The following is a 51,350-nucleotide window of genomic DNA, read 5'->3' on the forward strand; positions in this document are numbered from 1 at the left end:
TCCCCGAACCGCTCCGCGCGGCCTTCGAAGACCGTCTGTACGTGGTCCTGGCCCGGCACCGCCGGGCGGAGGAGACCCTGAAGGAGATCCGCCTGCGGGAACTGGCGGACCGGTTCGGCCTGCCCACCGTGGCCGCCGTGGAGGTCCTCTACCATACGCCCGGACGGCGCCCCCTGCAGGACGTGCTGACCTGCATCCGGGAGGGGGTGACCCTGCCCGCGGCCGGGCGCCTCCTCCGGCCGAACGACCAGCACGCGCTCAAGGGGCCGGAGGACATGGCCCGCCTCTTCGCCGACGACCCGGCGTCCCTCGAACGGACCCGCGAGGTGGCCGCCCGCTGCACCTTCTCCCTCGGGGAACTGCGCTACCGCTACCCGCTGGAGCGCCTGCCGAAGGGAAAGACGTCTTTCCAGTACCTGGAGGAGCGCACCTTCGAGGGCGCGGCCCGCCGCCTGGGCGGCAAGTTCGAAACGCAGGTCCCCCAGCTGAAGAAGGAACTCGCCCTGATCCGGGAGCTGGAGTACGAGGGGTATTTCCTGACCATGCACGAGATCGTGGAGTACTGCCGCCGCGAGCGCATCCTCTGCCAGGGCCGCGGCTCGGCGGCCAACTCCGCCGTCTGCTTCGCCCTGGGCATCACGGGCGTGGACCCCACCCAGGTGAACCTCCTCTTCGAGCGGTTCATCTCCAGGGAAAGGGCCGAGCCGCCGGACATCGACCTGGACATCGAGCACAACCGCCGGGAGGAGGTGATCCAGCACGTGTACAAGAAGTACGGGCGCACCCACGCCGCCATGGTGGCCAACGTGGTCCGCTACCGCCACCGGTCCGCCATCCGGGAGGTGGGCAAGGTCCTCGAGATCCCGGCCACCGGCCTGGACCGCCTGGCCCGGCAGGTGTCCCACGGGCACTGGGACGAGGACTTCATCCGCCAGGCCGACCTCGACCCGGAGAACCCGGCCCTGCGCCACCTGGCCGCCCTGGTGCTGGAGATCCAGGACTTCCCCCGCCACCTCTCCATCCACCCCGGGGGCTTCCTGCTGGGCCACCATCCCGTCCACGACCTGGTGCCCATCGAGAACGCCACCATGGAGGGGCGGACGGTGATCCAGTGGGACAAGGAGGACGTGGAGGACGCGGGGCTGTTCAAGGTGGACCTCCTGGGCCTGGGCGCCCTCAACCTGCTGCACCTCGGCTTCGACCTCCTGCGGCGGCACCGCCGGATGGAGCTCTCCCTGGCCACGCTCCCCCGTGAGGACGCCGCCACCTTCGACCTGATCTGCCGCAGCGACACGGTGGGCGTGTTCCAGATCGAGAGCCGGGCCCAGATGGCCATGCTCGGGCGCCTGAAGCCGCGCACCTACTACGACCTGGTGATCGAGATCAGCATCGTCCGCCCCGGGCCCATCACGGGCGGCATGGTCCACCCCTACCTGCGGCGGCGCAACGGCGAGGAAGAGATCACCTATCCCCACGAAAGCCTCGTGCCCGTCCTGGAGAAGACCCTGGGCGTGCCCCTCTTCCAGGAGCAGGTGATGCAACTGGCCATGGTGGCGGCGGACTACACCCCCGGCGAGGCCGACCAGCTCCGGCGGGACATGGCCGCCTGGCGGCGGTCGGGACGGATCGAGCGGCACCGGGAACGGCTGGTTTCGCGCATGATCAAAAAAGGCATCGCGGAGGAATTCGCCGAGCACGTCTTCATGCAGATCCGCGGCTTCGGCGAGTACGGCTTCCCGGAGAGCCACGCCGCCAGCTTCGCCCACATCGCCTACGCCACCGCCTACCTGCGCTGCCACTACCCGGCGGAGTTCACCTGCGCCCTGCTGAACGCCCAGCCCATGGGGTTCTACTCGCCCTCCACCATCGTCAACGACGCCCGGATACACGGGGTGGAGGTGCGTCCGGTGAGCCTGCGCCGCAGCCGCTGGGACTGCACCCTTGAGGAGATCGCGAGGGAGGGCGGTGGTAGCGCGGGTGGTGGCAGCGGCGCGAGCGGTCCAGTCGGCAGTGAGGGCGGTGGCGGTGCGACCGGAGCGGGTTCGGGCCGCGGCGCGGCCGGCCGAAAACCCCGCCTCCCCTTCGCGGTCCGCATGGGCCTGCGCTACGTCCGCGGACTGGGGGAAGGAGACGGGGCGCGGCTGGAAGCGGCCATGGAGCAGGCGCCCTTCCGCGATATCGCCGACGTCGCCCGGCGGAGCGGCCTGAACGCGGACAAACTCGAGTCCCTGGCCGAGGCGGGCGCCTTCGCGTGCTTCGGTCCGCTTGGCCCGTTCGGTCCGGACCGCCGCGGCGCCTTATGGCAGGTCCTGGGGACCGAAACCGGCGGGCCGCCCCCCTTGCCGCTGAAATCCCGCGATGCCCAGCCCCGCTTCCAGTCCCTGAACAGCCTGGAGACCATCCTCTGGGACCACCAGGCCGCCGGCCACAGCGTGCAGGGCCATCTCCTCAAGCCGCGCCGCGCCGAACTCGCCGCCCGGGGACTGCCCACCGCCCGGGAACTCAACGGCATGCCGGATGGCCGCTCGGTCCGTTACGTGGGCCTGGTCATCTGCCGCCAGCGCCCCGGGACCGCCCAGGGCGTCACCTTCATGACGCTGGAGGACGAGACCGGCTTCGTGAACCTGGTCATCTGGGAAAAGGTGTTCGAGCGCAACGCCCTGCTGGCCAGGACGCTGCACTGCATGGGCGTGACCGGCAACCTGCAGGTGGGCGAGGGCGTGGTCCACCTCGTGGTCGAGGCGGTCTGGGACCCGAAGCTGGAGGACCGCACGTTGCGGCTGCGGAGCCGGGATTTTCGATAAAGGTTGCAATCAGCCGGCGTAAAACTTGCAATCGGCCGATAACAAACTTGCAATTGGACGACATAAAACCTGCTATCAGACAGCAGGAAGCGGATTCCGTATGGCTACTTCGCCGGCAGGGACGCGGCGTAGTCGGCGGCCCGGGCCACCCAGGTCGCCAGGTCGTCCTCGCTCGCAATGCCCGCCGGCTCCACCAGGGCCCATCCCCTCATGGTCCGACCCGCGATGTCCGCGGGTCTGGTGTGCGGTTCGGCCAGTGTCTCCTCGTGATTCTCCCGCTCGAGCCGCACGATGAGCGAACCCTTCCAGGTCCCCACGCACATGTTGCCGTGGATCATGAAGCAGACGCCACCGAACATGTTTTTCTCGGTGTAGCCCGGATGCGGTGAAAGCAGAGGCCGTATCCGGCCGGCCAACGTGTTGTCGCTCATCTTGACCCGCCTTCCGGCAAATATGGTCGCTTTCGTTCCAGTTTAATCATTATCATTCCTCAATATAAGTCGACATCAGTTACTTCAACATGGTATCGCGATTCCAACGCGATTCCAACACGATTCAAGGAGAGACGCACAAATGGTAAACCTGGTCATTCGTGAATGCGAACCCGAAGACGTGGAAGCCGTTCATCAGCTGGACCTGGACTGGGAATCCGAAGGGGTAACATACGGTTTCGGACCTAGTTCTCCAGACGAAATAAGGGAAGCCCTGGGACCCTATTTGCTCGTGGCCGTCGCAGAGGACGAAGTCATCGGGTACAGCCGCGGCGAGGTCCACGTCAGCCGCGACCTGTGTATATTCGAAGAGGGGGAGCAACACCTCGAAATATACGATCTGTACGTCAGGGAACCCTTCCGAAGCGCGGGAATCGGCGGCAAGCTGGTTGAACGCATGAAGGAGATTGCCGGGCGGAACGGCATCCGGCGGTTCCGCGTACACTCGGCCACCATGGACCTGGACCGTGTGCTCAGGTTCTACCGGAATCACGGCTTTAAGACGTGGTGCCTGGAGATGTTCATATGAAGTCGGACGACGCAATATGATGAAGTTTATATCTCCGTAATTGATGTTGACTATCAAAAACGAACAGTTCATTTTGTGAAACTATTGCTCGAAACGTATCCGGGAGTCTTCCGTTGACCAGCATGCTTCGCGGTCTCATAGCATTCACAACGACCCTGTCGCTGTTCGTACTGTTCTCGTGCGGGAAAGACGGTCCCACGGAACCGCCGGCGCAGGTGCCTGCCACAATCAACCTGTCTTCATACGAAGTCTCGCTTACCGCCGTCGGCCAGATGATCCAAATCACTGCCACGGTACTGGACCAGGAAAGCAGGATAATTCCGGGCGCGTCGGTTACCTGGTCGAGCAGCAATCCCAACGTTGCCAGGATCGACCCGGGTGGAACGGTAACCGCGGCATCGAACGGATCTGCACAGATCACCGCTTCGTTCGATCAGGCCAGGGCGACCGCGTCGGTCAGCGTCCGGCAGGAGCCGGCAAGTATCGCCATCACACCGGCATCCGCGACGCTGACGACGGTCGGCGAGACCGTTCAACTGGAAGCCGTGGTGTACGATAGCGGTGACACGGTCATCCCCGGCGCAACGATAGTCTGGACCAGCAGTCTTCCCGCCGTCGCAACGGTCGGCGCCAACGGACTGGTGACCGCGGTTTCCGACGGGACCACGCAGATCAACGCCGCATCGGGCACCGCGACGATGGTGGCCACGGTCTCGGTCTTCTTCCCTCCTGAGGCGTTCAGTATCACCCTCGATATTTCTTCCGCCACGCTGACCGAAGTCGGACAGACCCTTCAGCTGGCGGCCAAGGTGTACGATATCGATGGCGAGGCCATCCCCGGCGCGCCGGTGACATGGTCCAGCAGCAACCCCGCGGTGGCCACGGTCGATGAAACCGGGTTGGTTACCGCGGTGTTTAACGGTACCACGCAGATCACCGCCACATCGGGCGACGCCAGGGAATCCGCGCGGATTTCCGTCGACATCAGCGGCACCGGACCCCGGCCCTCGGTCGATCGGGAAGCGCTGATCGCCTTCTACAACGAAACGGGTGGACCGGACTGGACGAACCGTTCGAACTGGGTGAGCAACACGCCCATCGGGACCTGGTACGGGGTTTCCGCGGATGGCGACGGGCGGGTGGTCGGACTGCGCCTGAGAGACAACAACCTCTCGGGGTCGATGCCCGCGGACCTGCGACACCTGGGTGAGCTGAAGACTATGGACCTGGGTCTGAACCGGTTGACGGGAGGGCTACCGCCTGAACTTGGACATTTGCTGAAACTGGCCGAGTTGTCGCTGGACGGGAATCAACTGACGGGCAGCATTCCGGCCGAACTGGCCGACATGGTCAACCTGGTGTCATTGAATCTAGGCGCCAACCGGATATCGGGTGGTATTCCGCCTGAACTGGGCCGGCTGGGCAGACTGAAAGCCATGCATCTCCAGGAGAACGATCTGACGGGTGGCATTCCTCCCGAACTCGGCCGACTAACCGCGCTCGAAACCATCAGGCTCGACAACAACCGGCTGTCCGGCGCTGTTTCCCCGGCGTTCGGACAGTGGACCAGACTAACTCATCTCGGTTTGCACGACAATCAACTGACGGGCACCATTCCCCCCGAACTCGGGCAACTTACAAGTCTCGTCGGGTTCGAACTGCACAACAATCAACTGTCCGGAGGTGTGCCCTCCGAATTGGGCCATCTCACCACCATGCGATCGCTTCATCTTAGAAACAACCGCGGTATGGCCGGTCCGTTGCCCCTGTCGCTGACCGGCGTAAGCCTGACCAGCCTGTCGCTGGATTCCACCCAGTTGTGCGTACCACCGGATTCCGCGTTTCAGACCTGGTTGGCGCGCATAGCAGAGGTGTCGGGCGTTACTGAATGCTCGCCGTGACGCGTTTATGAACCATCCAGTAAGGGTATCGTATAGATGAGGTTCGCTCCCGGGTCTCGCTTCCTGCCCCTTTTCGTGGGTCTGGCCCTAACGCTGTCCCTGCAGCCCGCCTGCCTGACGAATCCCTCGGGTCCGCCGACGCAGGAACCCACTACGATCACGCTGTCGACCTACCGGATCGTGTTCACGGCCGTCAACGACCATGTGCGTATCGACGCCACGGTGCTGGACCAGGACAGCAGGGTGATCGCCGACGCCACGGTGAACTGGCGCAGCGCGGACAACAGCGTGGCCCGGGTGACCGACCGGGGCGTGGTGACGGCCGCGGGAGCCGGAACGACGCAGATCACCGTCTCATCGGGTTACGCCACGGCAACCGCGACGGTCTCGGTGGAGCAGGTGGCGGACAGCATCGAGATCTCCCCTTCTTCCATCACACTGGCGCAGGTGGGCGAGACAGGTCAGTTCACGGCGGTGGTTTTCGATGCAAACGACCGGATCATTCCGGGCGCGGCGGTGGTGTGGTCGAGCAGTAACCCCGAAATCGCCACGGTGGACGCCAGCGGCCTGGTGACGGCGGTGTCGCCCGGGGATGCCCTGGTCACGGCTTCCTCGGGCGGAGTCTCCACGTCCCGTCCCGTCTACGTCGAGGTCGCGCCGGAGCCGTCGCGCATCGTGCTCAACATATCGGAAGCGACGCTGGCGGCCGTGGGCCAGAGCCTGCAGCTGGACGCCCAGGTGTACGATTCGGATGGCGCGGCCATCCCGGGCGCGGTGGTGATGTGGTCGAGCAGCCGCCCGGACGTGGCCACGGTGGCCGCGGGCGGCCTGGTGATCGCGGTGTCGAACGGCACGACGCAGGTCACGGCTTCCTCGGGCGACGCGTCGGCGCAGGCGTTGATCCACGTGGTCATCGAGGGCACAGAGCCGCCGGACCCACCGGACCCGCCACCGCCTCCTCCTCCCCCGCCGGAAACGTCGACAGATCGTGACGTATTAGTCGCACTATACGAGGCCACGGACGGTCCGAACTGGACGAACAACACAAACTGGCTGAGTGATGCGCCGATTGGGGATTGGTACGGGGTGGACGCGAATGCCAGCGGGCAAGTGATTAATCTAAGGCTGAACAATAACGCGTTGTCTGGGCATATACCTGTCGAACTGGGTGAAATGGCTGAACTGCGTCTTCTGAGTGTCGGTTTTAACGCGCTAACCGGTAGTATTCCCCTCGAAATGGGAAAACTTGTCAACCTGCACTTTCTACGGCTGGACCACAACGAACTGACCGGTAGCATCCCCCCAGTTCTGGGTGAGTTAACTAGACTACGCACGCTGGATCTGGCGAAAAACGTATTGACCGGACGCATTCCCCCGGAACTTGGAAAACTGGCAAACCTGAAGGCACTGAGCATTGCCCGTAACCAGTTAACCGGCAGTATCCCTTCAGAATTAGGCGCATTGGCCAACCTTACAGAACTGAGTGCCGGTGCCAACCAATTGACCGGCAGTATCCCTCCTGAACTGGGAAGTCTTTCCAAACTTAGTATACTCGAACTACTTCAAAACGGTTTGACGGGGAATATACCTCCCGAATTGGGTCGGTTGACCAACCTGGAAAGGCTGTATCTGAACGAGAATCAACTCACAGGAGAGGTACCTTCCGAGTTTGGCGGCCTTGCCAGTCTAAAAACGCTTAATCTCCAGGACAACACAGGGTTGACCGGTCCGTTGCCTGCTTCGCTGACCAACGTGAGTCTGATCGAATTGTCGATGGGATATACGCAGTTGTGCGTGCCTTCAACCGACGAATTCAGGGTGTGGCTGGATTCAATAGAAAACGCAACAGGTGTCACGTTCTGCGAACCCGAACCTTCATCCGACCGCGACGTTCTGGTCGCCCTATACAATGCCACGGACGGTCCGAACTGGACGGACAACACCAACTGGCTGAGTGAAGAGCCGATTGGAACCTGGTATGGAGTAACGACAGACAACGATGTGAAAGTGATTAGACTGCGACTAAACGAGAACAACCTGAGCGGAGTGCTCCCCCCCGAGATCGGACAATTGTCCAATCTGCGAACGCTGCGACTCTTCAGTAACGCCTTGAGTGGTCCGATTCCTCCCGAGATAGGGCAATTGGCCAGTTTACGATACCTGGACATTTCAGATAACAAATTCACCGGAGTTATTCCACCCAGTTTCGGACAGTTAGTAAATTTAAGAGACCTGATCCTGTCCTATAACCAATTTACCGGAAATATCCTGCCTGAAGTCTGGCAACTAAGCAATCTGGTCTTCCTGGATTTGGCCGATAATCAACTCACGGGTATAATCCCGCCCGAAATCGGGCAACTTGTGAAATTGCGTACCTTGTCGCTTCATGGCAACCGGTTAACGGGTGTAATTCCACCCGAAATTGGACAGCTTGTAGAACTTGGAGGCCTGTTGTTACACGCGAATTTACTGACCGGCGAAATCCCATCGGAAATCGGACAGCTTGTAAATTTGAACGGCCTGAGGTTGGAAAGAAACCGGTTATCAGGCGAAATCCCGTCCGAAATCGGGCAACTTGTCGGTCTTAAAGGCCTCCATTTAAGCGAGAACCAGTTGACCGGAGATATACCATCCGAAATCGGAAATTTGACTGTTCTTGAGCGGCTGACCCTTTTTGAAAACCAGTTATCAGGGGGAGTTCCACCAGAAATAGGTGGAGTCACCAAGCTGTTGGTGTTGGATCTACGAGACAATCAACATATGTCAGGTCCCCTTCCGACTGCAATCACCTCTCTTTCGTCTTTGAACCGCCTGGCCCTTGAAGGGACGGAGCTTTGCGTTCCATCCAATGAGACTTTCCGAGCGTGGCTGGGCAGCATCGACAGACATTCCGGTGTCATTTTCTGCGAGGATGCGCCCGAACCATTGTCTGACCGCGACGCACTGGTCGCGCTTTACCACGCCACGGACGGCCCGAACTGGACGAATAACACCAACTGGCTAAGCGACAAGCCGATTGGAGATTGGTACGGAGTGTCCACGGACGCCGATGGGAGGGTGACCTGGCTCGCACTGGAACTGAATCGGTTGAACGGTGTCATTCCACCAGAAATCGGCGATCTTGGCAACCTTGTTGATCTCAATCTCTATGCCAACCAACTGAGGGGCCACATTCCACCGGAAATCGGATTGCTATCTAATCTTACATTCCTGAATCTGGGTCATAACAGCTTGACCGGACCTATCCCGGCAGAAATCGGACTACTTAGTGCAATCCGAGAATTACAAATCTACGAGACCAAGTTGTCGGGGTCCATACCGCCGGAGATCGGACAACTCAGTACACTGGTTGAGCTTTTGCTGTATGGTAACGAACTGACTGGCGCGATCCCACCCGAACTCGGCAATTTGCGCGTCCTTGAAACGCTACATCTAGGGGCTAATGATTTGGAAGGCACCATCCCGTCTGAACTCGGCAATCTGAATAGCCTGAAGAATCTCTCACTTGATAGCACGCAACTGACAGGCACCCTACCTCCCGAATTAGGCAATCTTGTTGCGCTTGAAAGGCTGAGTATTACTAACAACCAGTTGTCGGGCGGAATCCCTCCTGAATTCGGTCATCTCGACAAGCTGGAATCGTTGCAACTACAATACAATGAGCACATGGTTGGACGGTTACCTATCGAATTAACCACCATCTCCACCTTGAGTTACTTGAATCTGGAAAGTACAAAGTTGTGCGTACCCGACCAATCCGCTTTCAGGGCGTGGCTGGCCGGTATAGAGAGACAATCCGGTGTCGTTTATTGCGAGGACGAACCCGAACCACTGTCCGATCACGACGCGTTGGTTGCGTTCTACCACGCCACGGACGGTCCCAACTGGACGAACAATACCAACTGGATTAGCCAAGAACCGCTCGGTGAATGGTACGGGGTGAGTTTGGGTGACGACGGAAGGGTGATTGAACTGCATCTAAACGAAAACAATCTGGTAGGTTCGATTCCTTCGGTCCTGGGGAATCTATCTTACCTGACCGGACTCTACCTTCGAAGCAACGAACTTTCGGGTTCCATCCCGCCGTCGTTGGGCAATCTAACGGAATTGAAACAACTGGACTTAGACCACAACCGACTGTCGGGTCCGATTCCCCATACACTGGTCGAACTCACGGGACTGCAGGACCTGAGACTCCAGGACAATGAGCTGTCGGGTTCTATTCCTTCTTCACTGGGCGATCTTTCTAACTTGCGGGATCTTAGCCTGGCCAGGAACGCATTGACGGGCTCTATCCCTTCTTCGCTGGGGAATTTACAGAAACTGCAGTTCTTCTCTCTCTTCGAAAATGAGTTGTCAGGTCCCATCCCTTCTTCACTGGGTGGCCTGATCGGGGTCGAGCTTTTCTACCTCCACTCGAACGCGTTGACGGATTCCATCCCTTCTACAATGGGGAACCTGGTTAAGGTCCGGGACTTCAGGCTCGATAGCAACGAACTGACGGGTTCCATACCTCCAACACTGGGCAATCTGGCGGAAGTGACCCAGTTACTGCTTGGTTCCAACAGGTTAACGGGTGAAATCCCATCGTCTCTGGGCAGTCTTGCGAAATTAAGATCTCTCGGCCTTTCCGGCGGAAACGAGTTCAGCGGTTGCATTCCGATATCGCTGCATAATGTAGCCCAGAATGACCTGGCCGGGCTCGACCTGCCTGATTGCCCCTGATTTCTGAAGTGGGTCAGGCCGGTAAATTCGTGGCACGCTGCGGATCCCGCATCGCAGGAGGAGGCTCACCCTGCCCCCACCATCCCCCTCAGCCGATCCCACTCCTGCACATATTCGGCCAGGTGACCGTTCTCCGGTGATTTCGCCTTCTCTTCGAGCATGGACCGCACCAGGTCCTGTTCCTCCTGATACTGGTCGTCGTTGAAGAACCCGGCGAAATGGGCGATGCGAAGCCAGACGAGGTAGGTCGTCACGGCGTCGTGCTGGTTGTACTGGGCAATGCGCCGGATGCCGCCGTCGAGCCAGGCTTCGGCGACGCTGTCCCCGTCGAAACCGCCCATCTTGCCCGGGATGCCCGACAGCACCGCCATCTCCTTCAGGGAGGGGCGCGCCTTGCCCCACTCTCCGATGGCCATCATCAGGTCCACGTTCCATTCGCTGGCCCGCGAGAAGTAATCGTAGCCCTCCCACGGCTTGTCCGGCCGCTTGCAGAACCCGGCCGCGGTGATGCCCTTGATGATCCCTCGCTGGATCATGATTGGCAGGTCCGATCCGGTGGAATTGAAGCCTACGAGTTGGGGCAGGCGGCGCCCCACGCTCTCGAGGAACCGGGACAGGATCGTGGCTTCGTCGCAGTCATCGGGGTTGTCCGGGTCCCGAGGTTGTACGCGCAGGTCGATCGTGACGTTTCCCTGGGGATCCTGGCTCCGGGTCACCATGGCGATGGAGACCAGGCGGGACATGGCATACTTGAGAAAGGGCCGCGGCTTTTCTTCGGTGGCCCCGTTCTGGCGCCACATCTCCTGGACGACTTCGAAGTCGGGCATTTCGGCCGGCAGGTCGTAGAGCAGGCGCCCCGCGTCGGGGTCAGGCACCCATTCCGCGTCGAAGGCCCACACATCGTGTTTTACGCTTTTGAACATGATCGGTCCCGGGTTTGGATGATTGACTCAGTCATAATTGTCCTTTCTGCTAAACTACTGAACAGGTGATTCTCCATCGATATTATCGGCAATGCGCTCATCCGTAGCAAGGAACAGCGCGTCCCGCTCGTCCTGAGGTACGTAGGTTCCCGGATGGCCTGCCGATTCCATGGCCGCGCGCAGCGGAGCGAGATCCTGTTCGTGAAAGTGCGCCAGAAACCGGATGTTCCGCTGGACTTCCGAAGCGCTGAGACGGGCGACGGGTTTCTCCAGCAGGCCGTGGGTCAGGGGCACGAGGGCGTCGGGTCCGGTGCCGGACAGGAAGCGTTCAAGGGAGGCAACGACTTCCGGCGGCACCTGGCGAAAGCCGGTCAGGCGGGAACCCCTGATGCGTTCGTGGGGCGGAAGATGGCGGACCGGTTCGATATGTCCGATCAGCTTCAGCACGTAGACCAGCGCGTCGAAGGCGGCCAGGGCGCGCCGCCGCGACTTGAACACGCCGTACCACTTGAGGTCCAGATCCTTCCACGCGTCCACATGGGTCGTGAAGCAGAGCAGGACCTGCTTCTCCGTGCCGCCCAGGCCGAGGGCCGGGTAAAGGAAGTCCCAGGTGCCGTCTTCGTTGTAAGGCGGCCTCAGCTTGCGGATCAGTTCGTTCTCGAGCAGCAGGGCCTCGCGTTCCGATTCCCGCGGCATGATCTCGAGGGCGCTCGCCTCCCGGACCAGCGTCCGCATCTTGCGGTGCACCTTGCGGCGCGAGGCGTTTCGGTACTGCTGGAGTCGCCGCCTTATGTTCGCGGCCTTGCCGACGTAGATAACGGTGCCCTGCCCGTCCTTGAACAGGTAGACCGCCGGCGTCATGGGCGATTCATCGATGAGGCGCTCGCCGAATTTCCGGTCGAACTGGCGCATGGTGTAGTCGTATCTACAATGTATATACAGTGCATCTGCGTTGCATAATCGTTGCATCTGCGTTGCATGTAGGCCTGACGACAGTTATAATATACCCTTGTATACCGCATCGACATCCCAAATCCCTCATTTTCCACGAATATTCCGTGCACCGACCGGAGAGCCCGACCATGACCGCGGAAAAACTGATCATCGATTACATAAGCGACCAGGACGACGACCTGTCCCGGATGGCCATGGACATCTGGGACCATCCGCAGATCGCGATGCAGGAGACCTACGCGTCGAAACTGCAGGCAAAGGATCTGGAAGCGGACGGCTTTACCATCGAGTGGGGCGCCGGGGGGATGGAAACGGCCTTCGTCGCCACCTGGGGCTCGGGAGATCCCATCATCGGTTACCTGGGGGAGTATGACGCACTGCCCGGCCTGTCCCAGACGGTTTCCGCCGAGCGGGAAGCCATCGAACCGGGCGGCCCCGGCCACGGCTGCGGCCACAATCTCTTCGGCACGGCGTGCCTGGGTTCCGTAAAGGCCCTGAAGCGCGCGATGGAACGGGATGGCATCGGCGGCACGATCCGGTACTACGGCTGTCCCGCGGAAGAACAGGTGGTGGGCAAGGTGCTCATGGCGAATGACGGCGTCTTCGACGACCTCGACGCCGCCATCACCTGGCATCCCGGCGCAACGAACGTGGTCTGGAACGGTTCGTCGCTCGCGCTCAACTCCTTCAAGGTGAATTTCCACGGCGTGGCCGCCCATGCCTCGGCCATGCCGCACCAGGGTCGCAGCGCCCTCGACGGCGTGATGCTGATGGACGTGGGCATGAACTACCTCCGGGAGCACGTGATCCCGGAAGCGCGCATCCACAGCGTGGTAACGAGCGGCGGGGAAGCGCCGAACGTGGTGCCGGCCTTTGCCCAGGTGTGGTACTACATCCGATCGCCGAAACGCGCCGAGGTGGACGAGATGTACGAACGGGTACTCGACATCGCGAAGGGTGCCGCGCTGATGAGCGGCACGACCCACGATATCGAGTTTATCGGGGGCGCCTACGAGGTCCTGCCGAACGGCACGATCTCCGATCTGATGCTGAAGAACATGCAGGCGGTGAACGATCTCGCCTTCACCGCCGAGGAACGGCGCTTCGCCCGGCAGCTCCAGGCGACTTTTCCCGAGAACGCGGTCCGGTCGGCCTACGAGCGGATGGAGAAATCGACGGTCAAGGATTCCATTGCCGAAAGCATCGAGAATCCCCTCTGGACCCAGGTGCTTCCCCATACCGATACCCCGCCGCACGTGGAAGGTTCGACGGACGTGGGCGATGTGAGCTGGATCGCGCCCACGGGGCAGCTCACGACCTGCTGCTGGCCCCTGGGCACGCCGGCCCACAGCTGGCAGATGGTCGCCTCCTCCGGTTCGAGCATCGGTAGCAGGGGCATGCTCTTCGCGGCCAAGTCCCTGGCGCTTACGGGCCTCGACCTGTTGCGGGACCCGGACCTGCTCAAACGCGCCAACGAGGAATTCGACGAGGCGCGGGACGGCAAGACCTACAAGAGCGCGCTGCCTGAGGCGTAGTGCGCTGCCGGATGCGCGAGGACCAGATGACAAGTACCATTTCGAAGGCGGCCATTTCTCCGGAGCCGAAGGTCGGTATTCCCCCGGACGCCGGCGAACGGTACCGGCGAGACGGCTTCTTTTTCTCGCCGCCCATCATCCCCACCGACCTGATCAGCCGGGTCACGGCCAGCATGGACGCGGTCATGGCCGGCGAATACGAGACCGGGGAACCGCCGCGCCGTTCATGGAACCCGGGCGACGACCCGAAGTGCATCCGCAAGATCGACCAGGCGCACCTGTCGGACCGGACGATCTACGAACTGGCCTCGCACCCCGCCATCGGGCACTGGGCGTCCGTCCTGCTGGGGGCGAAGCGCGTCCAGCTGTGGGCGTCCCAGATGCTTTACAAGCCACCGGCCGGCCCTGACGGCGGGGTGACCGGCAATGTCGGCTGGCATCAGGACAAGCAGTACTGGAGGTACCTGGAAGGCGAGCTGTTCACGGCATGGGTTGCCGTAAGCGACGTGACGGCGGCGTCCGGCCCCATGCGGTTTCTGCGGGGCTCGCACCGGTGGGGGCTGCTGGACAGCGGCGACTTCTTCGGCCACGACCACGAGGCGCAGCGGAAGGACATCCCCGTACCCGAGGGAGAAAGCTGGGTTGAGGTCGAGGCGGTCCTGCCTCCCGGCGCGGTCAGTTTCCACGACCGCCATACCTACCACGCCAGCGGGCCGAACGTATCGAACGCACCGCGCCGCAGTTTCGCCTTTCACCTGCGGACTGAAAACACCCGGCCGGTGGAAGGCCGCAACGACTACTACCTGCAGCACCTGGACGATCCCGCCTATTGCCCGGTGCTATACGAGGCGTGATTTAACAAGGAGTCACCCGGTATGAGCGATGTATTGGATGCGGTCTTTATCTTTCCACTGATGCTCGTGGGCATGTCTCTCTTCATCACGGGCCTGCTCGCCATGGCCGGCGGCAACAACATGGGGCGTATCGGCCTTTCCACCCCCAGGCGCGGCAAGATCGCCATGGCCGTGGGGGTGGTCATAAACACCATCGGGATTACCTTGCTGACCTGACTTTTCCCAGGACCCATAGTCTCAGCAGCGGGCCAGCATCATGAGCGTGTTACTGATCGCCGCCGGGCTCTACCTTTTCGTATCGGGCGTGGTCGTATGGGCCGGCGGCAGGACGGTGGAGCGGATCGGGCTCACCACCCGGAACCGTGGATTGATCGCGCTCATCCTGGGCGCTGGCCTGTTGATCTACGCCATAGCCTACTAGCCGTCGTCACCTGTACCAGCTTCCGTCACCTATCGCAAAAACCCTTGCCGCCCAGTATCTTCCGGACATTTTCCGACTTTCTGATGTAGGCGGCCACCCAGGGGTACATATCCGCTCCGGCTGGTTACCTTCGGTCCGGAATCCTCCGGTAGCCATGGATGCGCCGCACCTGTGCTCGCCGCTGCGCCCGCGATCGAGAAATCCGGCGCGGGGATCGCACTCAACACTTGATTGTAACAAAGAAATCGACTTCCTTCTTAAGTATAGCACTTTCCTTCGCCGGACCGTTTAGCCGTATGCGCGAAAGTTCACCGGAAACGCGCCGGTCCGTCTGAAACCGAAATCTCAAGATCAGAATTCCCATGACCAACGACCTCTTCCATCCCGCCGTGGCCGCGTGGTTCGAGGACCGGTTCGAGGAACCGTCCGACATCCAGAAGCGCGCCTGGCCGGTCATCAAGCAGCGTCAGAACACGCTGATCGCGGCGCCCACGGGTTCCGGCAAGACGCTCGCGGCCTTCCTGTCCTCCATCGACGACCTGGTCCGCCAGGGCCAGTACGGATCGCTGCCCGAGGGCACGCAGATCGTCTACGTTTCGCCCCTGAAGGCTCTCAGTAACGACATCCACGCCAACCTGCAGGTCCCGCTCAAGGGCATTCAGGCGATCCTGAAGGAGCGCGGCCGGCCAGACGTGCCGATCCGCGTGGCGGTCCGAACCGGCGACACGCCCACGAGCGAGCGCGCCGCCATGACGAAGCATCCGCCCCACATCCTGGTGACGACGCCGGAAAGCCTCTACCTGCTGCTGACCAGCGCGGGCGGGCGCCGGATCCTGCCGAACGTGCACACGCTCATCATCGACGAGATCCACGCGCTGGTGGGCAACAAACGGGGATCCCACCTGGCCCTTTCGGTGGAGCGGCTGGAACGGCTTACCTCCGGTCCGCTCACGCGCATCGGCATATCGGCCACGCAGAAACCCATCGACCGGATCGCCCACTTCCTCACCGGCGCGGGCTACGCGAAGGGCAAGGGCTGCAAGATCCTCAACACCGGGCATCGGCGCAAACTCGAGCTGAAGATCGAAGTGCCCCGTTCCCCCCTCGGCGCCGTCATGTCGAACGAGGTGTGGGAAGAGGTGTACGAACGCCTCGAGGAGCTCATCCTGCGGCACCGGACGACCCTGGTCTTCGTCACTACGCGGAGCATGTCGGAGCGGCTGGCCCGCCACCTGAGCGAACGGCTGGGCACCGAGAACGTCACCTCCCACCACGGCAGCATGTCGAAGGAGCACCGGCACGACGCCGAACAGCGGCTCAAGGCCGGCGCGCTGAAGGCCCTCGTGGCCACGGCCTCCCTGGAACTGGGGATCGACATCGGATCCGTCGATCTCGTCTGCCAGATCGGCTCTCCCAAGGCGATCGCCACGCTCATCCAGCGGGTGGGCCGCTCGGGCCACACGATTACGGGCACGCCGAAGGGCCGCCTGTTCCCCCTGACGCGGGACGAACTCGTGGAGGCGGCCGCGATCATGGACTCGGTGCGGCGGGGCGAGCTGGACCGGATCATCATCCCCGAACAGCCCCTCGACGTGCTGGCCCAGCAGATGATCGCGGAGGTGGCCAACTGCGATTTCAGCGAGGACGATCTGTACCACCTGGTGCGAAAGGCCTATCCCTACCGCGGTCTGTCCCGGGAGGAATTCGACGGCGTCGTGTCCATGCTGGCCGAGGGCTATACGCCGCGCCGGGGCCGCAAGCACGCCTACATCCAGCGGGACCTCATGAACGGTACGGTCAGGGGCCGGAAGGGGGCACGGATCAACGCCCTGATGTCGGGCGGGACGATTCCCGACCAGTTCGACTACGACGTGATCATGGAGCCCACGGAGACCTTCATCGGCACGCTGAACGAGGACTTCGCCATCGAGAGCACGGCCGGGGACATCGTGCAGCTGGGGAACAACTCGTGGCGGATCCTGCGCGTGGAGAAGGGCAAGATCCGCGTGGAGGACGCCCAGGGCCTGCCGCCCACCATGCCCTTCTGGTTCGGCGAGGCGCCGGGGAGGACGGTCGAACTCTCCGCTTCGCTGTCGCGGCTAAGGGAAGAGGTGGCGAGCCGGATGGACGTGGGTTCGGAAAAAGGGAAGCTCGACCCGGAATGGAAGCGGGAGGCCGAGGACTGGCTGATGGAATCCGCGGGCGTTTCCCACGTCGCGGCGACGCAGATTGCGGAGTACCTCGGCGCGGCCAAGGCGGCCCTCGGCGTCATCCCCTCGCAGAAGGACCTGGTGGCGGAACGGTTCTTCGACGAGGCCGGCGACATGCACCTGGTGCTGCACAGCCCCTTCGGAAGCCGGGTCAACCGGGCCTGGGGACTGGCCCTGCGCAAGCGTTTCTGCCGGACCTTCAACTTCGAGCTGCAGGCCGCGGCCAACGAGGATTCCATCATCCTGTCCCTGGGCGCCACCCACAGCTTCTCCCTGGACGACGTCTTCAGCTACCTCAACGCCAAGACGGTCCGGGAGGTCCTGGTCCAGGCGCTCCTCGACGCGCCCATGTTCGAAGTGCGCTGGCGCTGGAACGCGTCCACCGCCCTGGCCGTGCTGCGGCGCAGGGGCGGCGACCGGGTGCCGCCGCAGATTCAGCGGTCCGTGGCCGAGGACCTGATCGCCCAGGTGTTCCCCGACCAGATCGCGTGCCTGGAGAACATCGCGGGCGACCGGGAGGTGCCGGACCATCCCCTGGTCAGCCAGACGATCGAGGACTGCCTGCACGAGGCCATGGACGTCGAGACCCTGGAGACTGTCCTGAAGACGATGAAGTCCGGAGACATGAACGTGCACGCCCGGGACCTCCGCGAGCCCTCGCCCATGGCCGAGGAGATCCTCAACGCCCGGCCCTATGCCTTCCTGGACGACGCACCCCTCGAGGAGCGGCGGACCAACGCCGTCCGGAACCGCCGCTGGCTCGACCCCGCGGTCGCCGGCGACCTGGGACGCCTGGACCCCGAGGCTATCGACACCGTGCGTGGCGACGCCTGGCCCGAGGTGCGCAGTCCCGACGAACTCCACGACGCCCTGGTGCTCGCGGGGTATGTCACGGAAGAAGAGGGGCGAAAGGGCGATCAGTTCGGGAGCTGGACGGAGTACTTCGCCGTATTGGAAGGCGACCGCCGGGCCGCCACGCTCGTGACGGAGGGCGGGAAACGCCTGTGGACGCCCCTGGAACGGCGAATCCATTTCGAGCGGGTGCATCCGCAGGGGCGATTCGAACCGGCGGAGGCAATCCCGGACGACGTGAGAGGCAACCTGGAGAAGGGTTTTCAGGCCGCGGCCAGGCAGGCCCGCCCGGCCGACGCATCCGAGCCGACCGAGCCGACCAGGCCGGCCGACGCATCCGCCACGGAAGAGCACGTACTGACAGAATACGCGCTGGTGGAACTGATACGCGGGAGGCTGGAGACGCTGGGTCCGGTCACGGCGGCCGGCCTGGCCGGGTCCATCGACCTGCCGGTCGGCAAGGTCGATCAGGCGCTGGCCGCCCTGGAGCAGGAGGGATTCGTATTCAGGGGACAGTTTTCGCCGGACGCGGACGGGCTGGAGTGGTGCGAACGGCGGCTGCTGGCGCGGATCCACCGCTTCACGATCACCAAACTGCGCCGGGAGATCCAGCCCGTTTCACCCGCCGACTTCATGCAGTTCCTCTTTACCTGGCATCACCTGGCGCCTGACACCCGGCTCAAGGGCGCCGACGCCGTGACCGCGGTGCTGCGCATGCTGGAAGGCGTGGAGGCGCCGGCCGCGGCCTGGGAGAGCGAGATCCTGCCGTCCCGCGTTACCGACTACGACTACGCCTGGCTCGACAACCTGTGCCTTTCCGGCAAGTACGCCTGGGGACGGCTCCGTCCCCACCGGTCGAACGGCGAGCACGGAAAGACGGCCGGTCCGATCCGGTCGACGCCCATCGCCATCGTGGACCGCATGAACCGTTCTCTGTGGATGTCCCTGAGCGGCGTGACCGGCGACGACGAACTTCCGTTTTCCACCTACGCGAAGACGGTACTGGACCTGATGACCCGGCAGGGCGCGGTGTTTTTCGACGACATCACCTCGCAGTCCGGCCTCCTTCGGACCCACGCCGAGGAGGCCGTTGCGGAACTGGTTTCGGCGGGGATGGTCACGTCGGACAGTTTCGCGGGCCTCCGGGCCCTGCTGGTGCCGTCCCGTCACCGGGAGTCGAGGCGGGGACGGGAACGCCGGAACCCCTTCGACCTGTCGACGGCGGGACGGTGGGGACTGACGTCCCGCGTGCCGGCGGAAGGCAACGCGGAAGAGGATCTCGAGGCCTATGCCCGCGTCGCGCTCGCCCGGTACGGCGTCGTGTTCCGGCGCCTGACGGAGCGGGAGAACACCTCACCGCCGTGGCGGGACCTCGTGCGGGTGCTTCGGCGGATGGAAGCCCGGGGAGAGATCCGCGGCGGCCGGTTCGTGAACGGCGTCTGGGGCGAGCAGTACGCCCTGGGCGAAGCCGTGACCCTGCTGCGCAGCATCCGGCGGAAGGAGAAACAGGGCACGCTCGTGGCCATCAGCGCCGCCGACCCCCTGAACCTGGTCGGCATCATCACGCCCGGGCGGCGCGTACCCGGCATCACGACCAACCGGATCCTCTACCGGGACGGCGAACCGATCCTGATCATGGAAGGCGGCGAAATCAGGGAGACCTCTCCGGTAGCGGCCGAAGAACAGTGGGCGCTGCGGCAGGAGCTGGTCAAGCGGGATTTCCCGCCGAAGCTGAAAGCCTACCTGAGCGGACGTCGGACCCGAGAAAAGGCCGGTGCGCAGAAGTCATAGTGCGCATGAGAAGCGGACCGACGGTCCTTGACGGCCCTTGCGGCCGGTCCCGGGCGGCAGGCATGAAGAAAGTCTTCATCATCCTACTGGCTTCCGTAATCTCGTTGTCGGCAACCGGCAAGGGATTCGCCCAGGTCGCCCAGGTCGCCCAGGTCCCCGAAAAGCGCATGTCGATCAGCCTGGGTGGCGGGAGGAGTATCCCTCTAGGCGATTTTGCGGACGGAAAAACCAGGGGATCTTTATTCCTCCTTGGGGTGACGGTACGCGTTTCCGAATCCCTTCATCTCGCGTTCAACGGCCATGACAACCTCTTTTCAGTAAAACACGGTCGACACGACAGGGATCGCCTGAGCGACGAAGCGCTGCAGAGACTTGGACCGGACGTGGATGCCAACGTAAGCCTGGAAGGCGCCAACTTCGGATTGATGTACAAGACCACCACTTCCCCCGCAGCCGTTTACGGGATCGGCGGCATCGGCTACGCCAGGGCAATCGACCGGTTCTTCGGTACCGTGCGCGGCACGAAGTTGACCGCGTTCAGTTCAGAGGCTTCTTTCAGTGTCCTTCTGGGCGGCGGCGTGCACATGCCCGTTACGGACACGGTCGGCCTGGCGCTGGACGTGAGATACATTCGCGCCTTCAACGACCGGAACATCCAGTGGATTCCGGTCGCCGCCTCTGTGGTCTTCAATTTCTGGAAGGTAGCACCTCAGTAGGTACCCCGGCGCGGCGCTGATCGCCCGGCGTCCTCTACGCTTCCATCATCGTCTTCAATACGTCTACCAGTTGCGCGGGCGAGGCCGTTCCCGTGACACCCAGTTGACGGACGGTAATCGAAGCCGCGAGGTTTCCGACCAGGGCGGCCTCCATGAGCGTCGCGCCGGCGGCCAGCGAGGCCACGATCCCGGCCGTGACGCTGTCCCCGGCCCCAACGGTGTCCACGGGTTCCGGAACGCGTATGCCGGGCACATGCCGGCGGTCATCGCCGTCGATCAGCAGCAGGCCGTCCGCGCCGAGGGTGATGTAAACCGGCCGTGCCGTTCCTTCGTCCGCTCCGCCCATCTCACCCGGCCGGTCCGTTCTATTGTCCGCTCCGCGCATCTCGTCCCGGTTTCCCTTGCGGATGACGTGGTGGAAATCGCCGATGCGTTCGCGCGAATCCGCCAGGATGACTTTCTCCGGCAGGTTCTTGCCGAGGTCGCCGATCGCATCACGGACCCGGTCCGTGACGACTCCGGTGTTGGGTCTCCCCACCTGGTCCAGGACGGCCACACCGTCCACCCCGGTCGTCATGTCTTCCATGAATTCGATCAACCGGCCTTCCAGGGCCCGTGGCGTGGGCGTCCGGTTCTGTATGTCGATGCGGCTTGATTCCCGTTCTCCGCCCGGCTCCCGGTTCATGGGCTTGATGTAGGTGGGCGTGAACCGGTCCGGGGATTCGACCAGTCCGTCGAGGCGGACTCCCATGGCCGCCAGGCCCTGCCTGAGCTCGTACCCCTCCCCGTCGTCGCCCGTGATCCCCACGGCGAACAGGTCTCCGACGCCCAGGGCGTGCAGGTTGGCCATGACCGTGCCCGCGGCGCCGGGCATGCAGCGTCTGGCGACGACCTGGCGCGCGGCCAGCCCCGTCTCCAGGGACGGTTCGTCCAGTGCCGGATCGAGGACCAGGTACTTGTCCAGGAAGAAGTCGCCCACGACCATGATGGATAGGCCGGCGAAGCGGGACAGCAGGCTTTCGAGGCGGTGTGGAGTCATCTCAGGCAATGTAAGATCCAGCGGACGTAAATAAAAGTATTTACAGTAAATAAACGATTTCGGCAGGCTGCTTTTCCTTGATTTTCGGGCTCAGAAAGTGTACCTTTGCGAACTGGATTGAGCCGCGATTTCCTCACACTTTCCCAGGACATCAAACCGCATTCGAAGCATTGTAGCGTTACGGATGCATCCACTTTATTGATATATGACCGGTTCCGTTCATTCCTCAAGTCGGCACGCCCCGCAGCAAGGTCCCAAAGGAAGTTACATGCGCCTGGCCGATCCCCTGCCGGATCAGATTCAGAAGAAACTCTACCCCGTACTGGAAACCGACGAAGAAATCCACATCACCCTGGAATCGGACCTGGACGCGAAAGGCCGGTTCCAGCCCTCCTGGCTCATCGTAACCGACCGCCGCGTCATGGCCCTTGAACTCAACGGCGCCGGCGACGACATCGCCGTCCCGCTGGATGACCTGACCAGGGTGGCGGTGGAACCCCTGGTAGGCGGCTCCTGCCTGGAGGTCTCCACGGCCGAAGACACGATTCCGCTGATCCGATATTCCCAGAGCCGCGTGGACGTCTTCAACGAGGCGCAGCGCGGCATCGAGCAGCACATCGAGGAAAAGCCGTTCCAGGTCAAGACGGAGTTCCCCCGGGTGGTCTGCGACACCTGCGGCAGGCGCCTGCCCACCCGGGACGGACTGTGTCCCGCCTGCGTCAGCAAGTGGGGTATGCTCAAGCGGATCTGCTCCTACCTGGGCGCCCACCGGACCAAGGCCATCGCCATGGTGGCGCTGTTCGCCGTGCTCAGCGTGGCGGAACTGCTGCCGCCCAAGATTACGCAGCTCATCATCGACGACGCCTTCGCGAACGAAGACGTGGACCTGCTGTTCTGGTTCGTCGCGGCCATGGCCGGCCTGCTCGTCCTCCGCTGGCTGGGCGAGATGGCGAACGGCTGGCTGACGGCCTGGGTGGGCGCCCGCGTGGTGGCGGATATCCGGGCCCAGGTGTACCAACACGTCGAATACCTTTCGCTGGGGTTCCACGACAAGCAGAAGACGGGCGGCCTGCTTTCGCGCGTGACGCGGGACACCCGGAACGTGCGCAGCTTCCTGGTGGACGGCCTGCCCTTCCTCATCCTCCGCTGGATGACGACGCTCGGGATCATCGGCATACTGTTCTACACCAACTGGGTGCTCACGCTCTACATCCTCATCCCCGTGCCGCTCATCATCATCTGGGGCCGGGTCCTGTACCGGAGGTTGCGGACCTACTACACCCGCATGTGGCGCCAGTGGGAAGGTTTCTTCACCCACATCCAGGAATCCCTGTCGGGGATACGGATCGTCAAGGCTTTCGCCCAGGAGAACAGGGAGGTTAACCGGTTCAAGCGCAACGCGAGGGACATGTTCGCTCTGGAGTACTGGACCGAGAAACAGTGGATCTACTACTTCTCCACCATGGGCCTGCTGAACTTCCTGGGCTTCATCGTGGTATGGCTGGTGGGGGGCGGGCAGGTGCTCGGCCAGGAACTCACCCTGGGCGAACTGATCCTGTTCTACTTCTACCTGCAGATGTTCTACGGTCCGCTGCGGTGGCTCGGCCGGGTCAACAGCTGGATGACGCGGGCCATGAGCGCCGCCGAAAGGGTCTTTGAGCTAATCGACATGGAACCGGAGAATTACGAGGACAAGAACGCGAAGCAGATGCTGCAGACGCGGGGCGAGATCAGGTTCCACGGCGTGACGTTCGGGTACGACGCCGCGCTGCCGGTGCTGCGGGACGTCAATCTACATATCCGGCCCGGCGAGATGATCGGGCTGGTCGGCAAGTCGGGTGCCGGGAAGAGTACGACCATCAATCTCATCTGCCGGTTCTACGACGTGAACTACGGTTCGATTACGCTGGACGGCGTGGACCTGCGGGACATCCGGCTCGAGGACCTGCGCGGCCATATCGGTGTCGTCCTGCAGGAACCGATCCTTTTCAACGGGACGATCCGGGAGAACATCGCCTACGGCAAGCCCGCGGCGAGTTTCGAAGACATCATGGCGGCGGCGCGGGCGGCCAACGCCCACAACTTCATTCTCGCGAAGCCCGATGGATACGATACGATTCTCGGGGACAAGGGCACGGGACTGTCGGGCGGCGAGAAGCAGCGCGTCTCCATCGCCCGGGCGATCCTCCACGACCCCCGCATCCTGATTCTTGACGAGGCGACGTCCTCGGTGGACGCCGAGACGGAGAAGCAGCTCCAGGAAGCCATCGCGCGGTTGATCAAGGGGCGCACGACCATCGCCATCGCCCACCGCCTGTCCACGCTGCGGGACGCCGACCGGCTGGTGGTGCTGGAGCAGGGCCGGGTCGTCGAGGAAGGCACCCACGAGGAACTGATCGCGAACCGCGGCCACTTCCATCACCTGGTACGGCTGCAGAAGGCCACATCCGAGATCATGGAGGTGGCATGACCGACACCGCGACCACCTACAAAGAGCGGATGCCCGACGCGCTGGCCGACCGTTGCCGGGCGGCGCTGCGGGAAGGAGAGTCCGTCCGCATCGCGGCGGCGACCGACCTGACGGAAGACCTGCGGTTCGAGGAACGCTGGCTCCTCGTGACGGACCAGCGCCTGTTGCGGTTCGATTCGAACGGGGCAGGCACGGGAAACGGGGCAGGCACGGGGAACGGGGACGGGTCCATCGAATTGTCCGATGCCAAAAGCGCCGCCGTGGAAGAACTGGTCGGCTCGGGCCGGATCAACGTGGTGATCGGGAACGAAGAGGTCGAGGTCATCCGCTATACCCCGTCCCAGCGCGCCAAGTTCGCGCGGATCGCCCGGGGTATCGACCAGCTCATCAAGGAAGATCCGGTCGACATGCAGGGGGAGGTCGACAAGACCCGGTGCGACCGGTGCGGACGCCTCCTGCCCGAACCGAACGGGATTTGTTCGGCGTGCACCAACCGGCTCGCGATGATGCAGCGGATCGCCCGATACGCCCTGCCGTTCAAGGGCAAGCTCGCGCTGATGGTCTTCCTGTCGCTCCTGTTCACCCTGGCCGAACTCGGCCCGCCCTATATCATGGGGCGCATCATCGACGACGTGCTGGGCGTCCCGGCCGGCGGTGTTCCGGCCGGCGGCGTCCCTGCCGACGGTGTGGCCGGGGACCCGTTCGCGTTCCTCTACCTGCTCGTCGTCGCCTACGCGGTCATCCGACTCGTATCCTTCGTCCTGGAGATCTTCAAGGACCGCCTTTCCGTATGGCTCGGCGGCCGCGTGATCGTGTCCGTCCGCGAAGACCTGTACGAAAACCTCTCCCGCCTGAGCATGAAATTCTACAACAAGCGGCAGGTGGGATCCCTGATCTCGCGGGTCTCCAACGACACGGAAAGCATGATGTGGTTCCTGGTCGACGGCGTGCCCTATATCCTGACCAACCTCCTGCTCCTGGTGGGGATCCTGGTCCTGCTCTTCGTGACCAGCTGGCAACTGACGCTCATGGTGCTCATTCCCATACCTTTGCTCGTCATCGGCGGGGGGTATTTCTGGGTCCGGCTGATCCGGGCGTTCCGGACGAAATACTACCGCTGGGGCAAGCTGGTGGGCATGGCGGGCGAGATGCTTTCCTCGGTGCGCGTCGTAAAGACCTTCGTCCAGGAAAAGCGGGAGATGCGCCGGTTCAGAAGCAGCAACGAAGGGGTCTTCCGGGGCGATTACGAGAGCGAAAAGGAAGCGGCCGTTTTCTTCAGCACGGTCAGCATGCTGACGTCGTCCGGAATGATCCTGGTCTGGTACTACGGGGGAATCGCCGTCATTGACGACACCTTCACCACCGGCGCCCTCATCATGTTCATCGCCTACCTCTGGATGCTGTACGAACCCCTTCGGTGGTTCGGCGAGCTGAACACCTGGTCGAGCCGGGCCATGAGCGGTGCGGAGAAGGTCTTCGAAATCGTCGACACCCCCGCGGAAACCGAGGACCGGGACGACCCGGTCGAGATGAAGGACATGAAGGGCGAGGTGGAATTCGAAGACGTGACCTTCGCCTACGAGGCGGGCAAGCCCGTTCTCCACGACATCAGCCTCCACGTGCAGCCCGGCGAGATGATCGGGCTGGTGGGCAAGTCCGGGTCGGGCAAGACGACGATGACCAACCTGCTCTGCCGGTTCTACGATATCGACGACGGCAACCTGGAGATCGACGGCGTACCGATCCGGGACATCGGCCTGGAAGACCTGCGAAGGCAGATCGGCGTCGTGCTGCAGGACTCCTATTTCTTCAGCGGATCCATCGCGGAGAACATCCGGTACAGCAGTCCGGACGCCTCGATCGATCAGATCATGCGGGCGGCGCGGACGGCGAACGCCCACGATTTCATCTGCGCGAAGCCCGACGGATACGACACGCAGATCGGCGAGAACGGCAAGGAACTGTCGGGTGGCGAAAAGCAGCGGATCGCCATCGCGCGGGCCATCATCCACGATCCACGCATCCTGGTCCTGGACGAGGCCACTTCGTCGGTGGACACCCACACGGAGAAGCTCATCCAGGAGGCCATCGCCAACCTCGTGAAGGGCCGGACGACTTTCGCCATCGCCCACCGGCTTTCGACCCTCCGCCGGGCGGACCGGCTGGTGGTACTGGACGCGGGAAAGATCGTGGAGACGGGCACCCATGAGGAACTGCTGGACATGAAGGGCCATTTCTACCGCATGGTCGAAACGCAGCGGGCGAGCACCGCGGTCATGGCCGTGGGCGGGGGCAAGGCCGACCCGAACCGCGGCGCCAACGGACATAGTTCTTAAGCGGGGAGATCGAGATGCCGGATGAACCTGGCGTAGACGCGCCGGACACCTTTGAATTCGAGACGGGGATCGAGAACGCCCCCGTCGAACCCTACCAGGCGAGCGAGATCCGGGTCTTCCGGGCGCCGAAGAACACCGTGCGCATGACGGTCCGCGACGAGCGGTCCTACATCCGCGTCCGGCCGGTCAACGCCTCCCCCATGGCTCACTCGGACCGGTACGTGTCGCTCCTGGACATCAAGAACGAGGAAGTGGCCTTCATCAAGGACCTGAACGACCTGGACGAAGATTCCCGAAAGGTCATCGAGGAAGAGCTGGCCCACCGGTACCTGCGGGCGACGATCGAGCGGGTGAACTCCATACAGATGGAATACGGCGTCACCTACTGGGACGTCATGACCGACCGGGGCAAGCGAGAGTTCGTCATCCGCGGCCACGAGAACACCCACTGGGCGTCGGATTCGCGGCTCTTGCTCACCGACGTCGACGGCAACCGGTTCGAGGTGGTGGACTACACCCGCCTGGATGCCCACAGCATCCAGTTGATCGAGACCAACGTGTGACGGAAGGAAGATCATGGCGCGACGGACGGCGCAGGATAAGTACGACCAGCTGCTGCGGGACGGCTTCTGCGTAGTCGAGGGGGTGCTGAAGCCCGAAATGCTGGAACGTGTGCGGACCGTTTCCGACCGGCTTCTCGACGCCCAGCCCCCGTCCCACTTCGTGGAGCAGAAGTCCACGGGCAGCATGATCAGCGTCTTCGACGACGTGTTCTTCGCCGAACTGGTCTCGTATCCTCCGGCGCTCGCCGCGCTCGCCGATCTCGGGTTCGACCGGCCCAGCTGGTACTCCGGGTACGTCATCAGCAAGCCGCCCCGCAGCCCGGCGCTGTTCTGGCACCAGGACTGGTGGGGGTGGGACGATCCCTGCAGCTACGAGCCGCCGCCGCAGCAGGTCTTCCTGATGTACTACCTGGTCGATACCGACCGGCACAACGGCTGCCTCCGCGTGATCGCCGGATCCCACCTGAACCGCCATCCCCTTCACCAGTATGTCGAGGAGGCGCACACGGGCGACCTGCGGGCCATGGCTGACCCCGATCACCCGGCCTACCAGCCCGCCGCGAACGAGGTGGACGTGCCGGTCCGGGCCGGCGACCTGGTCATCGGGGATTCCCGGCTGCTGCACGCGGCTCACGGGAACAAGAGCGACCAGCGGCGCACGGTGATCACCCTGTGGTACATTCCCCTGTATCACCAGCTGCCCGGTCGCATCCAGGCCTACCTGGCGCGCCATCCCCGGCCGGATACGTGGACGGACGCGACCCGGGGTGCGCTGAAGCCGCTGACTGCGATATACGAAGGCGAAGCGGAACCCATCGCGCGGAACCGCGTGCCCGGGCAGGCGCTGAAGTAGCGGATCGCAATGACCAACGATACCCTCTACCAGGAAGCCCTCCGCCCCCAATTCCACTTCACGGCGCAAAAACACTGGATCAACGATCCGAACGGTCTGGTGTATTTCGACGGGGAGTACCACCTCTACTTCCAGCATACGCCAGGCAGCATGGTGCACGGCCGCACGACCTGGGGCCACGCGGTCAGCACGGACCTGGTGCACTGGAAGCAGCTTCACACCGCCGCGCTGGACGTGGACGAAACGGGCTGGATGTGGTCGGGGTCCGCGGCGGTGGATCATCATAACACCGGCGGGTTCAGGGACGGAGACGCGCCGCCGCTGATCGCCTTCTACACGGCGGGCGGCGAACGAGTGTTCCCTGATCGCCGGTGTATACAATGTATAGCCCACAGCAATGATCGGGGCCGGACGTGGACGAAGTACGCGGGCAATCCGGTCATCGGCCATATCCGCGCGGAGAACCGGGATCCGAAAGTGGTCTGGCACGAACCGACTTCGCGGTGGATCATGACGCTGTTCATAGATGACAACGACTATGCCCTGTTCGCGTCCCCGGACCTGAAGTCGTGGACGCACCTGCAGGACCTGACCCTGCCCGGCGTGTCCGAATGTCCCGATTTCTTCGAACTGCCGGTGGATGGGGACCCTTCGAATACGCGGTGGGTTTTCTGGGGCGCGAGCGGCGGCTACCTGCTGGGAAGGTTCGACGGACGCGAGTTCACGCCCGAGACGGATGTCCTGCAGGCGGAGCAGGGCGCCAACGGTTACGCCGCCCAGACGTGGAGCGACATCCCCGAGGAGGACGGCAGGCGGATCCAGATCTCGTGGATGCGGGGCGGCCGGTACCCGGCCATGCCCTTCAACCAGCAGATGTCCTTCCCCGTGGAACTGACGCTCAGGACGTTGCCGGACGGGATCCGGCTGTGCAGGGAGCCGGTGCGGGAAATCGAGCTGCTGCATACCGGGACGCACACCTGGCCTGTCGGCGACCTGGCGGTATTGGCGGCCGAACAGTTCCATCAGCGGTTCGAATCGGGAGCGATCAGCAGCTACGCAGTCACGGACCTGCGCGAGGCCGAAAGCCGGCTAGTCCTGGCAGACGAGGGCGACCTGTTCGACGTGCGGATGGAGGTTGAGGTGGAAGCCCAGGCCGGAGGGTTTTCCGTCGAAGTCCAGGGCCATTCCTTGGAATACGATGCGGAAGCGGGGACGTTGTCCTGTATGGGACGAACCGCGCCGCTGCGTACCATCGACGGTCGCGTCAGCCTCCAGTTGCTGATCGACCGGACCTCGCTGGAGATCTTCGGCAACCGGGGCGAAGTGTCCATGTCCTTCTGCTTCCTGCCGGCCGCGACCAATCACCGGCTGGCCTTAAAGGCGAACCGTGGAAGCGTGCACGATGAAAGTGTGCACGGCGGCGTCCGCATCGTATCACTCGTAGTTCACGAACTTCGGTCCGCGTGGGAAACGGGTTGATCCCATCATGAACAGCCCGCTCACCAAAGCCATCGAGAAGTTCCCCCGGGTCCGGCTGGGCTACGCCCCGACGCCGCTGGACGCCGCTCCGCGTCTGGGTGCGGCCCTCGGCATCGAGCTGTGGATCAAACGGGACGACTGCACAGGGCTGGCCATGGGCGGCAACAAGGTCCGACAGCTCGAATTCCCCCTGGGCGAGGCGCAGTACCGGGATGCCGACACCCTGTTGATCACGAGCGCGGTGCAGTCGAACTACGTCCGCGTGGCCGCTGCAGCCGGACGCCAGCTCGGCATGGAGACCCACATTCAGATGGAAGAGCGCGTACCGGACGTGGACGCCCTCTATAGGTCATCCGGCAACGTGCTGCTCGACCGGCTCTTCGGCGCGACGCTGCATACCTTCCCGGTCGGCGACAACGAGCCCGCGGCGGACGCGTCGCTGGACCTGCTTGCCCAAATGCTTGCGGAAGAAGGCCGCAGGCCCTACGTGATCCATCTCGCCCCCGCCTATCCGCCGCTCGGTGCGCTCGGTTACGTGCTCGCGGCCGAGGAGACCCTGGCGCAGGCCCGCGACCTCGACCTCGATTTCGACGCCGTGATCTGTCCCACGGGCAGCGCACTTACACACGCGGGGCTTCTGGTAGGCTTCCGGGCCCTGGGCAAGAAGGTGCCTGTATTCGGGATTTGCGTGCGGCGCGACACCGGCAGCCAGGTGGCACGTGTAAGCAAAGTAGCGGAGCAACTGGCTTCGATGATCGACCGTCCAGAGGTGTTCGACGCGGACGACATTATGGCGTTCGACGGCGTCCTGGCGCCCGGTTACGGCCGGATTAACGACGCGGTGAGCGAGGCGATCGCCCTGGCGGCCCGCCAGGAGGGGCTGCTCCTCGACCCGGTCTACACGGGCAAGACGATGGCGGGATTGATCGACCACGTGCGATCCGGCGTGATCCCGGCCGGCAGCCGCGTGCTGTTCGTCCATACGGGTGGACTGCCGGCCCTGTTTGCCTACGGAGACAAGCTGGGGAGCTGGCTGTCGGATGTGCCGTGGGGGGAAGGGTAAGATTTCCGACTCAAGTTTCCGGTCATATTACAACTGTATTCAGTCGTATATACAGTAGTTGGGAAGGTTAAACTTCAACTTGTCAGATATTGATGAAATTGTTATCCTACCAGCAGATTGGTATTGGATTTTAAAGCTGACCCGATGTGTTGGAAAAGCGAAGCATCCCTGTGAGGCCTTGGTCGCTGTCCGGCAGGATTATCGTTGTTTATAGAGAAAACTCGCAGCCCATTACAGTGAAACATGAGAATCAGGCACAAGGGTCTGCGAGCACTTCATGAGTGGGACAACGCCACGCGTGGGCTGCCTACTGAACTGGTGCCACGGCTCCGACGCATCCTGTTTCGGCTGCAAGAGGCGACGCATCCGCGTGACGCCGACGCACCGGGCTTCCGGCTGCATCCCCTGAAGGGTGACCGTGCGGGCCAGTGGAGCGTCCGAGTTTCAGGTAACTGGCGGGTAGTGTTTCGGTTTGAGGACGGTGAAGTCGTGGATGTAGACCTGGTCGACTATCATTGACAAGGGAGAGTGACGATCATGCGCGATGTTGATAGCGATCGCGTTGGCCCGATGCTGAATCCGCCGCACTTGGGCGAACTGATCCGCGAGAGCATGGACGATGTGGGTTGGAACGTAACAGAGACGGCCACTCGGCTCGGTTGTGAGAGAGGGACGCTGTCGCGTCTTCTGAACGGTAAAGCGAGGATATCCGCCAAATTGGCACTGGCGCTGGAAGACATAGGCTGGAGTACTGCCGATCATTGGATGCGGTTACAGGCGAGCTACGAGCTTGCGCAGGCGCGCCGTGATCGCGCCTCTGCCCAACGGCGCGCGGGTGCAATACACGTATGATTTGTTGCTGTGTTTGTGTTATGGGTCGGACCAAAGATTGATGCCTGCACGATTACGTTTTCCACTTATTGCTATGTGGATTGAAATCCCGCCGGTCTGAAAACAGCACTTACCCCCCCGATCTCTTCGTTTCGTAACGATTTCTCGACAACCTCGCTGGTCATGTCAGACAGACTAGCGACGTATTGCCGACTCACCCAAACGCCGCGGCAAACTTCCGCGAGCGCGTGTTGAGCAGGCTGTAGAACCCGCGCACTTCAGGATCGGGGTGGTCGCGCCAGAGGCCCGTGGGGATGGTGGTGAACTGGCTGAGGATGGGTCCGTCGCGATGGCCGTAGTAAACCTGGACGGACTTGCGTTCGTGGGTAGTTTTCCTCACGGTGGCAGCGTGGACCGCGGACAGGTTGAAGAGGATGACCGTGCCGGCCGGTCCGTGCAGGTGGACCCCGCCGCGCACTTTGACCTGTTCCTCGATGTCCAGTATGGGGCCGTCGCAGGGTTCAGGCGAGATCGAAAAGCAGTGCGTTTCCTCGCTTACGTCGGACAGGTATAGCATCATGTGGAGGTAGCCGCACCGGTAGGGCCGGTCGGTCATGTGCCGCCGGTCACGGTGCCAGACCTCCACCGGGTCGCCCTCGTGCGGCGCCATGTGGCGCAGGCAGGCCTCCGCGAGGCAACTGGGACCTTCGAAGATGGTCTCGATCGGGTCGATGAGCGCGGGATGGCGAATGAGCCCGTCGAATTCCGGGGAGGAGATGAGCGGCTCGCAGTTCACGCTCTGGTGGCCATCGAAGGCGATGGGCCGCCAGAAATACCCCGTCTCCGAACGGTCGCGGTCGTACAGTTCGATGTAGCGGCTCAGCTCTTCCTCGGTAAAGAGCTGGCCGAGACTTACGTAGCCGTTTTGCTTGAAGAATTCGAGATCGACCATGGTTGGAGCGTCCTCCTCCTCCTGCCCAGCCCGCAGCCTATACCCCGTTCATGACCTCCCGGAACAGCTCCGAGAAGACGGCCCGGTCCCCGGGCGTGCCCACCGTGACCCGGACCAGGCGGTCCAGTCCCGGCGCGGCGGGTTTTCTCAGGAACACGCCGCGCTCGATGAGGGTATTCATCACGGCGCCGGCCCGCTCGCCCGTACCAAAATCGAAGGCGACAAAGTTGGTCTGGGAAGGCAGCGAGGAAATCCCCGCGTCCCCGGCCAGTTCACGGTAGTCTTCCCTTCCCGCTTCCACGGCCTTAACCACGCTCGCCACGAATTCCGGGTCGCGCAGGGACGCCAGCGCGCCGGCCTGCGCCACCAGGCTCACACCGAAATGCAGACGGACCTTGTCGAAGGTCCGGATGACGTCCCGGTGGGCGATGGCGTAACCGACCCGAGCGCCAGCCATTCCGTGGGCCTTGGAGAAGGTGCGCACCCGGATCAGCCGGGGGTCTTCCACGTCGATGGGGAGTATGGTGTCCGGTGGCACGAAGTCGAGGTAGGCCTCGTCGAGAATGAAGAGGCAATCGGGCGGCACGCGGTCCAGGAGATCGGAGACGGCGTTGCTGCCGTAGTACGAACCCGTAGGGTTGTCCGGATTGGACAGGTAGAGGATGGAGGCTTTCTGTTTCTCGGCCAGGTCCGTCAGCGCAGCCAGATCGTTGCGGTCGTTGCGGTAGGGCACCGTTTCCAGCCTGCCGCCGAAGCCGTCGACGTGATAGACGAAGGTGGGGTAGCATCCGAGAGACGCGGCGACCGCGTCGCCCGGGTCCATGTACATGCGGACGATCAGCCCCAGCAGGTCGTCGATCCCGGCGCCGAGGGTCACGTTCTCGATGTCCACACCATGCATCGCGGCCAGTTCGGCCCGCAGTTCATAGCCTTCCGGGTCGCAGTACCAGGCGACGCCCTGCGCGGCTTCGCTCATGGCCGCTGCGGCCCGGGGCGACACGCCGAAAGCGCTTTCGTTGGCGCCGATGCGCACCCGGAAGGCTTTTCCCTGCTGTCGTTCGATGGTCTCGGGACCTACGAAGGGGGTCACGGAAGGCAGGTTCGCTACGATTTCGGAGTAAGGGGGTCTGGACATCGGATCCGGCGCGGTCGGGCTGGCCAGTCTGGCCATGCCGGCCAGGCTATGCCGCGGTTTCCATGTCGGCGCTGTACGTGCCGGTCCGGGCGGCGCTGTTGCACATGGCACGGTGGTAAAAGGCTTCTTGCCCTGCTTTGAAACGGGCGGGATCTCCACCCCATGCCCGCAGCGGGGCCGCCTGCAGTGCGCGGCCGTAGGAGAAACTGAGTTCCCACGGAAGCTCGCCGAACATGCGGTTCATGGCGTTCAGATGCGCCGTGGCGGTCTCGGAGGACTGACCGCCCGACAGGAAGGCGACGCCGGGTACATCCCGCGGGATGTTACGCAGGAAATTGTTCACCGTGCGGCGCGCGACTTCCTCCACGGAAGCCTGCTCAGGACATTCCGAACCCGAGATGACCATGCTGGGTTTCAGGACGATCCCATCCAGCTTGACCTCGTGCACGGCCAGGGCCTCGAACACTTGCCGCAGCGTAACGCCGGTAACCTCGTCGCACCGGTAGATGTTATGGTCGCCGTCCATCAACACCTCGGGTTCGACGATCGGTACGATGCCGCATTCCTGGCAAAGGGCGGCGTAACGCGCGAGGGCATGGGCGTTGGCGTCGATGCATACGTCAGTGGGAATGCCTTTCCCCACGGTAATGACCGCCCGCCACTTGGCGAAAGCGGCGCCCAGCTTCCCGTACCTGGTAAGGCGCGCGCGCAGGCCGTCGAGCCCCTCGGTGACTTTCTCACCGGGGAAACCGGCCAGGTCATGGATGCCGGTATCCACCTTGATTCCCGGAATCACGCCTTTGTCGGACAACAGTCTGGGAAAGGGCGTTTCGGCTTCGTCCAGGGCTTTCTGGCGCAGGGTCTCGTCGTAGAGGATGACGCCGCTTATGAATTGCTCCATGCCTTCGGTGGTGAACAGCATGTGCCGGTAGGCGCGGCGGTTCTCCTTTGTCGAGGGCAGTCCGATGGCGTTGAACCGGCTCCTGATGGTGCCGCTGCTTTCGTCCGCGGCCAGGATCCCCTTGTCCGGGGCGACCATGGCACGGGCGATCTCATTCAGTTTGGAAGGCATCTTCTGTTGTAACTCCTCGACCGGTTTACTTCATTCCTACTCCGAGTGTCCACTGTAGCGTGGATCGGTAAAAAACGCGCCTGAAGCCCGTCTGTCAATCCTTTCTTGGCCGCTCGCTTTTGGCTTGAATCGCGATCCACCCGACCATATAATACCGCCTGCGGACATTAACCGCTCCCCGCTCCGCGTCCGATGATCACAGCCGGACCGCCCGGCGCCAGGACGCGGTGAATTCATTGATCAGAATGTCAGGCCTCGTCCATGCCCCGCGTCAGTGATCAGCCGTTCCCCGACCCGACTCCGTCGCCCCGCGTGCTGGCCATCGACATCGGCACGTCGTCCGTACGGGCGATCCTCTTCGACCGGACGGCCCGGATCGCATCCCCCGCCTTTCAAAAAACCTACGACATGGATACCACGCCGGACGGCGGTGTTCACATCGACGCGGACCGCCTGGCGGCGGAGGTGGCTTCGGTGCTCGACGACTTCTGTGCCTGGGGCGGACAGGCAACGGGCGGCCATCCCATGGGCGGCCATCCCGCGATCGACGGCGTGGCCATGACCACGTTCTGGCACAACGTCGTGGGCGTGGAGGGAGACCGCGCCGTGACCCCGCTGATCAGCTGGGCCGACACGCGGCCGGGGACGGCCATCCCCGAGCTGGCTGAGCGTCTCGACGCCGCAGCCACACACGGGCGCACCGGGTGCGTGCTCCACGCGTCCTATTTGCCCGCCAAAATATGCTGGTTCGCCCGGACCGATCCCGATACGTTCGCCCGGGTGGAACGCTGGATGTCCATCGGCGAATACCTCTTCCTCAGGTGGTTCGGCGCGCCGGCCTGCAGCGTTTCCATGGCATCCGGCACCGGGTTGTTCAACGCCCACCGATGCGACTGGGACGACGAGACGCTGGCCGTGCTGCCGGTGGAACGGGACCAGCTGACGCTAATAAGTGACGTGGACGAACCGGTACGGGGCCTGAAGGACGAATTTGCTTCCCGCTGGCCCGTCCTGGCAGGAGCGTCCTGGTATCCCGCCATCGGCGATGGAGCCTGCAACAACATCGGCAGCGGTTGCGTGGACGAGGACCGCATCGCCCTGATGGTGGGCACTTCCGGCGCCATGCGGGTCATGCGGCGTGTCCAGGAGTTCTCGATCCCGGAGGGCCTGTGGTGTTACCGGTCGGACCGCCGCAGGATCCTCATGGGCGGCGCCCTGAGCAACGGCGGTAACGTCTACGGATGGATGCTCGACACGCTGCGCCTCGCCGGCGAACAGCAAGTCGAACGGGACCTGGGCGGGATGTCGCCGGACAGCCACGGCCTTACGGTGCTGCCCTTCTGGGCGGGCGAACGCAGCCCGGGCTGGCACGACGCCGCCAGGGCGGCCATTACCGGCATGACGCTCCACACCACGCCGTTGGACGTCATGCGGGCCAGCCTGGAGGCCACGGCCTACTGTTTCGCGAATATCCACGACCGGTTGCGGTCGATCTGGGGAGATGCCGGCGAAATCGTCGCTTCGGGCGCGGGCCTGCTGCAGTCGCCCGTCTGGATGCAGATGCTGGCCGACGTACTGGAACGGCCCATCACCGCCTCCACCGTGACCGAGGCCTCGAGCCGCGGCGCCGCGCTGCTGGCGTTGGAGGCCTCCGGCGCGCTGGAAGACCTGGCCGCCGCGCCGGTACCCCTGGGAAAGACCTATGCACCGGATCCGGCGAACCGCGACCGCTACCGGGAAGCGATGAAACGGCAGCAGGATCTGTACGATATGATGATGGACAGTTGAAGGGCCGGGTTGTATCTTAGCGGGCGTCTGAAACTGGCGAACTTGAACAAACGAACCACATTAACGAGCCGCATATAAAACCCGAACCGAAAAGGACGCGAACCGTGTCTGTAAACGATCTGGAGCAACGATGCATCAACACTATACGCATGCTGGCCGTCGACGCCGTCCAGCAGGCCAACAGCGGCCACCCGGGCCTTCCCATGGAAGCCGCGCCCATCGCCTACGTGCTGTGGACGCGCCTCATGCGGTACAACCCGAAGAACCCCGACTGGCCGAACCGCGACCGCTTCGTGCTCTCCGGCGGGCACGGGTCCATGCTGCTCTACGCCATGCTGCATCTCACCGGTTACGACCTCTCCCTCGATGAGATCAGGAACTTCCGGCAGTGGGAAAGCCAGACGCCCGGCCATCCCGAGTACGGCGATACGCCCGGCGTGGAGACCACCACGGGACCGCTCGGACAGGGCATCGCGAACGCCGTGGGCATGGCCATGGCCGAGGCCCACCTGGCGGCGCGGTACAACCGCCCCGGCCACGAGATCGTCGACCACTACACCTATGTCATCGCCAGCGACGGCGACATGATGGAGGGCGTCGCCTCCGAGGCCTGCTCCCTCGCGGGGCACCTCGGCCTGGGCAAGCTGATCGTCCTCTACCTGGACAACAGCATCACGATCGACGGCGGCACGGACCTGGCCTTCTCGGAGAACACGGGCCTGCGCTTCGACTCCTACGGGTGGCACGTGCAGCGGGTCCTGGACGGCAACGACCTCGCCCGGGTCGAAGCCGCGGTCGAAATGGCGCGGAACGAGACGGATCGACCCTCGATCATCGTGTGCCGCACGGTCATCGGCTACGGCAGTCCCAACAAGGCCGGTACGTCCAAGGCCCACGGCGAGCCCCTCGGCGAAGAGGAAGTCGAACTGACCAAGCAAAACCTCGGGTGGCCGTTGAAACCCAAGTTCCTGGTCCCGGAGGACGTGCGCGCCTGGTTCCAGCAGATGGTCCCATACGGCAAGGGCTGGGAACTGGCCTGGCGTCAGGCCGTGGATGCCTATGCGACCGCCTTTCCCGAACTGGCGGAGACCTGGAAACGGGCCATGGACGGGGAACTGCCGGCCGGCTGGGACGAAAACCTCCCGACCTTTTCGCCCGACCAGGGGGACATGGCCACGCGGCAGGCGTCCGGCGTGACCATCAACGCGCTATCCCGGCGCATCCCGGGCCTGCTGGGCGGTTCGGCGGACCTGGCCGGGTCCAACAACACCATGGTGGAAGCCGAATCGAACTACGCCTCCGGAAACTACGCGGGCCGCAACCTGCACTTCGGCGTGCGCGAACACGCCATGGCCTCCGCGCTGAACGGGATGACGCTCCACGGGGGCCTGCGACCCTACGCCGGCACGTTCCTTGTGTTCTCGGACTACATGCGGCCGGCCATTCGCCTGGCGGCCCTCATGGGCATCGCGCCGGTCTACGTCTTCACCCACGACAGCGTGGGACTGGGCGAGGACGGTCCGACCCACCAGCCCATCGAGCACTACATGGCGCTGCGGGCCATCCCCAACCTCACCCTGATCCGCCCCGCCGACGCCGCCGAGACCGCGGAAGCGTGGGTGGCCGCGCTAAGGCGCACGGACGGCCCCGTCGCCCTGGCCCTGACCCGGCAGAAGCTCCCCGTGCTGAACCGGGAAGGACACGGTGTGGCACCCGCCGAGGGTCTGGCACCCGCCAGGGGTCTGGCGTCCGCCGACGGCCTGCACCGGGGCGCCTACGTCCTCGCCGATGCCGACGGAACGCCGGACGTGATCATCATCGCTTCCGGTTCGGAGGTCTACCTGGCGCTCGAGGCACGGGAGACGCTGGCCGGTGACGGGGTGGCCGCGCGCGTGGTCAGCATGCCGAGTTGGGAACTGTTTGAAGCGCAGGCCGAGGAATACCGGGAGTCCGTGCTCCCGGCGTCGGTCACCGCGCGCCTGGCCGTGGAACCCGGCGTCACGCTGGGCTGGGAACGGTACGTGGGCTCGCGGGGCGACGTCATCGGCCTGGAACGCTTCGGCGCATCGGCGCCTTACCAGGACGTGTTCGAGCACCTGGGCTTCACGGCGGAAAACATCGCCGGCAGGGCGAAGGCGCTGATCGGTGCAGGCGGGTAATCAGAGCCCGACCTCCTAGAACCCGACTTCCTTGAACACCTCCAGCGGTATCTCCCGCTCAAAATCCTTGAAATACTGGTAGTTGGTGTCTACGACCCGGTACCCCATGTTGGTGTACAGGAGAATGGGCCGGGGGCTGCCCGTGTTCGCCTGGGTGGTAGCGTGGCGGTATCCGAGCTGGCGCATTTCCCTGAGCAGCACTTCCATCATGTACCGCCCGAACCCCTTGCCCTGCTCTCCCTCGCTGACCCGTCCTCCCACCGGGCTGCCTTCGATGGAGAACCACGGGATGTAGAAGGTATCCTGCGCCAGAGACGACCGGCAGAAATCCCCCAGCGACTGGGCGAATCCCTGGCCGATGCACTGGTCTCCCCGGAAGAGCTGGAACTCCATGTTGGGCAGCCTGCCGCGTCCGGGCTTGACGTCGAACCGCGTGGTCACACCGGGATCCGTCAGTACGGGATCGGGTACCTCGAAATCCGGGAGTTCGAGGAGGATGATCCCCCGCGTAATACGGTAATCGTTTATGCAGAGCAGGGCGCCGACATGGGCCATCCGGTCGGATTGGAACGCGTGGCAGAAGCGATGGAACCGGTATCCGAAGTAGCTGAAGGCCCGAATCTGGCCGACACCGAAATCCCGCAGGCGCGCTTCCGCCGCTTCCAGCAGCGCCTGCCCGGCCGGCCTTGCCCCAGCCCGGTAGTGTAAGAAGCGGATGAGACCTATGCGGTCCTCCAGCAGCTCCTCAATCGGATGAAGTCCGATGCGGTCTTCCTCCTCGCCCTTGCGGCAGATGGCCACGTGGGCGAATCCCGCGACGTCGCCGCCGTCGTCTTCCACCACCAGGATCGACTCTTCAGACAGGTCTTCGTAGGGCCTGTCCTCCTCTTCATGCCACAGAACACCGGTCCGGAATTCATCCTCGGTGACCGGATAGCAGTACGGCATCCCGGAGAACTGTTCATTGTAGAAGTCCGTCAGGACGGACGCCTGGTCGAGTTCGAGGGTGCTGATTTTCATGGTGGTTGGGTCCCAGGGTGATGGTCGTGTACCAATGGCCGTGTTCCGATGGCTGTACTTGTCGGGGCACTTGACTGATACAAATTTGGATGCATGGATACGGACCTGCTTGAGGGTTCTTGGTCGGAATCCGGTTCACGGTGTTTCTGCAATTAAGCGTGAATAGCACGCATTTACACGGGTAAATTCACGCTAAATTGACAATATAACGTGAACAGATTAGTATAACCGCATCGCCTCTACAACCCCCCTAAAGGAACGGAAATCATGTTGTCAATATGGTCAATTTATAAATTCCGCATTCTACTACCTCTGCTCGCGGCGTCGCTCCTCTGCGTACCCGCCGCGCTTACCGCGCCGCGGGTCTTCGCCCAATCCTTTGTCCAGGCCACCCCCGAGAAGGTCGGCGTGTCCTCCGATCGGCTGGCGCGCATCGATGCGGCGCTTGAAGCCTATGTCGAGGAAGAACGCCTCCCGGGCGCCGCGCTCGTGATCGGGCGGCGCGGGCACGTGGTCTACGCCAAGGCCTTCGGCTACCGGGACCGCGAGGCGGGGGAGCCGCTCGAGATCACGGACCTGTTCCGCATCGCTTCTCAGACCAAGGCGGTCATCTCGGTGGGCGTGATGATCCTCCAGGAGCAGGGGCGTCTGTTGATCGACCAGGACCTGGGCGACTTCATTCCCGAGTTCGACAGCACGACCGTCGCCGTTGCAACCGGGGACGGGGGCTACGAGGTGGTCCCCGCAGATCGCAAGATCACCGTACGCGACCTGCTCACCCACACCGCCGGCATCGGGTACGGGTGGGGCCCCGGCACCCGGGCCTGGGAGGAGGCCGGCATCGTGGGCTGGTATTTCGCGGACCGCGAAGAACCGATTGCCGATACCGTCGAGCGCATGGCGGATCTGCCCATGGCTGGCCAGCCGGGAGGGGCATTCGTGTACGGCTACGCCACGGATATCCTGGGCGTGGTGATCGAGCGAGCCTCCGGCATGCCGCTGGACGAATTCCTGCGGGTCGAGATCCTCGAGCCGCTGGGCATGGTTGACACGCACTTCTACGTGCCGCCGGAGAAAGCGGAACGGCTCACCGTCGTGTACTCGGTAACGGATGAAAAGGGGATGGAGCGCGCGCCTGATCCGGGCCACATGGTCGGACAGGGCATGTACCTCGAGGGACCGCGCAAGAGCTTCTCGGGCGGCGCGGGACTCGTGTCCACGCCGGGAGACTACGCCCGCTTTCTCGAGGCGCTCCGGCGCGGGGGCACGCTGGACGGGGCGCGCATCCTGTCGCCCAAGACCGTGGAGCTCATGACCGTCGATCATGTGCACGACGCGTGGCAGGGCGACGGCGGCGGGTTCGGCCTGGGGTTCGGTATTACGGAGGAGATCGGCTGGAGCGGCCTGCCGGGTTCTCCGGGCGCCTACAACTGGGGAGGAGCCTATCACTCCACGTACTGGGTCGATCCGGTAGAGGAACTGGTGGTTTCCTACATGACGCAGGTCATCCCCGCCCAGGGTCTTGACGACCATCAGCGCATCCGGGCGCTCGTCTACCAGGCGCTGGTGGACTGAAGCGGCGTTACAACTCGAACACCTTCTCCAGCCGCGTCAGGTTGACGCACCCGCTTTCGGTCACGACCACATTGTCCTCGATCCGAACGCCACCGCCGAGATCAGGGTAGTACAAACCCGGTTCCACGGTCACGACGTGGCCGGCCACGAGGACCTGGGACACCTTGGAAATGCGGGGCGGTTCGTGGATTTCCAGGCCGAAGCCATGGCCCGTGCCGTGGAAGAAGCCCTGCATGCGGCCGTTTTTCGCGCCCGTCTCGTAACCCTTGCTTTCGAACAGCCGTTCCACTTCTCCGTGGATATCACGTCCGTCCACCCCGGCTCGGACTCGCGAGAGCGCGATTTCCTGTCCTTCCAGCACCGTATCGTATAGCCTTCGGAACGTGTCGGATACCGGCCCCTTTGCCACGGTGCGCGTGATATCCGCGTAATATCCGGTCTTCGCGGACTTGGGAAACAGGTCGAAGATGATGGGCTCGCCGGCGCGCAACGGTCCGGAACCCCCGTTGTGGGGGTCGCAGCCCTGGACGCCGCCGGCGATGATCGTGTGCTGGGCGATGCAGTCCCGTTCCAGCAGGTAGACGTGGATACGCTTCCGGATGTACTCGGAAGTCAGCGGCCCTTCCGGCCCGTGGAGCAGGCCGTCCTTCACGGTAGCTTCGGCCAGGATATCGAAAGCCATGCGCAGGGCGTCTTCCGTGTGGCGGGAGGCGTTCGAGATGGCCGCGACCTCGTCGTCGGTCTTCACCGGGCGCTGGTCCCAGAAGGGATCCTCCTTCGACGCCACCGCGAATCCCCGATCCCGAAGCTTGTCGGCGTAACCCAGGGGGAAACCGTTCGGTACGCTGACACATTTCACTTCCCGCTCCCGGAGCAGTTCGACCACGGCATCCATGAGTCCCGGATCCGCGTTGCCGGTCTTCTTCGCACGGTTCGTATAGTCCGTGAGCGATACCACTTCATCGACCTTCGACTGCGCCCGCGCACGGTCGATTTCCAGGTCGCTCATCATGATGGTCGTCCGGCCCTCCACCCGGAGAAATGTGAAAGGGTCCGGCACGAACAGCCCCGCGGCGTAGAGCATGTCGGCGTCGCGCTCGCTGTCCGCAATGAGCAGGATGGCCTCGTTACCGGGTGATGCGGTCATTCAGGTGCCTTTCGTTTTAATAAGCCGGTCGAATACGTCACAATGATATTAATGGCCTTGGTTATATTGTACAATTGTACAAGTCAATACCGGCATGGATGGCTTCTGGGCTTGTACGATCGGGATCTCTCGGGTCAATCATATGTGTAGAACCCCTGGCCGGCCTTGCGCCCGTTCATCCCGGCGGCGACCATCTGGCGCAGCAGGGGCGGGGCAGCGTAGCGGTCGGTGCGGAAGGCGTCATGTAGCACTTCCGCGATGTAGAGCGTGGTGTCCAGGCCGATGAAGTCGAGCAGCTTGAGTGGACCGAGGGGGTGGCTGCACCCCAGGACCATGCCCGCGTCGATGTCCTCCTTCGTGGCCACGCCGGATTCGACCAGGCGCACCGCGTCCAGCAGGTAGGGGATGAGGAGGTAGTTGACGATGAAGCCCGGCGTATCCTTGACCTGGATCACCTGCTTGCCCAGCGATTCGCCGAACTGCCGGGCCGTTTCTACGGTCTCCTCGCTGGTCTGCAGTCCGACGACCATTTCGATAAGTCCCATGACGGGCACGGGATTGAAGAAATGAAGGCCCAGCACCTGCTCCGGCCGGTCTGTCGCCGCGGCCAGTTCGGTGATGGAAATGGAGGAGGTGTTGCTGGCCAGGATGGCGCCGGGCGGTGCGATGCCGTCGAGGGTGCGGAAGACCTCCTGCTTGGTTTCCAGGTTCTCGGTCACCGCTTCGATCACCAGGTCGCATTCGTCGAGGTCGCCGAATTCGGTCGTACCCGTGATGCGCCCGAGCACGGCCGCCTTTTCGTTTTCCGTCATGCGTCCCTTGGAGACGTTCCGCGACAGGAGGCCGTCGATCCGACCGATGCCTCCGGCCACCAGCTCGTCGGATGCCTCGCGGACGATCGTCCGGTAACCCGCCTGGGCGCACACCTGCGTGATGCCCGATCCCATCAATCCACATCCAATGACGCCCACGGTCTCAATGGCCATGCCGGATCCTCCGGGTGCTGTACTTCAGGTTATTCGGTGCTACGCGCGACTACTCACTTCAGCGCCGCCACGGCTTCCCTGAACCGCTGGCCGCGTTCCTCGAAGTTGGTAAACATGTCGTAACTGGCACAGGCGGGCGACAGCACGACCACGTCGCCGGGCCGCGCAAGACGGGCGCTTTGCCGCACGGCGTCATTGAGCATTTCGGCGCGGACGATGACGGGCGGATGCGCATCAGCACCGGCTTTCCCGATCGCAGTCTCAATCGCGTCCGCGGTCGTGCCGATCAACACGGCTGCCCGGGCGCGCCGGACGATTTCCTTCGCCATGTCGTCGAAGGCCGTCCCCTTGTCGTACCCACCTGCGATCAGGACGACCGGCGCGTCGAATGCCCGGAGCGCCGTGACCGTCGACGCCGGCGTGGTGCAGGCCGAATCGTTGTAGTATCTCACGCCATCGATAACGGCGACCTCTTCCAGGCGGTGCTCCACGCCGCGGAACGCCTCGACCGTCGACCGGATGACCGATGGCGGGATCCCGCCCAGGCATGCGGCCGTCACCGCGGCCAGCAGGTTGACCAGGTTATGCGGACCCGGCAGCCGGAGGGCGTCCACGGGACAAATGGCGTGTTCGCCGGAACTGTCGCGGAAGACCACCTGTCCGTCCCGCACGTGGCATCCGGTCTCGACGGGACCTTCCATGCTGAACCACGCGACCCGTCCCGGGCAGAATGCCGCCCATTTACGCAGCCGCTCGTCATCGGCGTTCAGGACGACCGCGTCCTCCGGCGACTGATAGTGCACGATGTGCCGCTTGGCCTGTTCGTAGGCGTCGAAGGTCCCGTGCCAGTCCAGGTGATTGGGCGACAGGTTCGTCACCACCGCCAGGCCCGGACTTCGCCGGATCCAGGCCAGCCGGTGCAACTGGAAGCTGGAAAGCTCGAGGACCACGGGACTGCCGGCGGCCGCCTCCCCGGATTCGGCCGCCTCCCCGGATTCGGCCGCCTCGTCCTGACCGTCGACCGTACCGCCAGGACCTGCGCCTCCGCCTGGCTCTCCTGTTCCCGTGCGATCCCCTTCAATCTCGTTGAGCACGGCCCGGCCGATGTTCCCGCCCACCAGCGTATCCGGGTCGACCGCCTGGTGCAGCGCCCCGAGAAGGCGGGTCGTGGTGGTCTTTCCGTTGCTGCCCGTGATGCCGATGACCGGCCGGCGGCAGGTCTCGAAGACCAGGTTGATCTCGGTGGTCAGCGCAACGCCCCGGTCCCGCGCCAGCTGGAGAAACGGACTGTCGTCCCGGACGGCGGGCCCGACCACCACGAGGTCCGCGCCGGTGATGTCCTCCTCCCGGTGCTCCCCGAGCACGTAGCGGACCGGCCATGGATCCAGTGCGGCGATGGACTTCCGGAGGGCTTCCGCGGGCAGCAGGTCGGTGACGGTAACGTCCGCTCCCCGCGCGGCGAAATACCGCGTGGACGCGGCGCCGCCGGAGAGCACGCCGAGCCCCAGTACGGTAACCCGTTTGCCTTTGAATTCCCTTGACACCCGAAGTCCGCCCGGTTTAATATACGGCGTTGATTCGCGGGTTCAATCCGCGAAGTCCAGTCGTTCGTCGAGCGCCGTCAGAAAGGTGTTGGTTTCCGGTGCGTCGACGGTTTCAGGACCGCGCATCAACTGCACCAGGTCTTCGATCGTATCGATGTCCAGCAGGCGGAACTCGTCGAGCACCTCGTGGGTGATCCGGCGCCGCCGAAGCAGGGCGACGGTCTCCTCGAGTTCCGATCCCGAACTCCAGCGCGAGATATCGAATATGCGGTGCGGCTTGCGCATGCCGATAAGATTGTACGCGCCGTCCTGGGCCGGGACAAGCACAATATCGTGGGATGAGAGGGACTCGCGGGCTCGATCGATGACCGTTTCCTCCAGCCGGGGCATGTCGCTCCCGGAGATCAGCACGTACGGGTATCTACCGAGCAGATCCTCGAACAGGCCGAGCATCATCTCACCCAAATTCGCGCCGGACACTGCGTGGTACGGGACGTCCGGCCCGGTAATCGAGCGAAAGGCGTCCGCGTATTCGGGCTGGGACGTGGCCAGCAGGACGTCGTAGTCCCGTCCCCGGTGCGCCGCGAACCGGTCCACCAGGAACGCGCGGTACATACCGGCCGCCAGGCGATGGGCTACGTCCGGACCGAGCACATTGCCCGACCGGTCGCGGATGTCCTTGAGGCCGGCATAGCCGTTCGCCGCCGTGCCATGGACCAGCCGGGTCTTGACGTTACCGGGTTCGGGATACTTGGCGAGCAGGACGAGTGCGGTGGGCGGATAGGAAATCATTGGCCGGAAGGCATGGCTTGGCGCGATGGGAATCGCGCTCGCGATGAAGCCACTTTGGTCATGAACATCGACAAAGATAATGTAGCGGAGTACGTTCACACAAGACATCTATTGGCCCCGCCGCGGGAAGGTTCCTGCACGGTGGAAGAACTGGGCGGCGGGTTTCTGAATACCGTGCTGCGGGTCACCGCCGACGACCGATCGGTCGTGGTGAAACAGGCCCTGGACGCGTTGCGGCTCTTCCCGGACCTCAAAGTCACCACCGACCGGATCGTCTACGAGACGCGGGCCCTCCGGGTTTTGAACGGACTGTTCCCCGAGGGGACCGTTCCGGCCGTCCTGCACTTCGACGACGCGGATCGCATCCTGGTCATGTCGGATCTGGGAAAGCGCCCGTCCCTGGAATCCGAGTTGGAGCGGGGACGCGTCGATCCTGCCGTGGCGGAGCAACTCGGCGGGTTTCTTTCGACCCTGCACCGGCAGACCTGGGACGACCGGGAACTGCGCGGGCAATTCGACAACGAGGCCATGCAGGGCCTGAGGTACAAGTACTGTTTCTATTTCGTAGAAGATCCGGCGTTGAACCGAGTCGCCCGCCGGTTGGCGGAGACTTTCACGGAGACGAAGCAGACGCTGCTCCACGGCGACTTCTGGACGGCCAGCGTGATCGCCGCGGAAAAACGGGTCCGTACCTTCGACCTGGAATTCGTCAACTACGGGCACCCGGCCCAGGACGCGGGTTTCATCATGGCCCACTACCTGCTGCACGCATACAACAAACCACGGGTCGCGGACGCGGTCTTCGACGCTGTCGAACTCATTTGGAGCACTTACGCGGAGGGCATGGGCGACCTGCTGCCTGAAGCAACGGAAACGATGGCCCTTCAGCAGGCCGGTCTCGAGATGCTGTTCCGCATCGACGGGATCAACCAGGTGCGGTATATCACCGACGACGGGGTCAGGGCACGCATTCGCCAGGCCGCCCGACCCATGATGCTGGATGACGAAATAACGGTGGCGGGATTGCGCCACATTTGAACTGCATGCACGGCACATAAACACCCTCAACACAACGGGCAAGGAGCGATATCTTGGGCAGATTCAGATCACTACTCTTCATAGCGGCCGCAGTCGTAATCGGTCTGTGGATCCTCAGCGGATTCTGGGCCAACATCTTCGTCGAGGCGCTCTGGTTCGGCCAACTGGGCTTCGACGACGTGTTCTGGACGACGATCGGCGCCAAGTTCTTCACGGGACTGGTCTTCGGACTGGTCGCGCTGGTGGGCCTCGGGGCGAATGTCTACCTTGCGCGGTACTTCTCCACGCGCCTCACCGAACTTCACCTGTTCAACGAGGAGATGTCGGAACTCGAACAGCTTTTCTCCAACTCCAGGCTGATCGAGGTCGTGACGATCATCGGCATCCTGGTCATTGCCGCCATCATGGGCCTGATCGGCCTGGCCAACTGGGACGGTATGCTCCGGTTCTTCAACCAGGAGGCCTTTGGCGCCACCGATCCCATATTCAATATCGATATCGGGTTCTTCGTCTTCTCGCTGCCGATCTGGCATTTCGTCCGGTTCTGGCTGCTGCTCCTCGTCGTGGCCTCGGCCATCGCGGTCACCCTCTATTATCTCTACCGGGGCGCCGTCACCATCGAAGAGCGTGGCATACAGATCCGGTCGTACGCCCGCAACCACATCTGCGTCCTGGGCGCCATCGTCTTCCTGCTCATGGCCTGGGGCTACCGGCTCGACATGTACCGCCTGCTGTTTTCCGAGTCGGGATTCGCCTTCGGCGCGGGGTACACCGATCTGCACGCCCGGATGTACGCGCTGTGGATCATGCTCTTCGTGGCCATTGGCTGCGCCGGGCTGTTCCTGATGACGCTCCGCTCGCAGCGCCGCAACCTGCCGTTCATTGCCATCGGCGGCATGATCGTCTCGTCCCTGGTCGTCGGTTCGGTGTATCCCGGACTCGTCCAGTATTTCGTGGTGGCGCCCAACGAGTACGACCGGGAGGCGCCGTACATCCAGCACAGTATCGATTATACGCTGCAGGCATACGGCCTGGAAGGGGTCGACGAAGTGCCCTTCCAGATCCAGGAGAACCTCGGCGCGGGGGACATCCAGAACAACATCACGACCATCAACAACCTCAAGGTCCAGGACAAGCGTCCGCTCCGGCGCACGTACCAGCAGCTCCAGGAGATCCGGACCTACTACGATTTCTCCAGCGTGGACGAGGACCGGTACATGATCGACGGTCAGTACCGCCAGGTCATGCTGGCGGCCCGGGAGTTGTCCTACGCCCAGCTGCCATCGCCCACCTGGCAGAACCGGCACCTGTTCTACACCCATGGCTACGGCCTGTGCCTGAGCCCGGTGAACACCGCCACGCCCGAGGGACTGCCGGACCTCTTCGTCAAAGACATCCCGCCCGTTTCCACGAGCGACGACCTCGTCGTGCGGCGGCCGGAATTGTACTTCGGCGAGAACATGGACGCCTACGCGGTCGTGAAGACCACGCAGGAGGAGTTCGACTATCCGGAGGGCGACGAGAACAAGTTCAGCCGGTACCAGGACGACGGCGGGGTGGAGCTCAGCTCCTACTTCCGCCGCCTGGCCTTCGCCCGATATTTCAGCGAGGTCAATTTCGTCATCAGCCCGCTGATCACCGACGAAAGCCAGGTGATGTTCTACCGTCAGCTGCAGAGCCGGGTGGAGAACGTCGCGCCTTTCCTGGACTATGATCACGATCCCTACCTGGTCATCGCCAACGGCAAGCTGTACTGGATGATCGACGCCTACACGACCACGGGCTCCTATCCCTATTCGCAACGTTTCAGCGGTCTCCTGCAGATGCCGGACTCGGGCGACCTGGGCACCGGGCCGCAATCGGATATTCCCGGGCTGAATCCGCCGCCGCAGCGCAGGTTCGTACAGAACCAGCCCACGCTGCAGAACATCAACTACATCCGCAACTCGGTGAAGGTGGTCATCGACGCCTATACCGGCGAGACCGACTTCTACCTCGTGGACGAGACGGACCCGATGGTGCTGACGTACCAGAAGATCTTCCCGACGCTGTTCAAGCCGCTGAGCGAGATGCCGCAGCCGATCCGCGATCATATCCGGTATCCCCGCGACCTCTTCGCCATCCAGGCGGCCATGTACCGCATCTATCACATGCGCAATCCCCAGGTGTTCTACAACAAGGAAGACCTCTGGGCGGTGCCCCAGCAGGTATACGCGGAGCAGGAACAGCAGGTATACCCGTACTACGCCGTGATGAAGACGGCCCTGATGGAGAGGGAGGAAATGCTCCTCCTGCTGCCCTTTACGCCGGCCAACAAGGAGAACATGATCGGCTGGATGGCCGCCCATTGCGACGCGCCGCTCTACGGCCGCATCAAGGTCTACAACTTCCCGAAGCAGGAACTGGTCTACGGCCCCATGCAGATCGAGGCGCGGATCACCCAGGACGCCGACATCGCGAAGGAGCTCACCCTCTGGAACCAGGAGGGCTCCCAGGTGATCCGCGGCGACATCATCGTCGTGCCGATCCAGGAATCGCTGCTCTATATCGAGCCGCTTTACCTGCGGCAGCGGTCCACCCGGGGTGGTTTGCCCGAGCTCAAGCGCGTGATCGTCGCCTACGGCAACCGCATCGCCATGCGGGAGACGCTCGACCAGGCACTTTCGGCCATTTTCGCCTTCGACGGCGCGACCCTCGCCCTGGAGACGACGCAGACGAGCGACGGACAGGTCGTTCCGCAGCCGAGGAGTGTCACGCTGAACGATCTGGCCAGGCGGGCGGTGTCCCACTTCGACGAGGCCCAGGGCCACCTCCAGGCGGGCGACTGGTCCGAATACGGGGCTTCGCTGCAGCAGCTGGAGAACGTACTCCGGCGTCTGTCGGACGAGGCCGCCCAGCTGGAGTAGGAACGGGTCGGACGCGGACCAGGCGGACTGGGGACAGCCATGCCCGTTCAGACGCTCAGCTTTCCCAATGACCACGGCGACCAGCTTGCCGCGCGGCTCAGCCTGCCGCCCGACGGCAGGCCGGTCGCCTACGCCCTCTTCGCCCACTGCTTCACCTGCAACCGGAACCTGAACGCCGTACGGCGCATCAGCCAGGAGATGTCCGACCACGGCATGGCCGTGCTGCAGTTCGACTTCACCGGGCTCGGCGACAGCGAAGGCGACTTTTCCGATACCGGTTTCGCGTCCAACGTGGACGACCTGGTTGCCGCGGCGAGGTATCTCGCGTCCCGCCACGAGGCGCCCCGGGTGCTGATCGGGCACTCCCTCGGCGGCGCGGCCGTGCTCAAGGCGGCGGCGTCCATTCCTTCCTGCAAGGCCGTCGTGACCATCGGCGCGCCGGCCGATCCGAAGCACGTGGCCCACCTGATCGGGGATGCCCGGGAGACCATCGAACAGACCGGCCAGGCGACTGTCACGCTCGCCGGCCGTTCTTTCCTGATCAAGAAGCAGTTCCTGGAAGACCTGGAAGAGACGGGGATGGAAGAGACGATCCGTGGGTTGCGGCGCGCCCTGCTGGTGTGCCACTCCCCCATCGACCAGACGGTCGGGATCGAGAACGCCGCCCGGATCTTCCAGGCCGCCATGCATCCCAAGAGCTTCCTCTCCCTCGACAAGGCGGACCACCTGCTTTCGAACGAGGCCGATGCCTTCTACGTGGGCCGGGCCGCCGCGGCGTGGGCGACGCGGTACCTGGACGTGCCCGCCGTGGCGGACGGTGATCCCGATGCAGCGGGAAGCCAGGTGGTGGTGCGCACGGGACGGGAACACTACTATACCGAGGTCGTGGCCTCGGGCCACCGCATGACGGTGGACGAACCCGTATCGGTGGGAGGCACGGACCGGGGCGGGACGCCCTACGACCTGCTGCTCGGGGCGCTGGGTTCCTGCACGTCCATCACCCTGCGGATGTACGCCGACCGGAAGTCCTGGCCGCTGGAGGAGATCGTCGTCCGGCTCAGTCACGCGAAGATCCACGCCAGCCACTGCGAGACCTGCGAGACCACCGAGGGGAAGGTGGACCGCATCGAGCGCGAAATCGAACTGATCGGCGACCTGTCCGGTGAGCAGCAGGCCCGCCTGCTCGAAATCGCCGACCGCTGTCCCGTGCACCGGACGCTCCATTCGGAGATCCTGGTAGAGACCCGGCTATACGACCCATGAACTATCTTGCCCATCTTTATTTCGCCGAAGACACGCCTGAGTCCTGCGTGGGGAACCTGATGGCGGATTTCGTCCGGGGACCCGTGGACCGGCAGCCGTACATCGGCGCCGTCATGCGGGGCATGCGGAACCACGTGGCCGTGGACCGCTATACCGACGGCCACGACGTGGTCCGCGAGAGCAAAGCGCTCATCAGCCCCACCCGCCGCCGTTTCGCCGGGATCATCGTCGATATCTGCTACGACCATTTTCTCGCGCATAACTGGCCGCGCTTCTCGGACGAGCCGCTCTCCGCGTTCATCGAGCGGAGTTACCAGTCCCTCATCGACTATCGGGGCGACATGCCGCCGGTCCTGGCGCGGGTGATCCGGCACATGGTGAGGCACGACTGGCTGCACGGCTACCGGGAAACCGCGGGGATCGGCCGGGCGCTGGACGGTCTTTCCATGCGCGTCCGGCGGCCCAACACGCTGGCGGGTTCCGTGGAGGAACTCGAGGCCAACTACGACGAAATGGAAGGGCAGTTCCTGCGGTTCTTCCCGGACCTGGTCCGGCACATGGAGACCGGACCTGGTCAGACTCGTGAGGGGGCGCGGCCTGCACCAGCCGGCACCACGCTCGAGGGGGCGGGGG

35 protein-coding genes and 1 pseudogene (1 of these 36 running past the window's edge) are annotated in these 51,350 nt (G+C 63.5%); 24 read left to right on the forward strand and 12 right to left on the reverse strand.

Annotated elements, in window-relative coordinates:
* A partial coding sequence (gene dnaE / locus F4Z81_01385) for a DNA polymerase III subunit alpha (protein MXW03698.1) occupies positions 1-2,804 on the forward strand: 2,804 nt, incomplete at its 5' end.
* A gap of 104 nt (positions 2,805-2,908) precedes the next feature.
* Here dnaE and F4Z81_01390 read toward each other — a convergent pair.
* Positions 2,909-3,235 (reverse strand): TfoX/Sxy family protein, encoded by a 327-nt coding sequence (locus tag F4Z81_01390; protein ID MXW03699.1) that lies wholly within the window; start codon positions 3,233-3,235, stop codon positions 2,909-2,911.
* Between the two features lie 142 nt (positions 3,236-3,377).
* Here F4Z81_01390 and F4Z81_01395 point away from each other — a divergent pair, with 142 nt between their 5' ends.
* The 3 genes from F4Z81_01395 (at position 3,378) to F4Z81_01405 (ending at position 10,450) form a co-directional block, all read left to right on the forward strand.
* Complete coding sequence (locus F4Z81_01395) at positions 3,378-3,824, forward strand: GNAT family N-acetyltransferase (protein ID MXW03700.1); 447 nt, start codon at positions 3,378-3,380, stop codon at positions 3,822-3,824.
* A gap of 113 nt (positions 3,825-3,937) precedes the next feature.
* Positions 3,938-5,725: a hypothetical protein gene (locus tag F4Z81_01400; GenBank protein ID MXW03701.1), complete on the forward strand. Its 1,788-nt coding sequence runs from the start codon at positions 3,938-3,940 to the stop codon at positions 5,723-5,725.
* A gap of 36 nt (positions 5,726-5,761) precedes the next feature.
* Positions 5,762-10,450: a hypothetical protein gene (locus tag F4Z81_01405; protein ID MXW03702.1), complete on the forward strand. Its 4,689-nt coding sequence runs from the start codon at positions 5,762-5,764 to the stop codon at positions 10,448-10,450.
* Between the two features lie 65 nt (positions 10,451-10,515).
* Here F4Z81_01405 and F4Z81_01410 read toward each other — a convergent pair whose 3' ends face one another.
* Together F4Z81_01410 and F4Z81_01415 are read right to left on the reverse strand one after the other, a co-directional pair.
* Positions 10,516-11,373, reverse strand: a complete 858-nt coding sequence (locus tag F4Z81_01410; protein ID MXW03703.1) for a hypothetical protein — start codon at positions 11,371-11,373, stop codon at positions 10,516-10,518.
* A 54-nt stretch (positions 11,374-11,427) separates the two neighbouring features.
* The gene (locus F4Z81_01415; GenBank protein MXW03704.1) at positions 11,428-12,342 is read right to left on the reverse strand and encodes a hypothetical protein; all 915 of its coding nucleotides are present in this window, start codon (positions 12,340-12,342) and stop codon (positions 11,428-11,430) included.
* Between the two features lie 113 nt (positions 12,343-12,455).
* Here F4Z81_01415 and F4Z81_01420 point away from each other — a divergent pair, with 113 nt between their 5' ends.
* The 5 genes from F4Z81_01420 to F4Z81_01440 all read left to right on the forward strand — a co-directional run bounded on the left by F4Z81_01420 (position 12,456) and on the right by F4Z81_01440 (position 20,706).
* Positions 12,456-13,862 (forward strand): amidohydrolase, encoded by a 1,407-nt coding sequence (locus F4Z81_01420; protein ID MXW03705.1) that lies wholly within the window; start codon positions 12,456-12,458, stop codon positions 13,860-13,862.
* 11 nt (positions 13,863-13,873) lie between these two features.
* Positions 13,874-14,716, forward strand: coding sequence for a phytanoyl-CoA dioxygenase family protein (locus F4Z81_01425; GenBank protein MXW03706.1), 843 nt, complete (start codon positions 13,874-13,876; stop codon positions 14,714-14,716).
* 21 nt (positions 14,717-14,737) lie between these two features.
* Positions 14,738-14,932 (forward strand): hypothetical protein, encoded by a 195-nt coding sequence (locus F4Z81_01430; protein ID MXW03707.1) that lies wholly within the window; start codon positions 14,738-14,740, stop codon positions 14,930-14,932.
* Between the two features lie 567 nt (positions 14,933-15,499).
* Positions 15,500-19,990: a DEAD/DEAH box helicase gene (locus tag F4Z81_01435; GenBank protein ID MXW03708.1), complete on the forward strand. Its 4,491-nt coding sequence runs from the start codon at positions 15,500-15,502 to the stop codon at positions 19,988-19,990.
* Between the two features lie 62 nt (positions 19,991-20,052).
* Complete coding sequence (locus tag F4Z81_01440) at positions 20,053-20,706, forward strand: hypothetical protein (GenBank protein ID MXW03709.1); 654 nt, start codon at positions 20,053-20,055, stop codon at positions 20,704-20,706.
* Between the two features lie 34 nt (positions 20,707-20,740).
* Here F4Z81_01440 and F4Z81_01445 read toward each other — a convergent pair whose 3' ends face one another.
* On the reverse strand, positions 20,741-21,745 hold the full coding sequence (locus tag F4Z81_01445) for a carbohydrate kinase (protein MXW03710.1): 1,005 nt from the start codon (positions 21,743-21,745) through the stop codon (positions 20,741-20,743).
* A gap of 205 nt (positions 21,746-21,950) precedes the next feature.
* Between F4Z81_01445 and F4Z81_01450 the strand changes: the two genes are divergently transcribed.
* The 8 genes from F4Z81_01450 (at position 21,951) to F4Z81_01485 (ending at position 31,361) form a co-directional block, all read left to right on the forward strand.
* A complete protein-coding gene (locus tag F4Z81_01450; GenBank protein MXW03711.1) occupies positions 21,951-24,215 on the forward strand; it encodes an ABC transporter ATP-binding protein in 2,265 nt (754 codons plus the stop codon).
* Positions 24,212-26,551: an ABC transporter ATP-binding protein gene (locus tag F4Z81_01455; protein ID MXW03712.1), complete on the forward strand. Its 2,340-nt coding sequence runs from the start codon at positions 24,212-24,214 to the stop codon at positions 26,549-26,551. Before F4Z81_01450 ends, F4Z81_01455 begins: the two co-directional genes overlap by 4 nt.
* Before the next feature lie 14 nt (positions 26,552-26,565).
* Positions 26,566-27,114: a DUF1854 domain-containing protein gene (locus F4Z81_01460; protein ID MXW03713.1), complete on the forward strand. Its 549-nt coding sequence runs from the start codon at positions 26,566-26,568 to the stop codon at positions 27,112-27,114.
* Positions 27,115-27,127: 13 nt separating this feature from the next.
* The gene (locus tag F4Z81_01465) at positions 27,128-27,967 is read left to right on the forward strand and encodes a phytanoyl-CoA dioxygenase family protein (protein ID MXW03714.1); all 840 of its coding nucleotides are present in this window, start codon (positions 27,128-27,130) and stop codon (positions 27,965-27,967) included.
* Positions 27,968-27,976: 9 nt separating this feature from the next.
* A complete protein-coding gene (locus tag F4Z81_01470) occupies positions 27,977-29,446 on the forward strand; it encodes a glycoside hydrolase family 32 protein (protein MXW03715.1) in 1,470 nt (489 codons plus the stop codon).
* A 7-nt stretch (positions 29,447-29,453) separates the two neighbouring features.
* On the forward strand, positions 29,454-30,509 hold the full coding sequence (locus F4Z81_01475; GenBank protein MXW03716.1) for a D-cysteine desulfhydrase family protein: 1,056 nt from the start codon (positions 29,454-29,456) through the stop codon (positions 30,507-30,509).
* A 243-nt stretch (positions 30,510-30,752) separates the two neighbouring features.
* Positions 30,753-31,028 carry a peptidase gene (locus F4Z81_01480; protein ID MXW03717.1) on the forward strand — a complete coding sequence of 92 codons (276 nt, stop codon included), beginning with the start codon at positions 30,753-30,755 and terminating at the stop codon, positions 31,026-31,028.
* A gap of 51 nt (positions 31,029-31,079) precedes the next feature.
* Positions 31,080-31,361: a HigA family addiction module antidote protein gene (locus tag F4Z81_01485; protein ID MXW03718.1), complete on the forward strand. Its 282-nt coding sequence runs from the start codon at positions 31,080-31,082 to the stop codon at positions 31,359-31,361.
* 193 nt (positions 31,362-31,554) lie between these two features.
* On the opposite strand, the gene F4Z81_01490 is transcribed toward F4Z81_01485, so the two are convergent.
* Genes F4Z81_01490 through F4Z81_01500 form a run of 3 tightly spaced genes read right to left on the reverse strand, consistent with a single transcriptional unit; the run spans position 31,555 to position 34,499 of the window.
* On the reverse strand, positions 31,555-32,292 hold the full coding sequence (locus F4Z81_01490) for a phytanoyl-CoA dioxygenase family protein (GenBank protein ID MXW03719.1): 738 nt from the start codon (positions 32,290-32,292) through the stop codon (positions 31,555-31,557).
* Between the two features lie 37 nt (positions 32,293-32,329).
* A complete protein-coding gene (locus tag F4Z81_01495; protein MXW03720.1) occupies positions 32,330-33,427 on the reverse strand; it encodes an aminotransferase class I/II-fold pyridoxal phosphate-dependent enzyme in 1,098 nt (365 codons plus the stop codon).
* A 46-nt stretch (positions 33,428-33,473) separates the two neighbouring features.
* Positions 33,474-34,499 (reverse strand): fructose-bisphosphate aldolase class I, encoded by a 1,026-nt coding sequence (locus F4Z81_01500; protein MXW03721.1) that lies wholly within the window; start codon positions 34,497-34,499, stop codon positions 33,474-33,476.
* 261 nt (positions 34,500-34,760) lie between these two features.
* Here F4Z81_01500 and F4Z81_01505 point away from each other — a divergent pair, with 261 nt between their 5' ends.
* Both F4Z81_01505 and tkt read left to right on the forward strand, forming a co-directional pair.
* On the forward strand, positions 34,761-36,287 hold the full coding sequence (locus tag F4Z81_01505; GenBank protein MXW03722.1) for a gluconokinase: 1,527 nt from the start codon (positions 34,761-34,763) through the stop codon (positions 36,285-36,287).
* Positions 36,288-36,391: 104 nt separating this feature from the next.
* Positions 36,392-38,446 carry a transketolase gene (gene tkt / locus F4Z81_01510; protein ID MXW03723.1) on the forward strand — a complete coding sequence of 685 codons (2,055 nt, stop codon included), beginning with the start codon at positions 36,392-36,394 and terminating at the stop codon, positions 38,444-38,446.
* Between the two features lie 15 nt (positions 38,447-38,461).
* Here the strand turns inward: tkt and F4Z81_01515 are convergent, their stop codons facing one another.
* The gene (locus F4Z81_01515) at positions 38,462-39,466 is read right to left on the reverse strand and encodes a GNAT family N-acetyltransferase (GenBank protein ID MXW03724.1); all 1,005 of its coding nucleotides are present in this window, start codon (positions 39,464-39,466) and stop codon (positions 38,462-38,464) included.
* A 267-nt stretch (positions 39,467-39,733) separates the two neighbouring features.
* Here F4Z81_01515 and F4Z81_01520 point away from each other — a divergent pair, with 267 nt between their 5' ends.
* A complete protein-coding gene (locus tag F4Z81_01520; GenBank protein MXW03725.1) occupies positions 39,734-41,041 on the forward strand; it encodes a beta-lactamase family protein in 1,308 nt (435 codons plus the stop codon).
* Between the two features lie 7 nt (positions 41,042-41,048).
* Here F4Z81_01520 and F4Z81_01525 read toward each other — a convergent pair whose 3' ends face one another.
* The 4 genes from F4Z81_01525 to F4Z81_01540 all read right to left on the reverse strand — a co-directional run bounded on the left by F4Z81_01525 (position 41,049) and on the right by F4Z81_01540 (position 45,618).
* Positions 41,049-42,188 carry an aminopeptidase P family protein gene (locus F4Z81_01525; GenBank protein ID MXW03726.1) on the reverse strand — a complete coding sequence of 380 codons (1,140 nt, stop codon included), beginning with the start codon at positions 42,186-42,188 and terminating at the stop codon, positions 41,049-41,051.
* 134 nt (positions 42,189-42,322) lie between these two features.
* A complete protein-coding gene (locus F4Z81_01530; GenBank protein ID MXW03727.1) occupies positions 42,323-43,174 on the reverse strand; it encodes a 3-hydroxybutyryl-CoA dehydrogenase in 852 nt (283 codons plus the stop codon).
* Positions 43,175-43,227: 53 nt separating this feature from the next.
* A complete protein-coding gene (gene murD, locus F4Z81_01535; protein ID MXW03728.1) occupies positions 43,228-44,739 on the reverse strand; it encodes a UDP-N-acetylmuramoyl-L-alanine--D-glutamate ligase in 1,512 nt (503 codons plus the stop codon).
* Between the two features lie 21 nt (positions 44,740-44,760).
* Positions 44,761-45,618 carry a glycosyltransferase gene (locus F4Z81_01540; GenBank protein ID MXW03729.1) on the reverse strand — a complete coding sequence of 286 codons (858 nt, stop codon included), beginning with the start codon at positions 45,616-45,618 and terminating at the stop codon, positions 44,761-44,763.
* Here F4Z81_01540 and F4Z81_01545 point away from each other — a divergent pair.
* From F4Z81_01545 to F4Z81_01560, 4 genes and pseudogenes are all read left to right on the forward strand, one after another.
* The gene (locus F4Z81_01545; GenBank protein MXW03730.1) at positions 45,349-46,548 is read left to right on the forward strand and encodes a phosphotransferase; all 1,200 of its coding nucleotides are present in this window, start codon (positions 45,349-45,351) and stop codon (positions 46,546-46,548) included. The two genes, F4Z81_01540 and F4Z81_01545, sit on opposite strands and share 270 nt — an antisense overlap.
* A 50-nt stretch (positions 46,549-46,598) precedes the next feature.
* Positions 46,599-49,454 carry a UPF0182 family protein gene (locus tag F4Z81_01550; GenBank protein MXW03731.1) on the forward strand — a complete coding sequence of 952 codons (2,856 nt, stop codon included), beginning with the start codon at positions 46,599-46,601 and terminating at the stop codon, positions 49,452-49,454.
* A 39-nt stretch (positions 49,455-49,493) separates the two neighbouring features.
* On the forward strand, positions 49,494-50,717 hold the full coding sequence (locus F4Z81_01555; GenBank protein MXW03732.1) for an OsmC family protein: 1,224 nt from the start codon (positions 49,494-49,496) through the stop codon (positions 50,715-50,717).
* Positions 50,714-51,350: pseudogene (locus F4Z81_01560) on the forward strand (DUF479 domain-containing protein); it runs 92 nt beyond the window's last position. Before F4Z81_01555 ends, F4Z81_01560 begins: the two are co-directional and overlap by 4 nt.

The organism is Gemmatimonadota bacterium (genome assembly GCA_009835325.1).
GTDB lineage: Bacteria > JAAXHH01 > JAAXHH01 > JAAXHH01 > JAAXHH01 > JAAXHH01.

What these genes read in the sequence shown, in the direction of transcription:
- F4Z81_01390 (MXW03699.1), bottom strand. Translation starts at nt 3,235, where the DNA reads ATGAGCGACAACACGTTGGCCGGCCGGATACGGCCTCTGCTTTCACCG.
- F4Z81_01395 (MXW03700.1), top strand. Translation starts at nt 3,378, where the DNA reads ATGGTAAACCTGGTCATTCGTGAATGCGAACCCGAAGACGTGGAAGCC.
- F4Z81_01405 (MXW03702.1), top strand. Translation starts at nt 5,762, where the DNA reads ATGAGGTTCGCTCCCGGGTCTCGCTTCCTGCCCCTTTTCGTGGGTCTG.
- F4Z81_01410 (MXW03703.1), bottom strand. Translation starts at nt 11,373, where the DNA reads ATGTTCAAAAGCGTAAAACACGATGTGTGGGCCTTCGACGCGGAATGG.
- F4Z81_01415 (MXW03704.1), bottom strand. Translation starts at nt 12,342, where the DNA reads ATGCAACGATTATGCAACGCAGATGCACTGTATATACATTGTAGATAC.
- F4Z81_01420 (MXW03705.1), top strand. Translation starts at nt 12,456, where the DNA reads ATGACCGCGGAAAAACTGATCATCGATTACATAAGCGACCAGGACGAC.
- F4Z81_01425 (MXW03706.1), top strand. Translation starts at nt 13,874, where the DNA reads ATGCGCGAGGACCAGATGACAAGTACCATTTCGAAGGCGGCCATTTCT.
- F4Z81_01430 (MXW03707.1), top strand. Translation starts at nt 14,738, where the DNA reads ATGAGCGATGTATTGGATGCGGTCTTTATCTTTCCACTGATGCTCGTG.
- F4Z81_01435 (MXW03708.1), top strand. Translation starts at nt 15,500, where the DNA reads ATGACCAACGACCTCTTCCATCCCGCCGTGGCCGCGTGGTTCGAGGAC.
- F4Z81_01440 (MXW03709.1), top strand. Translation starts at nt 20,053, where the DNA reads ATGAAGAAAGTCTTCATCATCCTACTGGCTTCCGTAATCTCGTTGTCG.
- F4Z81_01445 (MXW03710.1), bottom strand. Translation starts at nt 21,745, where the DNA reads ATGACTCCACACCGCCTCGAAAGCCTGCTGTCCCGCTTCGCCGGCCTA.
- F4Z81_01450 (MXW03711.1), top strand. Translation starts at nt 21,951, where the DNA reads ATGACCGGTTCCGTTCATTCCTCAAGTCGGCACGCCCCGCAGCAAGGT.
- F4Z81_01455 (MXW03712.1), top strand. Translation starts at nt 24,212, where the DNA reads ATGACCGACACCGCGACCACCTACAAAGAGCGGATGCCCGACGCGCTG.
- F4Z81_01460 (MXW03713.1), top strand. Translation starts at nt 26,566, where the DNA reads ATGCCGGATGAACCTGGCGTAGACGCGCCGGACACCTTTGAATTCGAG.
- F4Z81_01465 (MXW03714.1), top strand. Translation starts at nt 27,128, where the DNA reads ATGGCGCGACGGACGGCGCAGGATAAGTACGACCAGCTGCTGCGGGAC.
- F4Z81_01470 (MXW03715.1), top strand. Translation starts at nt 27,977, where the DNA reads ATGACCAACGATACCCTCTACCAGGAAGCCCTCCGCCCCCAATTCCAC.
- F4Z81_01475 (MXW03716.1), top strand. Translation starts at nt 29,454, where the DNA reads ATGAACAGCCCGCTCACCAAAGCCATCGAGAAGTTCCCCCGGGTCCGG.
- F4Z81_01480 (MXW03717.1), top strand. Translation starts at nt 30,753, where the DNA reads ATGAGAATCAGGCACAAGGGTCTGCGAGCACTTCATGAGTGGGACAAC.
- F4Z81_01485 (MXW03718.1), top strand. Translation starts at nt 31,080, where the DNA reads ATGCTGAATCCGCCGCACTTGGGCGAACTGATCCGCGAGAGCATGGAC.
- F4Z81_01490 (MXW03719.1), bottom strand. Translation starts at nt 32,292, where the DNA reads ATGGTCGATCTCGAATTCTTCAAGCAAAACGGCTACGTAAGTCTCGGC.
- F4Z81_01495 (MXW03720.1), bottom strand. Translation starts at nt 33,427, where the DNA reads ATGTCCAGACCCCCTTACTCCGAAATCGTAGCGAACCTGCCTTCCGTG.
- F4Z81_01500 (MXW03721.1), bottom strand. Translation starts at nt 34,499, where the DNA reads ATGCCTTCCAAACTGAATGAGATCGCCCGTGCCATGGTCGCCCCGGAC.
- F4Z81_01505 (MXW03722.1), top strand. Translation starts at nt 34,761, where the DNA reads ATGCCCCGCGTCAGTGATCAGCCGTTCCCCGACCCGACTCCGTCGCCC.
- F4Z81_01515 (MXW03724.1), bottom strand. Translation starts at nt 39,466, where the DNA reads ATGAAAATCAGCACCCTCGAACTCGACCAGGCGTCCGTCCTGACGGAC.
- F4Z81_01520 (MXW03725.1), top strand. Translation starts at nt 39,734, where the DNA reads ATGTTGTCAATATGGTCAATTTATAAATTCCGCATTCTACTACCTCTG.
- F4Z81_01525 (MXW03726.1), bottom strand. Translation starts at nt 42,188, where the DNA reads ATGACCGCATCACCCGGTAACGAGGCCATCCTGCTCATTGCGGACAGC.
- F4Z81_01530 (MXW03727.1), bottom strand. Translation starts at nt 43,174, where the DNA reads ATGGCCATTGAGACCGTGGGCGTCATTGGATGTGGATTGATGGGATCG.
- F4Z81_01545 (MXW03730.1), top strand. Translation starts at nt 45,349, where the DNA reads ATGGGCTACGTCCGGACCGAGCACATTGCCCGACCGGTCGCGGATGTC.
- F4Z81_01540 (MXW03729.1), bottom strand. Translation starts at nt 45,618, where the DNA reads ATGTCTTGTGTGAACGTACTCCGCTACATTATCTTTGTCGATGTTCAT.
- F4Z81_01555 (MXW03732.1), top strand. Translation starts at nt 49,494, where the DNA reads ATGCCCGTTCAGACGCTCAGCTTTCCCAATGACCACGGCGACCAGCTT.